Origin of the sequence: Cyanobacterium aponinum PCC 10605 (assembly GCF_000317675.1) — a bacterium.
Lineage (GTDB): Bacteria > Cyanobacteriota > Cyanobacteriia > Cyanobacteriales > Cyanobacteriaceae > PCC-10605.
This window is the reverse complement of sequence record NC_019776.1, coordinates 1,038,086-1,095,756: the sequence shown is the minus strand read 5'-3', so window position 1 is coordinate 1,095,756 and position 57,671 is coordinate 1,038,086. Positions and strand designations below refer to the sequence as shown.

The following is a 57,671-nucleotide window of genomic DNA, read 5'->3' as shown; positions in this document are numbered from 1 at the left end:
TAGCTTCATTATTATCTTTTATGGCTCTTCAGAGTGTGGTTATAATAAATTAAGAGAAACAGGACTTCTATAACTTTTATGAAATAGTGTTTATAGTAAAATAAAAACTAAAAGTTTATAAATTATTATTTAATAACTACCTCTTGCCTTTTGCCTCTTGCCTCTTGCCTCTTGCCTAACCCAACCAATAATTCACATACTCAAAGTAGTAGAGCCTCTTTATATTTCCTCGTTAAGTATATATTATTGATTGAATAAAGATTGAATTGTGGAGAGTAAATAGTCATTTTCTTCGGGTGTGCCAATGGAAATTCTTAAACCCCCTCCTGTATGTCTAATTAAAATATTTTTTTCTTTTAATTGATTAAGAATATTTTGATGATTTTCATAATTGCCATTTTCCTTCAAGCGACAATAGATAAAATTAGCATCGCTACGCCAAATTTTCAGATTTTTTATCTTATTTAGTTCCTGAAAAACTCTCTCTTTTTCTTTTATCGTTTCTTCTACCGCCGGTAATATTAATTGACGATTTTCCATGGCGAATTGAGCCGCTAATTGAGAAAAAGTTGGTAAGTTATAAGGTAGTCTTAATTTTTCTAATACATTGATAATAGCAGGAGATGCGATCGCATATCCAACTCGATGGGCGGCTAAACGAAAGGCTTTAGAAAATGTCCTTAATACTAACCAATTAGGATAGTTTTTTAATTCAATTGCGAGGGTTTTTTTGCTAAATTCATAGTATGCCTCATCAATGACAACTAAAATATCAGAGGGCAAATTTTTCAACCATGCAATCTCTGAATCATTTAAGCAATTGGCAGTGGGGGAATTAGGATGAACCACAAAAATAACTTTTATGGGAGGATTATTAGTTTCTCTAATCGCCTGATTTGCCTTATCTATATCCCATGAAAAATCTATTTCATTTCTCTCAATGGAAATGGTATTTATTCCCAAACTTTCTGCAAGAATTTTATACATAGAAAAAGTGGGATTAGCTACTAAAATAGAACCCTGATTATTTAAACAAGTAGCCATTAAAATTGAGCGAATTAACTCATCTGAACCATTACCAATGGAGATATTATTAACATTAAATAAACCTTCTTTGTTTATAGATTCATTTACATAATTCACAATCAACCTTTTTAAAACGGAGTGACTACCATCGGGATAACGATTAGTTTCTATTTCTTGTTCATAAAAACTGGCTAATTTTATTCTTAATTCTGAGGGTAGGTTATAAGGGCTTTCATTCGCATCTAAACGAGTTAATTGTTTCTGGTTATCACTAATAGGAGTAGGAATATAAGCAGATAATTTTAATAAATCTTCTCTGATAAAACTCGGTATAAAATCTGTCATTGTTCTCTTGAAGCTAATAAAATAAATGTATTTTAAAAATATAAATACTACTGGATAATAATTGAGTTTAGATAATAATATTAAAAATCATTTTACCTATTTTTTTCTCAATATTTCTAAACTTTAACTCCTGAGTTTGAATCCTATTTATGACAAAAAGGAGAGCAAGAGCTGAAAGTAAACTCTCAAAACTCTGAACTCTGAACTCTGAACTTAGATACAATCAATTATTTACTAATTGTTTTTTTTCGGTTTTTGCCTGTTTATTTAAAGGAAAATTTAACGATTCTCTTTGGGCTAAATATTGTTCTGCTACTTGACGGGCTAAGTGTCTAATCCTCCCAATATAACGAGTTCTTTCTGCGACGGCAATCACCCCTCTAGCGTCTAATAAGTTAAAACAATGGGAACATTTTAAAACATAATCAAGACTGGGTAAAACTAAATTTTTCTCAATTAATTGTTTTGCTTCTTCCTCATATAAAGTAAATAATTGAAATAGTAAATCAGGGTTAGAGGCTTCAAAATTATAAGTACATTGCTCGATTTCTCCTTGCAGGAAAATATCCCCGTATTTAATCTCATTATTCCACTGAATATCATAGATGCTATCCACATCCTGAAGATACATGGCTAGTCTCTCTAAACCGTAAGTAATTTCGATGGAAACGGGTTTACAGTCAATCCCCCCACACTGTTGAAAGTAGGTAAATTGAGTAATTTCCATGCCGTCTAACCAAACTTCCCAACCAACTCCCCAAGCACCGAGAGTAGGTGATTCCCAGTTATCCTCCACGAAGCGAATATCATGATCTTCTGGGTGTATTCCTAATGCTTTCAATGAGTCTAAATAGATTTCTTGGATATTGTCAGGGGATGGTTTAATTAATACTTGGTATTGATAATAATGTTGTACACGGTTGGGATTCTCCCCGTAACGTCCGTCAGTGGGTCTTCTACAAGGTTCTATATATGCTACTGACCAAGGTTCAGGTCCGATCGCGCGTAAGAATGTATTATGACTCATAGTACCTGCCCCCTTCTCCGTGTCGTAGGGTTGAGCTATAAGACAATTTCTTTCACTCCAAAATTGATTAAGAGTAGCAACAATATCTTGAAAATTAATAGTCATGAATTAAGCAGATGTTATGTCTAGGTTTACGATAGAAGTTGAGGAAAAGGCAAAGGCGATTGAGTTCAAATAAGCGGTTTTACTCTCTATTAATTATAGCGATTGTAGGTAATTCTCAAAAGATTGAAAAATAAGTTAAAATGATAATTTGTGACTAAATATGCTAACTATAAGAAATTATTTATTACTAAGAGGTAATCATGGCTCAGAAAGTACAACTATTATTAAATAAGAATGTTGAGAAATTAGGTAAAAGAGGAGATGTGGTTGATGTTGCTCCCGGTTATGCTCGTAACTATCTTGTACCTCAAGGCTTTGCTGTGGTAGTAACCCCCGGTATTTTGCGTCAAGTAGAGCAGAGAAAAGAGAAAGAAAGACAACGCCTACAAGCTATTTTAGAAGAAGCCAAATCTCGTAAAACTGCCTTACAAACCATCAACAATTTTGTTATTCGTAAGCAAGTGGGTGAACAAGATGCTATCTTTGGAACTGTAACCACTCAAGATGTGGTAGATGTAATTAAACAAAGTGCTGGTTTAGATATTGAGCGTCAAGATATTACTGTACCTGAAATCAAAAAAACTGGTAAATATAGTGTTTCTATTAAACTTCACGCAGAAGTAACCGCAGAAATTACAGTAGAAGTTGCTCCTTTATAACTTTACTTCAGTCTAAGAGTATTGGATTTAGGACAGTTTGGTGAAGTTAATAACTTATGGGTAGAGAGAAAAGGAGATGAAGGTATTAGGATATTAGGGGAGATGAGGTTTCAGGTGTCAGGTTGCAGGTATTAGGGATAGGGGGATGAGGGGAGAGGGGGAAACAAGTAATAAATAATAAATAAGTGAGTGTTCGGAGTTTTTAATTCTTAATTCTTAATTCTTAATTCTTAATTTTTCCATTGCCCCTTGCCCCTTGCCCTTTGACCTAGTTTTCATTACATTTTTTTTTGTCTTGAAATTTATTTAGACAGATTCTCTTCTCTTCTTCTGTTAGGTTTTGAATAGATATATCTCGTCTTAAAATCATTCCATTATGTCCCATAATTAAGCGGGGTAACTGCTCATATTTTATGAGGGAGAAATCTTGCATATCATAGGTTGTATAAATTGTGTAATCAGGGTTGTTAAAATCTACATCCACAACGGTGATTGTTTTTCTGGGAGGAATATTGTTGTCAAGATACGGGCGTGCGCCTGAACCTAATGCACCTGTATGTAATAGTTGCAATTCTCCTTTATGAGCAGGATAATAGGCGTGATGATGACCACTTATGTAAGTATGTACGTCATATTTTTCTAAAAGTTGACGTAATTCATCGGCATTGTTTAAAACTTCTCCGGGATAGTCTCTCCCTTCAGACACCGCATAGAGAGGTAGATGCCCGATAATTATTCTCATTTTTGCCTGTTGTGCTTTTTCTGATGCAAGGCTTTTTTCTACCCATGATAATTTATCCTTGGGAATACGACTGGATGAGCCATCCCACACTAAAAAGAAGATATTATCTTCTTCAAAGGTATAATAAAAGGGAAATTGATTGCGATCGAGGAATTTTACTCCTGAATTATGCTTCGGATTTTGCCAGTATTCTACTGCTAAGTCTCTTTCCTGTTGAAACAGAAATTTATTGTTAGGTGCGATCGCACTTGAAGCATCATGATTACCGATAGTGAAACCAAAGGGAATATTTAGATTTCTGATAGGTTGAGCGATTTGAGTATCAAATGCCTTCCACATTGCCCGAATCTGAGCCTGAGTTAAAGAGGGTTTTTGACCTGCAATCATATCACCACTGCATAATATTAAATCAGGTTGCCAAAAGGGGAGCATTTTTAGGGCGAGATGTACTTCATCATCATATTCTGTTGAACCATAAGCACTATTAAGATCACTAATTACTAAAATTCTGACATCTTTTTTTTCAGGCTTAAATGGTTGATATTTATTAATTAATTCTTGAGTTTGAAAAGAGATATTTTCCTGTCCTTGTACTGATTTAAAAAAAATAAAGTCATTGATAAAGTAACTCAAAATACAAGTAAAAATAGTTGCAATTAATATAGTTATAAATTTTTTATTATTCATAGAAAATAAAACATATTTGGGTCTTTTACAGTAGTTATGATAATTTATTTGATTATAAAGTACATAGTTGAATAATTTTAGTTTCTAAAGCAATAAGAGGATCATGACCTGATTTTAAATTTGCTTCTAATTCTAACAAAATAGGTAAAGAAGATAATAATTTTTGTGCGGAGATATTTTTTGTTTCTTGTTTTAGGAAATAAATTCTTTTTGGATTACTAATATCGGCATTTTCAGCGATCGCTTTTTCGTCTTTTTCTCCACTTTCAACCATTGTTTTTACGATTGCCCAAGTGCGAAATTGGCCGACTAAAGTAGCAACAATTCTCAGGGCAGGTTCATTAAGACTAATTAAATCTTGTACTAATTGTAAGGCAAGGGGAATATTTTGTTGTAAAATTGCTTGGGCTAATTGTAAACTATTTTGATTACTAACATTAACTAATGATTTAACAATTTCTTCGTTAATGGGTTGTTTATTTTCTCCCTGATAAAGGGATAATTTATCTAATTCTTGCCACAACAAACGGCTATCATTTCCTACGCAATTAGCTAATATTTTGATTCCTTCTTTGGTGATTTTTAACTCTTTTTGAGCAACCATTCCTTCCACTTTTTTAATTAAAATATCTGTTTGCCATGGCGGAATTAAGCTAAATTCTTTGACTTGAGCGTATTGATTTACTAATTTAGTGCTTTTAATCCTGCCATCAGGTTTTTTCTCGCTGGTTAAAAGCAAATGGGTTGTGTCGGGAATTTGTTTGATGGTGCGTTGAATTTCTGTTAATAAGTCTTCAGAACAAGATTGACAGATGGTTGTATTGACTAGCCACACAATGCGATCGCCACTTCCAAAAGGAGGAGTCATAGCCTGTAAAAAGGCTTCACGAATAAACTCTTCTTTATCCCCTGCAAATTTTTCAAAGTTAAATTGTAACCAATTGAGATCAAGATTTTTTTCTTTTAGGGCATTGATTTCTTGCATCATCGTGAAATCATCATCACCCCAAAAATAGTAAATAGGCATTCTTTGCGTTTATCATTAATCCAAAACTTTGCTTATTATATCCAAACAACAAAAAAGGAGGCTAACGCCCCCTTGAGATTAATTCAGTTCAATTTCAATCAAATGTGTTTCTTTTAATTACATTAAACCTAATTGAGCTAAAATACCTTTACCAGTCATTAACTCAGTGGCAATACCAATTAAGAAACCTAACATTGCTAAACGACCATTCCAGTTTTCAGCAAATGCGGTGAAGCCTAATTTACCTTCTTTGTTTTCCATGATTGATCTCCTTATAGTAAAAATGCTGTTGTGTCAATTAATTTAATACTAACTTAACATAATTTCTCAAAAGCAACAACAAAACTTTACATTAACTGGTGTGGATTTCCGTATTGTAAGTTATTGTTATATAATCGAGACAGATAAATTAGTTTTAATTATTCTTGATAGTATTTAAGCCAAAACCTGCTACCTGAAAACCCCCTAAATAAATTAGAAAAATATTGAGCAAAGATTGAGATGACAGACAAAAAATTTAATGATAATTTGGCGCAAGAATTAGCAGATGTATCTTCACAATTGAGTTTTGAGCGAGAGAGACAAACTGTTTTGCGTCCTTATTTAGTAACAAAAGCTAAGCGAGGAATTGTTGGTAGAAGTCGCTATGCGGTAAGGCTTCGACAAGAAATCAAAAAAGTTACTAATAGTCGAGAATCTGTATTGATTTTTGGTGAGCCGGGCTTGGAAAAAGATAACTTGGCGGCTTTAATTCATTATGGTTCGTGCGATCGCCGTGAACCTATTATTAAGGTCAACTGTGGCAAACTTCAAGCTAGTGGAGCAGAATTATTTGGACGGGAAGGGGGAAAATATGGATTAATTGAGGCACTGGGTAAGGGTACTCTCATTTTCAATAATATTCAAGAATTGCCCCCAGAGTTGCATCAACCTCTTTGCCAACTGTTAGCAGAACAAATATACTTTCCCGTTCAACGTTCGGAAAACACTACCCCTCAACAAAAAAAATGTCACGCTCGAATTATTCTCATTACAGAAAAGGCAATACCCGAAATTAGTAACCTCGTCACTCATACCATTAAAGTTCCTCCTCTCAGGGTAAGAAAGAGTGATTTAGAGGATCAGGCTAATTACTACATCAGTTTAATTGCTCGTAGTCGTAAAATTAGCAAACCCACCATTACTGCCGATGCCCTACGCCGTTTACAAACCTATGATTTTCCTAATAATCTTCGAGAGCTAGAAAATTTGATAGAAAGAGCAATAGTTCAGTTATCTGGCAGTAATCAATTAACAGAAGACATCATTTGGCCTTCAAGGGGAAAAAAACAGCAATTTCGTCTCAATTTACTTAATGTTTATCCCCGTCTGCGTAATTTTCTTCGTAGTCCATGGTATCCCGATCGCATCAACTACGGTTTTACCGTTGCCGCCTTTGCTTTTATTGTTGCCATTTTATTCTTTGCACCCCAGACGCGATCGCACAATTTTGCCCTTAACTTCTTTTGGGCATGGTGGTGGCCTTTAATCCTGATTGGTTTTCCCTTTGTTGGGAGATTATGGTGTTCCATTTGTCCCTTTATGATTTATGGCGAAATCACCCAAAAATTACGAGTCTGGCTACTCCCTCATATTCCCTTAAAAAAATGGCCTCGTCAAACAGCCGAAAAATGGGGAGGATGGTTTTTATTTACCCTCTTCGCCCTAATTTTACTCTGGGAAGAATTATGGGATTTACCCAACACAGCCTATTTATCAGCTTGTTTACTACTGCTAATTACAGCAGGAGCAATGATTTGTTCCGCAATTTTTGAAAGAAGATTTTGGTGTCGCTACTTATGTCCCATTGGGGGAATGAATGGAATGTTTGCCAAACTAGCCATCACCGAATTAAGGGCTCAACAGGGTATTTGCTCCGCCGAATGTACCACTTATCAATGCTATAAAGGAGGACCACAAAAAGGAGAAGGATTAGCAACCGATGGATGCCCCTTATACTCCCACCCCGCACAACTACAAGATAACCGAGACTGCGTATTGTGTATGACTTGTTTAAAAGCCTGTCCTCATCGCTCTGTTAGCTTTAATTTACGTCCCCCCGGTATAGAATTATGGACAACCCATCAACCTCGAAGTTATGAAGTAGCCCTATTATTTTTACTATTAAACGCCGTTTTTCTGCACCAATTACCACAAATTAATCAACTATTTAACTTAAATTTCGACTTAACCAATTTTTGGCAACATACCCTTTTATCTATTATCGTCTTATTTGCTCCTGCTCTCATCCCCTTATTTTCTTATGGAATTATTAGAATAATTAATTCTATCTATCCCCAAATTCAACCTCGCTCATTTATTGAATTAGCCTATGGCTATTTACCTTTAGCCTTAATGGCAAATCTCGCTTACTATTTACAACTAGGTTTAGCTGAAGCAGGGAGAATCTTACCAGTAACATGGGCAACCTTCGGCTTTGACGGCAGTAATTTACCCATTTTGGTTGCACACCCCGCAGTCATTAATTTTTTACAAGGTACAGCCTTAATTTTAGGAGTCCTTTTAGCTATCATTCTCAGTCAAAAAATTGCCCGTCAATCTTTTAAATTACTTGTACCTCAACATTTTTCTTTAATTTTATTAGGTTTTTTATTTTGGAAAATTAATAACTAAAGTTACCCAATTATTAAAAATCGCCCCTCGCCTGTGGTAGAGGGGTTGGGGGTGAGGGCAAGTCATAGTAACGAGTTTGATTGTTTTATGCTTCTAATATTTAATAAATCAGTTAAGAAATTAAAAAGAAGAAAATTAATAAAATCTATTTTTCAGATGAAACAAAATTTTTCCTCTCACCAAGAAACTATATTCCTAATTTTGTCCGCCATTTTTATCGGTTGTTTAATATGCTCTAATCTAATCATTCAAAAGTTTTTTACAGCTAACATATTTTCTCTCAATTTTGAACTTTCAGTTGGTATTATTCCCTATCCTATTACTTTTCTCTGTACAGATTTAATTTCAGAAATTTACGGTAAAAATAAAGCAAATCAAGTAGTAATTGCAGGTTTTATAAGTAGCCTTTTCATTTTACTAATTATGACTATTGCCAACACAGTAGAAGCCGTGTCATGGTCTCCCATTAGTCAGGAAACATTTAATCAAGTATTTGGCTTATTTACACCAGCAGTAATCGCATCGTTATTAGCTTATTTAGTGGCTCAATTCGTTGACATTAGAATGTTTCATTTTTGGAAAAATTTAACAGAAGGAAAACATTTATGGCTAAGGAATAATGGTTCAACAATTGTTTCTCAGCTTATTGATACTAGCTTAGTTTTATTCGTTTTATGTATTTTTGGCGTTATAGCTTGGGATAAGTTTTCAGATTTATTTCTTAACGGTTTCACTTTTAAATTATTATTTGCCCTAGCAGATACTCCTTTTTTTTACTTAGGTGTATGGTTAATTCAGCCTAAATTAGTTCAGGAGTAATTATCAAGATAATTACTAAATTAAGTCAAATATATAAATAAAATAACCAGATTTATCCTAATTAATATTTATCGATTATTATATCCTAATTATCTGTCTATATTTAATAAATAATAATAGGATTAAATTTATTGATTGAAAAAACTTTGCATTTTGAACTAATACCGTTTCTCCTATATATTTACGTTATTTTCATGGTTACAGCAACTTAACTTTTACTTAACCAAGATTTACAATAATAAATATCAATACCATGTTGAATTAAAGGATGTTTTTGGGCATATTTTGGATAGAAAACAATATACACAAAAAATAATATTTGTTTTCTCTTTTTTGAATTACAATTAAAACAAATAAAAAATACTTAAGTAATTTCTTAGATATTATGGCAGACGAAACTATATTGTTAAATGTCACGACCACTGAGGATCAAAATGACGGTAGTAGTTTTCAGGGTTTATCTTTAAGGGATGCTATTCTTATCGCTAATGCTGATCCTGACAACCATTACACAATTAATCTTCCTGCAGGAACATATAATCTAACAATTAAAAATGTTTTATTACCAACTACTGATACCAGTGCAGATGCAGCGACTTTATTTCAAAGCCGTTTAGCAACAGGTGACTTGGATATTATTGGTAATATCACCATTATTGGGGAAGATCCAGAAAATACCATTATTGATGCCGAGTCTTTAACTCAACCCTTACCCCCTGATGATAGTACAAATCCTTTTCCTGATGATCCTCCAGTTATTACCCCAACTATAGGCGATCGCGTCTTTGATGTTTTATCAGGAGAGCGATCAGGCAAAACCTTACAAGATGGAAGTCCTGCTAATGGTAATTTAAATCTTCAAAATGTCACCATTAAAAAAGGTGCGATGACAGAAGAAAATATAGATGCGACCTTTGCAGGAGGGACGGTAAATGGTGGAGTGTTAAATGTTGATTTGAATGCTCAAGCTATCATTACTAATAGTATCATTACCGATAGTTCTACCACTCTACAAGGAGGAGGAATAAATAACTCTGGTACTTTAACTTTAGAAAAAACCATTGTTAGCGGTCACAATTCTGGGGATAATGCAGGAGGAATCTACAACACTGGCATTATGACCATTCGAGATAGTGCCATTATTAATAACTTAGCAGACGCAGCCGCCCCCGATATAATCGAAGGTGGTGGCGGGGGTATTCTCAACGAAGCAGGGGCAACTCTGATTATGGTTAATACTACTGTTTCTGGAAATCGTAGTGCTTCAGATGATGGCAATGATCCCCCCGGCGGTCCGGGTGATGGTGGTGGTGGCATTTTGTCCAGAGGAACTACCCGTATTATCAACTCAACCATTGTCAACAATGCGGCTCAAGTAGGTTCAGGTATTTATTCAGAAACAACTACTGCCAACACAATTTTATATAACACCATAGTAGGGAATAATAATGGCAGTCCAGACTTAGACGGGTTTTTTGACTCCCGTAGCGGATTTAATTTAGTTAGCAACGCAAATGGCTCAATTCTTGATGCTAAAAATGGCAATATTGTTGGTGGTGATACAACTCAACGTATCGATCTAAAAATAGGTCCTTTACAAGACAATGGTGGTCCTACTCCCACTCATGCACTATTACCCGGCAGTCTAGCTATTAATGCAGGAGATACTGAACAGGTTAATATTCTATTCTATTTTCCCGATGATCCACCACTAGATCAAAGAGGTTCAGAAAGAATTAGTGATGGCAGAATCGATATTGGTTCTTATGAAGTTTTTGTTGAAACAACAGGAGGTCAAGAAACAGTAGATAATTCGTCAACTCCCGACACTACCACTACTGGAGTAAATAATAATACGGGGTCAGAAAATCCTGAAACTAACAACCCTGATACTACCACCACTGGGGTAAATAATAACACGGGGTCAGAAAATCCTGAAACTAACAACCCTGATACTACTACCACTGGGGTAAATAATAACACGGGGTCAGAAAATCCTGAAACTAACCCTGACACTACTACCACTGGAGTAAATGAAAATAGTGAAACAGAAACCGGTTCTGAAACTAACCCTGACACTACTACCACTGGGGTAAATGAAAATAGTGACACGGAAACTGATTCTGAAACAACTACAAATATCCCTGATAACAGCAATCCAGAAGTAGTAGGAAGTGAAACAACAGACTCATTATTAAATGATCCTTTCTATCGTTTTCAAAACAGCGATCGCGCTGGCACTTATCTATATGTAGGAGCAGAAGAACGCACCGATATTCTTAATAATTATTCACCTCCTTTTATAGAAGAAGGATTCGCATTCAATGTGTCTTATCAACAACAAGATGGATTAATTCGCTTTAATCGCTTCCAAAGCATGGAAACCCCCGGTACTTACTTATTTGCCAGTGAAGAAGAAAGCGTTAGTATTCGTCAAAATCATTCAAACACATTTGATGAAGAAGGTATTGCTTTCTATGCTTATGGTGCTGATGCTGGTATCGGACAAGATGTATTCCGTTATCAAAGTAAGGTTAACCCCGGTACTTACTTATTTGTTTTAGAAGCTGAGAAAAATACTATTGACTCTCAACATGCTTCCGATTTCACCTATGAAGGGGTTGCTTTTGAAGTTATTGTTTAAGATTATTGTTAGGTGGGCAATGCCCACCATTAATTGATTAGCTTGGAAATTCACATACTACAGGAGCATGGTCACTGGGTTTTTCTAATTTCCTAGGATTAATATCTATATAACAATTACTAGCTTTTTCATAAAGACTACTGGTTAAGTAAATATGATCAATACGCCACCCTCTATTTTTACTGAAACCACCATGACGATAATCCCACCAACTGTAATGATTTCCCTCTTGAGTAAACTTACGAAACGCATCTCTAAAGCCTAAATCCATGATGTTGGTTAAAGAATCTCTTTCGGGAATAGAAGCCATGATGTGATCTTTTTTCCCCTTAGGATTATAAATATCTATATCTTCTAAAGCTATATTAAAGTCTCCACAGACTAAAATTTCTTCGCTATGTTTATCTTTTAGCTCTATTAAATACTCTGATAATTTTTTTAGCCAAGTTAGTTTATACTCGTATTTTTCAGAGCCAACAGAATTACCATTAGGTACGTATAAGTTAACGATTCTAATATTATTAAAAACACCACTAATTACTCTTTTTTGCTCATCTAAATTATCAGCATTTTTCTCTAATATTCCAGAGAAACCATAGTCAATTTTATCCAGAGGTTTTTTACTAAAAATAGCTACTCCATTATAAGATTTTTGACCATATATATAAGTTTTGTAACCTATATCATTAAAAGTTTCTACAGGAAAATCTTGATCTATAACTTTTGTTTCTTGTAAACAAATAATATCAATATCATGTTCTAATAACCAGTTTTTTACGTGTTCTTGTCTAGTTCTAATAGAGTTAACATTCCATGTTGCTATTTTCATATATTTATTTCACTTTAATTTTAATATTGTGATCAAATTTTTATGACTTTAAACCTGACACCTGATACCTCAAAACAACAACTAATTATCTTTTTGCGTAACATCAGTAACTAAGTTAATGATGGTAAATCAAATAACACTGAAGTCATATAATTTTCTGCCCATTCTTCCCCAAAGGCTTTTTCTAAGACTCGTCGAGTTTTATCGTTTTGCTGTTGTTGACTGCAATAGTTTTTTTGTCCTTCCCAATAAATTAATTTTTCTTCATCGGAAACAGATTGAGACTTTTCGGCAATTTGGCAATGAATAGTTAAAAAATCTCGAACACGATTTAAAAATTGTATTTCCTCCTCTTCATTTGCAGGGCGAATGAATAAACAAAAAGGGGAAAAAATATCACCCCAAACAGGTAAATCTCTTACATCACTGAATTGAGAATTTTCTAAGGCAGATAAGGCATTATTGTAATCTTCAGCAAGATTTTTTTCAGCATTAGTAGGAGATAAATCAACAATGGCGGCACTAATTCCCGCTTTTCCTGCTACGATGTCACAACCAAACATAGGCAGAGGATAATTGACGTGAGGAAACATAACACAATGAAGAATATCTAAATTAGTTCCCACCTTAGCTAATTCTAAGTGCATTTTCCGAAATTGGGTGGTTTGATAGCAACGATTTTCAATGGTTAGTCTTTCTCCTTCTAATTTTCCTTCAACATATCCTAATCCTTCTGGTAGTTGGTAGGGTGAGAGAGAAAGGTTTTCTTGCCATGTTGTAATAATTGTTTCCGCCAATTGATTAATTAAAGGATGCAATCTATCTTTTAAATCAGAGGAAATATTAACCATGAATAAATTTTATATTTTATATATTTTGTCTTAAATTTACTTTAATTTGCCGAGGATAAAGAAGGCAAGAAATTAACAAGGGCAGGAAAAATGATTATTAGGATTAAAACGAATAATTGCAATAAAATAAAAGGTATTGCACCTTTGTATATATCTTCTGTGGAAACTTCAGGAGGAGCGACTCCCCTTAAATAAAAGAGGGCAAAACCGAAAGGGGGAGTAAGAAAGGAGGTTTGTAAATTAGCACCTAAAATAACTCCATACCATAGCAAATCAATTCCTAAAAGTTGAGCGGCAGGGGCAAATAATGGGATAACAATGAATGCGATTTCAAAAAAGTCGATAAAAAAGCCAAGGATAAAAATCAACAACATATTAACGGCTAAAAATCCCCATACTCCACCGGGTAAGTTTACCAATAATTCTTCAATAATGCGATCGCCTCCTATACCCCTAAATACTAAACTAAAAGCAGTAGAACCGAGCAAAATAAACATAACCATTGTGGTAATCAACATAGTTGACTTACAAGCCTTAAGCACCATTTGCCAAGTTAAACGCCCATTCAACATTGCTAAAATCATAGCACCAAAAGATCCGATCGCACCCGCTTCTGTGGGAGTAGCAATACCCCAAAAAATACTACCTAAAACTAAAAAGATTAAAATTAGAGGAGGAAACATAGCCTGAGTAACCCTAACCCACAACTGTTTCCCACTGATTTTTCTCACCTCCAAAGGCAAAGCTGGGGCGCAATCAGGTCTTAACCATGCTACAATCAGCACATGAGCCGCAAAAACCCCCGCCATCAATAACCCCGGAATTAAAGAACCAATAAACAAATCTCCCACCGGTAAACCCAGTTGATCCGCCAACACCACAAGGACTACACTAGGAGGAATAATCTGCCCCAAAGTGCCACTAGCCGCAATCACTCCTGTTGCTAATTGCTTGTTGTAGCCATAACGTAACATAATCGGTAAAGAAATCAAGCCCATAGCTACCACCGTAGCCGCAACCACCCCCGTTGTAGCCGCTAATAAAGCCCCCACCACCACCACCGCTAAAGCTAATCCCCCCCTCATCCTGCCGAATAAAATTCCCATCGTTTCCAATAATTTCTCAGCTATCCCCGTAGTTTCTAACATTGAGCCGAGAAAAATAAAATAAGGAATTGCCAACAAAGTATAATTAGACATAATTCCAAAAATACGAGAAGGCATTGCCGTCAGAAAAATGGGATCAAAAACGCCCAATAAACTACCAATCAAGGCAAAAATAAGGGCAACTCCCCCCAAGGAAAACGCCACAGGGTAGCCCGAAGAAAGGAATACTAATGCCCCAACAAACATTAACAAACCTAGCCAATCATAAGACATAATCTAAGACCCTATTAAAACAGAATAAAGTTTTGATAACTAAGAGTTTAAGGGAAACTAGAGAGAAATATAAAATAATCAATAAATTGAAAATTAATAAGATTTCTGAAACCTTGTAAATATATGTAAAGATTATTTAAAGACGTTAGGAAATAACCTCTACCATAAACAATAATTTAAAATTGTTAAAAAGCATTTATAGTAACCCGATTATTTAAAGAGCATAAAAATAGAAAATGAATATTGTAGTAGTAGGACTTTCTCACAAAACTGCCGCAGTGGAAGTAAGAGAAAAATTGAGTATTCCTGAAGCGAAAATAGAAGACTCCATTCGTCATTTACTCACTTACCCCCACATAGAAGAAGTTGCAATCATTAGCACTTGTAACCGCTTAGAAATTTATGCTGTAGTCAAAGAAACAGAACAAGGGGTAAAAGAAATAACCCAATTTTTGGCAGAAATAGGTAATTTAGCCTTATTAGAGTTACGTCGTCACTTATTCATTCTTCTTCATCAAGATGCTATTCGTCACTTAATGCGTGTTGCCGCCGGATTAGAAAGTTTAGTTTTAGGGGAAGGGCAAATTCTTGCACAAGTAAAAACAACCCATAAACTAGGAATGAAATATAATGGTATGAGTAGATTGCTCGATCGCCTCTTTAAACAAGCAATTAGTGCAGGGAAAAGAGTTCGTACAGAAACCAATATTGGTACTGGTGCAGTATCTATTAGCTCAGCGGCGGTGGAATTAGTCGATACAAAAATAGAAGATTTATCCTCCCAGAAAGTTACCATTATCGGTGCAGGAAAAATGTCCCGTTTATTGGTTCAACATCTCTTAGCAAAAGGAGTTGAGGATATTATAATCGTTAATCGCTCCCACAATCGTTCTCAAGAATTAGCAAAACAATTTCCCCAAGCCAATTTAAAGCTAAACCTCCTTGAAGATATGATGACTATGGTTGCTCAATCTGATATAGTGTTTACCAGTACAGGAGCAACTCAACCAATTCTCGATAAAAATAATCTTTCCTCTCTATCCATTAATCATTCACTGATGTTAGTTGATATATCAGTACCGAGAAATGTAGCTAGTGACGTAACAGAACTAGAATTTATTAAATCCTATAATGTGGATGATTTAAAGGCGGTAGTAGCACAAAATCACGCCAGTCGCCGAGAAATGGCAAGGGAAGCTGAAAACTTATTAGAAGAAGAAATAGAAGCCTTTGAACTATGGTGGCAATCTTTAGAAACTGTACCAACTATTAGCTGTTTAAGAAGTAAAATAGAGCAAATCCGGGAGCAGGAATTAGAGAAAGCCTTATCGAGATTAGGTTCTGAGTTTGCAGAAAAACATCAAGAGGTAATTGAAGCCTTAACCAGAGGTATTGTGAATAAAATATTACATGATCCAATGGTACAATTACGAACCCAAAAAGACATCGAAGCCCGAAGAAAAGCATTACATACCTTACAAACTTTGTTTGATCTTGAAGTATCTGAGCAGTTAATCTAAATTAGGGTATTGGGGTATTAGGGAGAAACAAGTAATGAGTTAGGAATTAAGATTTAGAAGTTATTAATTATCAACTATTTACCTTTGCCCTTTGCCCCTTGACCTTTTAACTTTGCCTTTTGCCTTGTCTTAATTACTAATTTTTAATTGCCACCATCCAGAGGGTAAAAAAACACCATTCAAAGATGCGATCGCACTATCTTTCATAAAATAGCACCAAGCCTCATCTATGGGTTGATTATCATCATTATAGACAGTTATTTTTCGCCGTTCATACTCATTTAAGGGGGAATTATCAATTCCTGTATAACCCTCCAACTTATCAAGATTACTTAAGTGTTTAAAAGAAGCGAAAGATAATAGATAACCATAAACTTTTTCTTCCCCTTCAGTCATTGCAGGATAACCCAGAGGTAAATCATATAATTTGCCTTTTGTCCAACACTTCACCTCATTAATGGTTTTTCCTTGACAATAAATTTTATAGTATTTTCCAGAGGGTTTTAATGTGCCATAAACAAAAACTTTTAACATAGATTTACCTAAATTATCAAATTCTTAAACAATGTTTTACATTATCAAAAGATTACTGCAAGGATTATTAACCTTATTGTTAGCATCTATACTAAGTTTTGCAATTATTCAACTAGCCCCCGGAGACTATTTAGATAATTTACGACAAAATCCAACCATATCTCAAGAAACCATTGAAGAATTAAAAATTCGTTTTGGATTAGATAAATCAGCGATTGAGCAGTATTGGTTATGGTTTAAACAAGTGATTACTCATTTTGACTTTGGAGAAAGTTTTGTTTACTCCCGCTCTGTTTCGAGTTTAATTTTAGAGCGTATTCCAGCCACTTTACTGTTGGCTTGTTCTTCTATCATTATTACTTGGGCGATCGCACTTCCTCTTGGAATTATTAGTGCAGTCAAACAAAATACATTTACTGATCGATTTCTGAGGGTTATCAGTTACTTTGGTCAAGGATTTCCTAGCTTTATCACCGCTTTATTACTATTAATTTTGGCTCAATATCTTTCCCCTTTATTTCCCGTAGGAGGTATGACAAGTATCAACCATGCAGAGTTATCAACAGGGGGAAAAATTCTTGACATAGCATGGCATATGATATTACCCACCATTGCCTTAAGCATAACCAGTTTTGCAGGATTACAAAGACTGACCAGAGGGCAACTCCTAGATGTTTTAAGACAAGACTACATTCAAACAGCCAGAGCCAAGGGTTTACCAGAAAATAAAGTTATTTACGTCCATGCGTTACGCAATGCTATCAATCCATTAATCACCTTATTAGGCTTTGAATTTGCCAGTTTATTGAGTGGTTCATTCATTGCTGAATACTTTTTTAACTGGCCCGGGTTAGGTCGCCTAATCTTACAAGCAGTACAAGCTCAAGACCTATATTTAGTCATGGCAAGTCTGATGATGGGGGCAACAATGCTGATCATTGGTAATCTTTTCGCCGATATATTATTAACTGTTGTCGATCCTCGTATTCGATTGGATAATCTTGATTAGGAGTTCGAGTTCGGAAAGAAGTGCAGGTTTTTGGTGATGGGGGGATGAGGGAATAGGGGGAAGTAGGGGCGAATGGCCATTCGCCCGTACAGGAGCAATGATTGTTCAGAGTTTTTAATTCTTAATTCTTAATTTTTGATTATCAACTATTCACCCCAACACTAATTGCCCTCCCTCCTCTTGAGGGGGGATAAAGGGGGGTTTACCCTTTTCTCAATTAAATGGTCCTAAAATTGTTTTTTCTGTAAGAGTTTGAGTGGCGGAGTTATCTCCAAAGGTTCTAGTAACAGTTAAATCTAATTGTATTGCTCTGTCAGGCTCTAAATAACGAGGATCGATGGGAAGTTGTCCAATATCGAGAATAAAACGATTATTGCTATAGCGTACCATTTGGGGAGGAATTTCTCCCTCAAAACGCAAAATATAGTCACTAACAGGACGAAAACGAGCTTCTCCAGAATTGGAAACACTATATTTGAGATAAAAGCTAGTGGAAATTAAATCCGAGCGTTGGGCTGTGTCTGTTAATTCCCATTGCACACTTAAGCCTGAACCAGAAATTCCCTCACTTTTTAACTTTGTAGCTTCATCCGCCCTAATGGCATTAAAAACGAATAATTCGGTTACATTTCTTTTGGGAATAGTGTTAGTTTGTAACCAAATATCTGAGGGTACTTTTATGTCAACACTGCGATCGTCTTTTAGCTCAAGGGTAAGAGTGCGATCGGCAAAAGAGTCAAAAGATTGAGGAGCATTCCAAATTAAAACCACTGAATTTTCAATTCTTTCCACTAACTCCAAATATTGATCATCAATTACAGAATTGGGGGCAAATAACGAAGTTGCACCACTACGAACTTCCCAAACATTTTTTGACAAACTAAAACCACGACTTTTTAATTCATTCATCTTGACAGAAGCACTGATGCGATCGGGGGGTAAGGGTTTATCACTATTAATGAGAGTTAAAGTACCTAGTTTACCATCTCTACCATCTCGACCCGATCGCCCATTTTTCCCATTTTCTCCATTTAAGCACCTAAACTCTTTTGTGCCACAACTATAATCAGGACTACCGGGACTGCCATTACAAAATTCTACAGTCCAATAAGGTTGGGGACACTGACAACCTTTACCTCCATTTCCACCTCTTCCTGCTTCTCCTCCTTTACCCCCTCCAGCTTGAACATAAATTTGCTGTAGATAGTTTTTATCAGTACTATAAATAGTTAAAGAACCACCACCCCCACCATCACCACCATTTCCGCCAGTGCCGCCATCACCGCCATCAGCACCGACTAAATTATAGTTAACGTTGACGGGCTGGTTTTCACAAATGGCATTTTCCCCCGCACTTCCATTTTCTCCGGCTAATCCATCTTGTCCAGATAAATTGAGATTAAGAGGAGAACCATCGGCAAAAATGGTTAAAGATTCGCTATCTTTGCCCGTATCTCCATTCTTTCCGTCAATTCCATCCTTTCCATTCTGCCCAAAACCAACAATTTGATTAGCAGAAACTTTTAACCAACACATCGTTGCTTGAGGCTTAATGAGAGAAAAAGCATCGATCGCACTCAGGAAAAATGTCAACACTAAAACCTTGCTTAACCAACCCATGACAGTACCTAAATATTTATGATTACTAATAGTCAAACGATGAGATTATATCACTAATCAAAATCATCTCAGTTAGCAAACTAGACAAAAACTTGCATTGAACTAAATCAAAATAGATAATATATTATGGTACGTGTTAGAGAGAAAATGAATGAGTCAAGGTGCAGAATTAGAGACTGACTACATAGAAAAACTAGAAACAGGAATCCCCGGATTTGACTTCTTAGCTGAAGGTGGACTGCCAAAAGGTAGGGCGACTCTCATTTCAGGTACGGCAGGAAGTGCAAAAACCGTCTTTGCTTGTCAATTTTTGGTCGAAGGTATAAAAAAAGGAGAAAACGGAGTATTTATCACCTTTGAAGAATCACCCAAAGCAATTAGAAAAAATATGCGGGGTTTTGATTGGAATATCAAAGAGTGGGAAGAAAATAGACAATGGGCATTCGTTGACGCATCTCCTCAACCCGGTGAAACACCGATGGTAAGCGGAAAATATGATTTAGGTGCTTTAATTGCTCGTATAGAATACGCTATTCGCAAATATTCTGCCCAAAGAGTCTCTCTTGATTCTTTAGGAGCTATTTTCAGTCATCTTGCTGATAGTGCCCAAGTCAGAAGTGATTTATTCCGTTTAGCATCTGCGCTTAGAGAATTAGAAGTAACAGCTATTATGACGGCTGAACGTACAGAAGAATATGGGGAAATTAGTCGCTTTGGCGTAGAGGAATTCGTTGCTGATAATGTGGTGATTTTACGCAATGTGTTGAATGATGAAAAACGCCGTCGCACGATCGAAATTCTTAAATATAGAGGCACAGATCACCAAAAAGGTGAATATCCTTTTACCATCATTAAAGGTAAAGGAGCAGTAATTATACCCTTATCTGCGATCGAACTTGAGCAACATTCTTCTAACATACGCATTACATCAGGCAGTAAAGAACTAGATAAAATGTGCGGTGGAGGATTTTTCCGAGACTCCATTATTCTCGTATCTGGGGCAACAGGTACAGGTAAAACCTTAATGGTGACAGAATTTATGGCCGGTGGAGTTGAAAATAATGAACGTTGTTTAGTATTTGCCTTTGAAGAAAGTAGAGAACAATTATTCAGAAATGCCACTGGTTGGGGAGTGGACTTTGAAAAAATGGAAAAAGAAGGCAAATTAAAAGTTGTCTGTCGCTATCCTGAAACCACTGGTTTAGAAAATCATCTCATCAATATGAAAGATACTATCCAAACCTTTAAACCTAATCGGGTTGCTGTGGATAGTCTCAGTGCTTTAGAAAGGGTATCTACCCTAAAAGGATTTAGAGAATTTATTATTGGTTTAACCTCTTTTATCAAACAACAAGAAATCGGCGGTTTATTCACTTCTACTACTCCCACTCTTTTAGGTGGTTCATCCATTACAGAAGCCCATATTTCCACTATTACCGACTCTATAATTCTTTTACGCTATGTGGAAATGTACGGAGAAATGCGTCGAGGTATCACTGTTTTAAAAATGCGTGGTTCAATGCACGATAAAGATATTAGAGAGTTTACCATTGATAATAGAGGTATGCACATTGGTCATCCTTTCCGGAATGTAACAGGTATTTTAGCAGGTACACCCATGTACACCACTCAATCTGAAGTAGAACGTCTTACTAATCTATTTGACGAATAATATAAAGCGTTGGTTAGTGAGAAAGAAACCTCAGTTCGGTTTACGAATATCGGGTAGGTGTCAGGGTGTTTAGAGGATGAGGAGATAAGGTGTCAGGTTTCAGGTTGCAGGTGGTAGGGGTTAAATATATTCAACCCTTACGGTGATGAGGAGATGAGGGGAGAGGGAGAGGTAGGGGCGAATGGCCATTCGCCCGTACAAGAGTTTTTAATTCTTAATTCTTAATTTTTCCCTTGCCCTTTGCCTAACCTAAGCAATAATCTAACATGACAAGAAGTAATAGAGCCTTTAAAAATGACTTTAGACGTAATTTCCCATAATCCTACTAATAATAAATCTCCAGAGTTTGTTTTTGTCTTACTCCATGGTTGGGGTGCTAATTATCACGATTTAATAGCCCTCATTCCAATGTTAAATTTACCATCTTGTTTATTTCTTTTTCCCAATGCCCCTTATCTTCATCCTCAAGTGCCGGGGGGAAGGGCTTGGTATGAATTAGACAACAATAATGAGGGTATTTCTGCCAGTTTAGATCAATTTTATCGATGGTTATTATCTTTGGAAGATATAACTAATCTACCTTTAAGCAAAACTTTTGTGGGAGGTTTTTCCCAAGGAGGAGCGATGAGTTTAGATGTGGGCTTACAATTACCCGTAGCAGGAGTTATTAGTTTAAGTGGCTACCTACATTTTGAACCCACCAGCGACAGAAATCCTTTTCCCCCGACTTTCATGTCTCATGGTACACAAGATGCCGTTATTCCCATAGAATCTGCCCGTGTGGCACGGAAAAAACTAGAAAATGTAGGGGTTAAACTCACTTATCACGAGTTTGACATTGGTCACGAAATCATACCTGCTCAAGCCCATTTAATACATGATTTTATTCTTAAGGTCGTGGCTTAATTGTTCAGCACATATCTGATTGTAAAAATTCTTAATATAAACTGATCATGATTCGGTTTAAGGTTAAAAACTAGCAATAAAAAACGTTTTGTTAATTTTTATAAACATATTTTCAGAAATATTAGGGAATCAAATATCATGACAGTTAATCTAGCCACAATGTTGAAAGAAGGTACAAAAAAATCCCATTCCATGGCAGAAAATATGGGGTTTATTAAGTGCTTCCTTAAAGGGGTAGTTGAGAAAAATTCCTATCGTAAGTTAGCGGCAAATCTTTATTTTGTTTATGGGGCAATGGAAGAAGAAATGGAGCGCTTAAAAGACCACCCCATTGTTGGTAAAATTTATTTTCCTGAGTTGAATCGTCAGCCTAGTTTAGCTAAAGATTTACAGTTCTATTATGGAGCTAACTGGAAAAATGAAATTCAAATTACTCCAGCAGGACAAGCATACGTCGATCGCATCCATGAAATTGCAAATAACCAACCTGAATTGTTTGCGGCACATTCTTACACCCGTTATTTAGGAGACCTTTCTGGAGGTCAAATATTGAAAAATATTGCCCAAAAAGCAATGAATTTAGATGGAGAAGGTACTGCTTTTTATGAGTTTGAAACCATCAGCGACGAAAAGGCCTTCAAAAATATGTATCGTCAAGCCTTAAATGATTTACCTGTGGATGAAGCAACTGCAGAAAAAATTGTTGATGAAGCTAACGATGCTTTTGCTATGAATATGAAAATGTTCCAAGAATTAGAAGGAAACTTAATCATGGCTATTGGTAAAATGTTGTTTAACACCCTCACATCTCGCCGTCGTCGTGGTAGCACTCAATCAGATAATCAAGGAGAATTAGCGACTCAACGTTAAGCATTTAATATAAGTTGTGTTGTTTATTTTCAATTAAGAAATCTTTTAGGGTGGGCTATGCTCACCATTTATTGTTTTAGCATAAATAGTTAGACTTCTTCCCTGGGTGAGGGGGCGATAAATAGCATAAAAATCCCCCAGATTCTCCTCCTCTGTTCAAGATAAAATTGCACTTTGAGAAAGAAAATTTCTAGGGGGGTAAGAAGAAAATCCTTAACGGAATTGACTGTTATTTTTCTTGGAATTTAGACCATGCTTGATTGAAAGAATCATTTAATTCATTCCATGCTTTATCAAAACCTTTTTGAATCTCACCCCATGCTTCCTCACCAGCGTCTTGAAGCTCTTTAAATTTGGATTGTACTGCATCTCTTTGAGCGTATAATTTTTCCAATTGATTATTATATTCGACTGCTACGTCTGCTTTTGCTTCTTTAGCTTTGGCACTCATTTGCTCAATTTGAGCGTTTATTTTATCAATTTGAGCCTTTACTTTCTCTTGATAAGCCTGTTTATTCTCTGTGATATTTGCCATAATATTCTTATTTATTGCTATTTTTTGATTTACTTAAATAATGGATTAATTTTTAGGTTGAAAATTTAACCCTTCACTTTAATCTTAGGAAAATTTTAGACTTATTGTCATCTACTAAAAGACATAAATAATATTTATTTGATAACTATTAATCTATTCCTTTAGGAAGAGGTAAATATACTTATATAGATGGATGTAATTAAACTGGTTTAAAAGCTAGGCTAGTAAGTGAAGTCAAGAAAGACGGAACAAATTTTTATGGAATTATTAATACAACTTACCGCCGAAACCAGCCATTTTCCTGTTACTGCCGTGAGTGTTTTAATTGTAGGTTTTATTGCCGCAGTGGGTATAGGGTCGATCGCATGGTACAATTCTAACCGTGTTGTGGGTTGGAAAGGTGAAGGAGAAAAACCCGAACAAAATCAAAATTACGATAAAAGGGAAAAATCTGCAAACTACGATCGCAATATTACCTCTGCAGAAACTGCCGCACGTATTAGAAGAGAAGGGGAAAACTTTAAATCAATTCCTGAGTCTGACGCTTCCACTGACACTACTGGTGGTTATACCGTTAGCAGAGAAGGTTTAGTGAACAATTATGCCGTTGAACCTGAAATGTATGTTAATCAACCCGGAGACTTAAGAGAAAAGGAAGAAGCGGAGAAAGTTGCAAGGGCAAGAGAATTAAAAGAGGTTAATAGTGACGATGGTGATAAGGGAGTTGGAGTTGTCTAAAACTCTCCTTCAATAATCATTAAACTTTAACGCCTAGTATTTGCCACTGGGCTTTTTTTTTGCCCATCTGTCTGAACTTTTTTTAGAAAAATGTTACGAAATGTCAAGAAATGCTACTAAAATGATAAAAAGAAATCAAGTAGAAGAAAAGGAAAATAAATGCGAGTAGCCATAGCAGGTGCTGGATTAGCTGGACTTTCTTGCGCTAAATACTTAGCGGACGCAGGACACACCCCCATTGTACTCGAACGTAGAGACGTATTGGGCGGAAAAGTTGCAGCATGGAAAGACGAAGATGGAGATTGGTACGAAACTGGACTTCATATCTTTTTTGGGGCTTATCCCAATATGTTGCAATTATTTCACGAGTTAGGTATTGAAGATCGCCTTCAGTGGAAAGAACATACAATGATTTTTAACCAACCAGAAAAACCGGGGACTTATTCAAGATTTGACTTTCCAGATATACCCGCTCCCTTAAATGGTTTAGTAGCCATTTTGCGCAACAACGATATGTTAACTTGGGGAGAAAAAATTAAGTTTGGCATGGGTTTATTACCTGCTATCATTCAGGGACAAGACTATGTAGAAGAAATGGATAAATATTCATGGTCTGAGTGGATGGCAAAACAAAATATCCCCCCTCGCATTGAGAAAGAAGTATTTATCGCCATGTCAAAGGCTTTAAACTTTATCAATCCTGATGAAATTTCCGCCACAATTCTTTTAACTGCCTTAAATCGCTTTTTACAAGAGAAAAACGGTTCAAAAATGGCGTTTTTAGACGGTTCACCCACAGAAAGACTTTGTCAGCCCATCGTTGACTATATTACGGAAAGAGGGGGAGAAGTGCGTTTAAATGCCCCTTTAAAAGAGATTTTATTGAATGAAGATGGTAGTGTTAAAGGGTTTTTAATTAGAGGTTTAAACGGCGAGGCTGATGAAGTATTCGAGGCTGATTTATACGTTTCTGCTATGCCCGTTGATCCTCTCAAAGTGATTTTACCTGCTAGTTGGAAAGAAATATCCTTTTTCCAAAAATTAGAAGGCTTAGAGGGTGTGCCTGTAATTAATTTACATCTGTGGTTCGATCGCAAATTAACCGATATAGATCATTTATTATTTTCTCGATCGCCCCTTTTGAGTGTTTATGCGGACATGAGCAACACCTGTAAAGAATATAGTAACCCCGATCGCTCTATGTTAGAATTAGTCTTAGCGCCCGCCGCCGAATGGATTAGTAAGTCCGACGAAGAAATCATCGAAGCAACCATGCAGGAATTAAGACAACTATTCCCCCAACATTTCACGGGGGAAAATCAAGCAAAACTGCTAAAATCTCATGTAGTCAAAACACCTCGCTCTGTATATAAAGCGACTCCGGGAAGACAAGCATATCGCCCTGATCAAAAAACTCCCATTTCTAACTTTTATTTAGCAGGAGACTACACCATGCAAAGATATTTAGGAAGTATGGAAGGGGCAGTATTATCAGGAAAACAAGCGGCACAAGTCATCAGTAAAGATTTTCCTGCCACTGTAGCAAAACCTGAAGCGTCTTTGGTTTAAAGTATTGGAGTATCGGAGAAGCGTGGGAAGGTGGGAAAGCATAAGAGAGGAAATGGAGAAGTTTTTATTTCTAACTCTAACCTCGAACCCCGACTCCTAACTCCGAAAAAGTTGACAGTTGATAGTTGAAGGTTAATAATTGAACCTTAGTTATAGATTCTCAATAATTAAATAAAATTGCTCAGAAAATGAGACAATACTAGAGAATTGCCATTATTCTTATTTTTATATTAAATTTAGCTAATTATCACAGCAGGGATGAATGCTGCAACTGCCTAAAAAATTACAACCAAAACAACCTCTTGCCAGTTTGGAAGAATCTTATGAATATTGTCGTCAAGTTACGGCGAAATATTCTAAAACTTTTTATTTGGGTACATTACTAATGCCTAAAGAAAAAAGAAGTGCTATTTGGGCTATTTATGTTTGGTGTCGTCGTACAGATGAACTGGTAGATGGACCTCAAGCCAAATTGACAACCCCTGAAACTCTTGATTTGTGGGAACAACAACTAGAGTCCGTATTTGCAGGGCAACCTATAGATGATCCAGATGTGGCTTTGGTGGATACCCTGAAACGTTATCCGATGGATATTCAACCTTTTAAGGATATGATTGCGGGTCAAAGAATGGATCTTTATCGTAATCGTTATGAAACTTTTAATGATTTATATCTCTATTGTTATCGAGTCGCTGGGACTGTAGGTCTAATGTCTTCTGCTGTACTGGGAATTGATAACTCTTATAAAAATGCCCCTTGGTATGATAAAACCGTATATATACCTGAAAAAGAAGCGATCGCGCTTGGTATTGCCAATCAATTAACCAATATTCTCCGAGACGTTGGGGAAGATATTGGCAGAGGAAGAATTTATCTACCGTTGGAAGATTTAGAAAGATTTAATTATACTCAAGAGGATTTATTCAATAAAGTCATCGATGAGCGTTGGTATGACTTAATGAAATTCCAAATCAACCGTGCTAAAGAATATTATCAACAAGCAGAGAGCGGAATCAAAGCCCTTAATCCTGATGGAAGATGGCCTGTTTGGTCTGCTTTAATGTTATATCAGGGAATTCTCGATGTTATCGCCAAAAATAATTACGATGTATTTAACCGTCGAGCTTTTGTTCCTACTCCCAATAAGATAATATATCTTCCTGTTGCATGGTTGAGAGCACAAGCACTTTGAATAAAGGTCAAAAAACAAAGGGCAAACCCCCCTTTATCCCCCCTCGAGAGGGGGAGGGCAAAGATCATTAATTAGTTTCTCCCCTATATCCCCCCCTAACTCTTGACTTCTACTTAACCTGAGTTTTGGATAAGCTGAAAGCATCCCAACTCGTAGTCAGAAAACCTTATAGCTTCTTAGAAATAACGATAAAATTGCCTTAATCCGAACTGACGTTAAATAGTTAAGAATTAAGAATGAAAAACCACGAATACTTACTACTTATTTATTATTTATTACTTGTTTTCCCCTTTCCCCTCATCACCTCATCACCTCATCCCCCCATTCCCTAACACCTGCAACCCGCAACCTGACACCTAACCTTATCGGATATTCTTAAACCGAACTGAGGTTACTTATATTCTCTTTCTTCGCCAATGTTTCCAAAGGCTATGAGCAGGATAACCGCTATTATTGGCAAATGCGTAACCAAGTAGTTTAGATCCTCAGAGAATTGAATTGGTGAGGTGCGTGTTGCGTAGTAAACCCCTTTGGGATCGCACTAAAGATTAGGATGATTTATTTTCTTTGATTATAGGAGCTGAAAACTTTGTTAATTGATTATCGTTGTCAATGATGGAACTAATACCATTGAGAGTAGAAAGAATATTATTAGGGTCTATAAACATAACTTTACTACTATCACTGCTACCGATAACCTTACCCATTTCTAAATACTGTTGGGTTAACAGAAATTGTAATGCTGTTTGGGCTTGAGGATCGTTTTTTACTTGATCTACAATAATTTGTAATGCTTCTGCCGTTGCTTGGGCTTGAAGTATTTGCTGTTGTTTTCTTGCCTCCGCTTCCATAATCGAGGCTTTTTTCATAGACTCGGCTTCTAATATTTTCGCTTCTGCACTACCCTTAGCAGAATTAATGGCGGAATCTCTCTCTCCCTCAGAGTTTAAAATCGACGCTCTTTTTTTTCTCTCTGCTGCCATCTGTTGCTCCATAGATTGTTGTACTGCCGGAGATGGGGTAATATCTTTTAACTCCACTCTTAAAACTTTAACTCCCCAAGGATCAGTCGCAATATCTAATTCTCTCAGTAGTACACTATTTATTTCTGAACGAGCCACAAAGGTTTCATCTAATTCTAACTTGCCAATTTCAGCCCTAATTTGGGTTAGAACGAGATTTTCCATCCCTGACTGTAAATTTTCAATTTTATAATAGGCTTTCACCATGTCAACAATACGCCAATAAACGACTGCATCAACCGTAATAGCAACATTATCTTTCGTTATACAAGATTGAGGAGGAACATCCAAAATTTTATCTCGAATAGTATCTTTATAAACTACATTATCTAAAAAAGGGATAACAAAATTCAGTCCGGGAGAAAGTTTCTTGTTATAACTTCCTAAACGTTCTACTAAGTATTCGTTTTTTTCATTGACAATTTTAACACTACTAAATAAAGCAGAGCCGACTAAAAAGACTAAAATAAATAACTGTTCCATAATTGTTTAATCCTCGATGAATGTTATAGTAATTTTCTCGGCAAAACAGATAATATATTTCCTTCCCTACTAACAATAAAAACTTTTTCGTCAGGAGGAATTTTCATAGTTTCATCACTGCAAATAGCAAGCCACAAACTACCTTCATACATTACCCGACCTGTTTTTCCAGCTTCGATCGCAGTTATGGTAATTCCTTCATTTCCTTCAAGTAACAAAGGGTCTTTTTTCTTCGGTTCAAGATATTTTTTAGCAAAATAGATTAAAAGAACAGAAAGAACCATCCAAAGAACAATCAATAAATTATTGTATGGGATAATTAAAGCTAAACCGGCTATAATAATCGCACTTAAACCCATCATTAATTCCACAAAAGCAGTAGGAAAAATAAACTCCATTAAGCAGAGAATACAGCCAATTATTAACCAAACTAATGGAGATGACATAATTTTCTCTATTCCTAATATATTCATCATTATAAGCTATGAAATCAAAGCAAAAAGATAATAAAAATATTAGATGTGCCGACAATAAATTACTAATAAATATGTATTGCTAACCATAGACAATTATTAGAAGTGGTAAGGACTTGATGGGGAGTCATAGCAGGAATAAAGAGATAATCCCCTGCTTTCAAGTTAACAATATCATCCTTAATTCTTAGCTGTGCCTTTCCTTTAATCAGTATTACCCATTCGTCTTGTTCCTGACAATAAACCTTATTATCGGGGTTTTTGCTACTAACAATTCTCTCAATGACAACGTTACGGCAGTTGAGCAGTTCAGAGAAATCTTCACCCTCAACTAAAGAAGGGATGTTGTCGAATAAATTGTCTGGGTTAATCATGAGTCATAAACTATTCTGGTGAAATTACCCTGTTTATCTACTTCCCAATCCTCTCTATTAATTGTAAGTTCATGTAAATCACTATTTATATCAATTGCTAGTAGTGGGATTATTTGCTCGGAAGATAATTCTGTGGACTCAATTTCCGTTGTGGCATCATTAACAAAATTCAGTTCTGCCCCCATAATTGCTTCTATGAGACTAGGATAGGCTGGTCTATTGACATCATAACTGAGACAAACTACATATTGACCTTTCCATGAATATATTAGTTCACAGTCTGCCCCTGCACCTGGTGCTCCACTATCCCAACAAAGAGAATAGACAACTTCCCCTTCTTCTTGCATCAATTCATCTTCATCAGGGAAATCAGTGTAACCTTCTATCATCGGTGTTAAATAATAATTTATTACATCTTCAATTATTATTCAAAGATAACACAAAACATAATCCTTTTGTATAAAACTTATTTATTTTCTCTATCAGGTAATAGACTGCGATCGCACTTAATGTAATAAATGATTTTCTGTAATGTTGTGACTAAATGGTTTGTTCCTGTCCAATAATAATTGACTATATCTTGAAAGAATGAAATTAGTAGTTTATTAGTTGTAAAGAAAAATAACAGGGGGTTGTAAAAATGTCGCAGTTAGTAAATAATAAAGAAAGTTAGATTTTAAGGTTAATAAGTAAATAACTTAGCATTATTGCTTGGGTTCACTCTATAATTGTGCTTATTACCCAATAAACGTCTAAAACAGGTTTTTTTACCTTGATAATTTAATATCATTAAGAAATGTAAAGGACTACCTTGTAGTTTTTCGCATACAGTTTGTAAAAACCATGTCTGACAAGGTTTCCAAAAGATAGGGTTGATTTCCACATTTACCCCGTAAGGGGACGGAAACACGGAAGTGGCTTCTGCTAAAGATATATAGTATTTAAACGTTGATTTCCACATTTACCCCGTAAGGGGACGGAAACTGTCAAGATCCAAGCCTTGTAAGGTGTTTTGTAGTAGTGTTGATTTCCACATTTACCCCGTAAGGGGACGGAAACTCCATGGTTATCAATCTCGTACAGCTGTTGTGCATAACTTGTTGATTTCCACATTTACCCCGTAAGGGGACGGAAACCAATGGTTTTTACACCCCCCTAATCGTCTCCTTGCGACTGTAGTTGATTTCCACATTTACCCCGTAAGGGGACGGAAACGGCACATTATGACCTTTGGCACGAAGCTCTAAGGAGTTGTTACGAGTTGATTTCCACATTTACCCCGTAAGGGGACGGAAACCTTGTAAATAATATACCATGCCCTTTTTCGTATGTAAGTTGATTTCCACATTTACCCCGTAAGGGGACGGAAACTTCGCTTACTATTCCCTGTTGTATTCCCTGTTGTATTCGTTGATTTCCACATTTACCCCGTAAGGGGACGGAAACGCCGCTTTTGCAGTACGACGAGCTTGTTTTTCTTCTTCTCGTTGATTTCCACATTTACCCCGTAAGGGGACGGAAACTTAACAAAATTGACAGTTTTTCCGTACTGCAAATATTGAAAAGTTGATTTCCACATTTACCCCGTAAGGGGACGGAAACCCAATTTCGCTATCAACTTGGTAGCCAACCCCATCTAAGTGTTGATTTCCACATTTACCCCGTAAGGGGACGGAAACGGCTTTCGCCCCACTACAATTTAGCGTACTGAACGAGTTGATTTCCACATTTACCCCGTAAGGGGACGGAAACATACTCTTACGCCCCTTCCCCACGCACCACCACATTAGTTGATTTCCACATTTACCCCGTAAGGGGACGGAAACATAATAAGCTACAACTGCAAGAATCACTAACAATAGTTGATTTCCACATTTACCCCGTAAGGGGACGGAAACGTAGCACCATGAACCCAAATTTGGGCGCATAGTCCCAGAGGATCGGACTGCCATGTTGATTTCCACATTTACCCCGTAAGGGGACGGAAACGACTCATGTAAAAAAACCCTAAAATAGACACAGAGTTAGAAATGATAAGATGAGTAGATATAGCAAAGATTGGAGAGAAATAACTACAGCAATAAAGGAAAAAGCCCATTAGAAGCGTAGTCAATGCGGTGCAGACTTCAAAAATAAATCAAGTAGTGGTAGCTCTCTGCAAGTGCATCACTGGAACAGAATACCAGAAGATAAAAGACCAGAAAATTTAGTAGCTCTTTGTAATACTTGTTATTTAAAATATCATCATGGCGGTAAAAGTAATATTCTTAATCGGTCAATTATCTCTTAATCTCTAAATGAAACACTTAAATATCATTATCTCTGTTATCTTTATCTTTGTTTTTACCTTGATAATGTTCGCATCTTCCCTTGTTTACGAACCAGTACAGACAACAGATAATCAATACTATGAATATCGAGCATTACATAACAGGGATGGCATTGGCAAATATTATCTTGGTAGAGAAATAGCGAAGGTGATGGGGCATCAAGAATTTCTCTGGTTAGAGCGTCCGAGTAGAGAAGCAGAAGAACAACCCAGTAAAGTCATTGAAGCATTAAATCTCAGTCCTGACGATACCATAGCAGATATTGGAGCTGGTTCTGGGTATTTTAGTTTTCGCCTTGCCCAAAAAGTACCCGAAGGATTGGTTTATGCGGTGGATGTGCAACCTGAGATGATTGATATTATTGATTTCCTTGCGGAAGAATCCCCTAATTTACCCGTTTTGCCCGTGTTGGGTAGCGAAACTTCCCCTAATTTACCCCCAGAATCCATTAACTTTGCCCTGATGGTGGATACTTACCATGAATTTAATCATCCTAGAGAAATGATGGAAAACATAGTCAAAGCTCTTAAACCACAAGGAAAAGTAGTGTTAGTGGAATATCGTAAAGAAAATCCCTTGATTATGATTAAAGGGGTACATAAAATGAGTGAGAAACAGGTAAAAAAGGAAATGGAAGCTGTAGGATTAAAATGGTTAAAGACTGACGAATTTTTACCCCAACAACATTATTTAGTATTTGAGAAATGATTGAACTATATTACTGGGCAACCCCTAACGGACATAAAATAACCATCTTTTTAGAAGAAGCCCATCTTGATTACAAAATTATCCCTGTCAATATTGCCAAAGGAGAGCAATTTAATCCAGATTTCCTCAAAATATCTCCTAATAATCGTATTCCAGCCATTATTGACACTGAGCCGACTGATAAAAAAGAATCCATTAGTATATTTGAATCAGGTGCTATATTACTTTATTTAGCTCAGAAAACAGGGAAGTTTCTATCTTCTGATATTAGACAATATGCTAAAACCCTGGAGTGGTTATTCTGGCAGGTAGGCGGACTTGGACCAATGGCAGGACAAAACCATCACTTTGGTTTATATGCTCCCGAAAAAATACCCTATGCAGTAGATCGCTATGTCAAAGAAACTAATCGATTATATGGGGTATTGAATAAACAATTAGAAGGAAAAGATTATATTGTAGGAGATTATTCCATTGCCGATATGGCTTGTTATCCTTGGATAGTGCCTTATGCTAATCAACAACAGGATATAACCGAATTTCCCCATTTAGAAGCATGGTTTAAACGCATGGGGGAAAGAGAGGGAGTGATAAGGGCGTACAAAATAGCAGAACAATTTAAACAACCCACTGTCACCGAAGACAGTAGAAGTATTCTGTTTGGACAAACTGCTTCAACTATTAATTAATCAGAAAAGTATTTAATCATTTTTAGATGAGGGATATTAGCTTCTAAAAATTCATCACTGATAGTGTTATAACCAGATTTTAAATAGAAATTAAGAGATTGTTTTTGAGCATTAAGCCAAACAGAATTTAATTGATTCTCTCTTGCTACTAACTCTAAATTATGCAGAATAATTTGACCATAACCTTTATTTCTAAAAGATGGTAAAACAGCTAACCTTCCTATTTTTCCTTGTTGTTGTAAATCAATTCTTCCTGTGCCAATATAATAATTATTGAGTTTTAAAAGTAAATGAATACAAATTGAATCTCTATCATCTAACTCTAAAGTTTCAGGAACATTTTGCTCAATTACAAAAACACGATAACGAATTAAATTACACTCTGTTTTTAACTGTTGATAATCACCAATAATAATCTCCGGTTGCATAATTGAGGTAATAATATTCTTGGCTCTCTAACTTTGAGTATGTAAATTGTTGATCAAGGTAGGGAACAGAAAATTATTAAATAATAATTTATAAACTTTTACTATAAATCTTGTCCAGTAGGCTTTAGACGCTTTATTTTTTATTACTTTATCATAACAACTATACAACTATAAAAGAGTCATATTCTTTATTTAAATAAATTATCAGGTAATAGTAATGAAAAAGGTTATAGTCTTTGGTAGCATCAACATGGATTTAGCTGTCACTGTTCCTTACTTACCATCTAAGGGTGAAACCTTAACAGGTAATAATTTTAATCTTAGCGGTGGCGGGAAAGGTGCTAATCAGGCGATCGCCCTCTCTCGTTTAGGAGTAAATACGGAGTTGGTTGGTAGGGTAGGAAATGATGAGTTCGGCAAACAATTAAAAGAAACCTTAACGGATAATGAAGTAAACCATGACCACGTTATTATTGATGACAACCACCCTACAGGAGTCGCAATCATTACCGTAGAAGCATCAGGGGATAATCAAATTATTGTGGTATCTGGTGCTAACGGTGCAGTTAATGAACAGGATTTAGCTAACCTTGAGTCTCTTTTACCCTCTGCTAGTTATTTATTGTTACAATTAGAAATTCCTCTTTGGATAATCACAGAAGCGATCGCCCTTGCCAAGAAATATAATGTAAAAGTGATATTAGATCCAGCACCGGCATTAAGGTTAGGAGAAGATATTTACAAGGAATTAGAGATAATTACACCCAATCTGATAGAAGCTAGTCAGTTGTTAGGATACGAGGTAGATAACTCAGAAACAGCCCAGAAAGCAGGTGATTGGTTCTTAGATAGAGGAGTAAAAACAGTAATTATCACAATGGGCGAGAAAGGAGTGTATTGTGCCACCAAAGAACAGAAATATTGGGTGAGTACACCATCAGTAACAGTGGTGGATACAGTAGGAGCAGGAGATGCTTTTAATGCAGGGCTAACAACAGCGTTAATAGAAGGTCACCCATTACCAATAGCAATACAATGGGGTGTAATTAACGGTAGTTTATCCGTTACGAAGTCAGGATCGCAATCAGCTTTTGCTCATCGTCACGAATTTGACCAAGCATTAGGGCAATATGAGTTAAACCTTGAGATTCTCTAAATCTTAGGGTAACCTGAGTTTTGGTTGAGCAGATTGAGGTAAAATCTATTCTAAGCGAAGGCGAGGCCTCTTTGGTTGATGACAATATGCGCTCGGCGTAGCCGCACCTTCGGTGACCAATCCACATAATATATTGACACAAAAATTTATTGATAAACGATGACGAGAATGTTCTATTTGTGATATATTTTTGAGCTAATCATTGAGAGATAAGTTTTTGTTGCCATTGAGATTCAAATTGTTGGCAAAAATGATCGATGCGACAAAATAAATAATCTAAATTAAACACAAGGCAGTAGTTAGTTGATGGTTTGCTATATTCAGCTTACTATCTGCCTGTTTTCTTATCCAAAACTGAGGTTAATTAACTTTAAGAAGGCAAAAAGCGATCGAGCGCTGATTTTAAAGCCGCTATTTCTTCTTCTATTCCTCCCTCTTCTGCTGCCCGAGTAATACACTCGCTCAAATGTTCATCCAAAATTAATCTTGCTACTCTATCTAATGCCCCACGAATTGCCGCAATTTGAATTAAAACTTCAGGGCAATCTCTACCTTCATTGATCATGGTTTTTATTCCTCTGACATGACCTTCTATGCGAGACAAACGATTGATTATTTTACGCTGAGATTCTTCGCTGTGAATATGACCGTGATGATGTTGTTTATTATTGTTGTGAGAATGTTTATGTTGTTGCGGATTATTTTCTGGGAAAACTGTGGTCATGAATTTCTCTTATTTTGATGATAACTTTGATAACTAGATATAATTCTAACCTAATCCAATAACTATCCAGACTTATATCTTAAACTATCTGAGTTGGATATAAAGTTATCTAGTGGTGGCACAGAAAAGGCGATACCTCCTTAATAAGCAGGGCTGTTTCATTTTCGAAAAAGAAAAAGAGGGGGAAGTCGGGGCTTAGGGTATTGGGGTGTTGGGGTTCGGAGGTGTCAGGTTTCAGGTTTCAGGTTGCAGGTGGTAGGGGGATGAGGAGATGAGGGGAGAGGGGGAAACAAGTAATGAGTTCAGAGAGTTCGCTCAAGCGCTCGTACACTCCTTTCAGTCGTGAACGGAGTTTTTAATTCTTAATTCTTAATTCTTAATTTTTCCTTTGCCCCTTGCCCTTTGCTAATTGAATTTTTGACGACTCTCACCATTAATAACATTGTTTGCCGTCATCTACGATAACTTTACTCAAACTCGTTATTTAATGGGAGTCTTACGTCAACGAGATAATCTAATGGCTGAGAAAAATAGCTTGTTGTTGCATCTTTTTGAAAATGTTAATAAAACCATTGGCACGAGAAGGGGTGAGACTAACTTGGAGTCCTGTTTCTTCGATAAAATCTGGAGTGAGGGTAATAATTTCTTGAGGAGTTAAACCATTTAAACCAGCAATTAAAAAAGCCACCAATCCTTTTACTAATTGTGCATCGGAATCTCCTTGATAAAATATTTTTCCTTGGTCAAGAGTGGAGGTAATATATACCTGAGAAACGCAACCAGATACTTTATTTTCTGGGGTTTTTTCCGTTTCTGGCATGGGTTCTAATTTTTGGGCATACCATAATAACTGCTCATATTTTTGCTTAGGATTATCACGGCGTTTAAATTTTTGTACAATTTTATCTAATTTCTCGGGTCGGCTATGAGTATTCGATGACATAAATAAAATTTAGTGAATAATTTATTGAACATTTGATCACTATATCTAGTCTATGGTAAAAAATATCTAGTTACCAAGAACTAAAGACGATGATTCTTAAATTTTCTCACCCTTTTTCTTATTTATGGTTAGCCACAATGGTTTGTTTAATCTATGGTGGAAATATGGGGGAAGTTCAGGCTCAAAATCAAGAAATAAAAGGGATGACGGGGGGAAATAAGAATAGTGGTGACTGTGGTTATGTCAGTGATAAACCTAATTATGTTCTTCAATTAAATGAACAAGCCTATTCTTTGAATGTAATTTTAGAAACTCAAGCAGAAAAACCCAGTTTATTAATTTTAGGACCGGGAGAGGGCGATCGCTTCTGTATTCTGGGAGACACAAAATCAGGAAAAAATCCTCAAATGGGGGGAGTATGGGCGGCAGGAAAATATTTAATCTATGTGGGAGACTCTCAGGGAAGTCAAAATCCTTTTACTCTGAAAATTTCACGCTAATGCGGATGACTGAATAAATCAATTAAAATAGGGGATTATTCTCGTTTATTACTATATGTGGATGCGTGACGTTTACTATCGCTTTACGGATCGCCCTGATTATTTTATATTAAATCTTAAATTATGAACCAAGAAAAACGTCTATACAATATTACAACCTTTGGTTGTCAGATGAACAAAGCCGATTCAGAAAGAATGGCTGGAATACTAGAGAATATGGGTTTTGAGTTTACAGAAGATCCCAATCAAGCAAAAGTTTTAGTCTATAATACTTGTACCATTAGAGATAATGCGGAACAAAAAGTATATTCTTATTTAGGCAGACAGGCAAAGAGAAAACATCAAGAACCTGATTTAACTTTAGTTGTGGCTGGATGTGTGGCACAACAGGAAGGAGAGCAGTTATTAAGACGTGTGCCTGAATTAGACTTGGTTATGGGACCTCAACACGCTAATCGTTTAGATAGTCTCTTAGAACAAGTGTTTGCAGGAAACCAAATTGTTGCCACCGAACCCATACACATTTATGAAGATATTACTAAACCCCGTCGAGAAAGTGAAGTTTCTGCATGGGTAAATATTATTTATGGTTGTAATGAAAGATGTAGTTACTGCGTAGTCCCAAATGTTAGGGGTGTAGAGCAATCGAGAACTCCTGAAGCCATAAAAGCGGAGATTGAGGAGTTAGCCAAGCAAGGTTATAAGGAAATTACTCTTTTAGGTCAAAATATTGATGCTTATGGGCGTGATTTACCCGGGGTAACAGAAACGGGCAGACATAAACACACTTTGACAGATTTACTTTACTATATCCATGACATAGAAGGTATAGAGCGTATTCGTTTTGCCACTTCTCATCCTCGTTATTTTACGGAACGTTTGATTAAGGCTTGTTATGAATTGCCTAAAGTCTGTGAGCATTTTCATATTCCTTTTCAATCGGGAGATAACGAAATTCTTAAGGCAATGAAACGAGGTTATACCCATGAACGTTATCGGGATATTATCGCTAAAATTCGTGAGTATATGCCTGATGCGGCAATTAGTGCCGATGCGATCGTTGGTTTCCCGGGTGAAACAGAGGAACAATTCCAAAATACCCTAAAATTGGTAGAGGATATTGGTTTTGATCAACTGAACACTGCGGCTTATTCTCCACGCCCTAATACTCCTGCGGCTGAATGGGAAAATCAGATTGATGAACAGGAAAAAAGCGATCGCCTCCAAAGATTAAATCATTTAGTCGCCATTAAAGCAGGGGAAAGATCCTTGAGATACCAAGATCGCATTGAAGAAGTATTGGTAGAGGATATAAACCCTAAAGATACCACTCAAGTGATGGGTAGAACTAGAGGTAATCGTTTAACCTTTTTTGCCGGAAATTTAGCAGAATTGAAAGGCAAAGTTGTATCGGTGAAAATTACTGAAGTTCGAGCTTTCAGTTTAACAGGTAATGCTTTATCTTTAGCTACTGTTTAACTTAGATTAAAAGGTAGGTAAGGGCAGCAAACCCCCCTTTATCCCCCCTCGAGAGGGGGGAGGGCAAAGGTAAATAGTTGATAATTAAAAATTAAGAATAAAAAACCCCGAACCCTTCGGGCGAATGGCCATTCGCCCCTAACTAACTCCTAACCCCTAACTCATTACTTGTTTCCCCCCATCACTTCATCTCCCTATTTCCCAAAACATTACTTATTGAATTAGCCAAACCGTCAAACCTGTCGTTATTCGATACAATTGCGTTGAACTTGGGTAAAAATTAATAATTATCTCCTCATTTACTAATATCAAAAAATTAATCTTTCGTTTTCGATTAATTATGGATAATGTAAGGTGAAGTTATGAATGAATAAAGATAATGCCTGAAATATCTACTTCATCAATTATTCCTGATGTCTCGAATTTATCCTTAGAGGAGGCGATTAAATCTTTAAATTCCTCTGCTACAGGTTTGAGTAGTGGGGAGGCAGAAAATCGTATTAGTCAATATGGTTACAATGAATTAGCCTCAAAAACCGTCAATCCCATTCTGCAATTTCTTTCTTATTTTTGGAATCCTATTTCATGGATGATTGAAGCCGCAGTGATTTTTTCCGCCGCCGTGGGTGATTGGGCAGATTTTATCATTATCTCTGTTTTACTATTGGGTAATGGTTTAATCGGCTTCTTTGAAGAAAAATCCGCAGGGGATGCCGTTGCCGCCCTAAAAGCACAATTAGCCCTGAATGCGATCGCACTTCGAGATCAAAAATGGACTTCTATACCAGCAAAAAACTTAGTACCCGGGGATGTTATTCGCATCAAAATCGGTGATGTTTTACCTGCTGATTGTATGTTACTTGAATGTGACCCTCTGAAAATTGATCAAGCGGCGTTGACAGGGGAATCTTTACCCGTTAATCGTAGCACAGGAGAAATAGTCTATTCTGGTTCAGTATGTAAAAAAGGACAAGCGGAAGCCATCGTTACCGCCACTGGAGTCAATACCTTTTTCGGAAAAACCGCCAAATTAGTTGCTGATACAGAAAACAGCAGTCACTTTCAAAAAGCAGTGTTAAAAATCGGTAATTTCTTAATTATCATTGCGATGGTTTTAATCGCTGTAATTGTTATCGAAAGATTGCTTAGTGGTGAGTTAGAAATAGTAAGATTACTGAAATTCTGTTTAGTCTTAACCGTCGCCTCTATCCCCGTTGCTATGCCTACAGTATTATCTGTTAGTATGTCCGCCGGGGCGCAACAATTAGCAAAAAGAGATACGGTAGTAACGAGGTTGTCATCTATTGAAGAATTGGCAGGGATGAATCTATTATGTTCTGATAAAACAGGTACTTTGACCCTTAATCAATTAACTCTCGGTGAACCCTTTTTAATGCCCAATGTCAGCGAAGAAGACTTAATCTTAATGGCAACCCTTGCTTCTCAAAGTGATGACCCTGATCCCATTGATAGCGTTATCACCTCTAATTTAACCAACACGGAACAATTAAACAACTATCAAGTTACTCACTTTACTCCTTTTGATCCCATCAGTAAACGAACTGAAGCCCTTGTAAAAACTACAGAAGGGAAAAAATTTGCCGTTAGTAAAGGTGCTCCCCAAGTTATTCTCGATTTAGCTATAGATAAAGGAAAAATAAAAGCGAAAGTCAATAATGCGATCGAATCTTATGCTAAAAAAGGTTATCGTGCTTTAGGAGTGGCTAAAACCAATGAGCAAGGAGAATGGCATTTATTAGGAGTTATTTCTTTATTTGATCCCCCCCGCCCAGACTCAAAAATGACCATCACAGAAGCCGGTAAACTAGGCGTACCAGTCAAAATGGTAACAGGGGATCAAGTCTTAATCGGAAAGGAAACTAGCCGTCAATTAGGACTCGGTACAGATATATTAGATGCTAAAATCTTTCGAGAAACTCCAGCTACCATGATCGCTCAATTAGACGAGCAAATCTTACAAGCCGATGGCTTTGGACAAGTTTTTCCTGAAGACAAATATCACATTGTGGACACTTTTCAAAAACATGGTAATATTGTCGGGATGACAGGAGACGGGGTTAATGATGCTCCTGCTTTGAAAAAAGCTGATGTAGGAATTGCTGTTTCTGGGGCAACCGATGCGGCACGGGCGGCGGCAGATATTGTCTTACTATCTCCGGGGCTGTCTGTCATTGTTGATGCCATTAAACTGAGTCGGCAAATTTTCGCCAGAATGACTAACTATACCCTATATCGTATTACAGCAACGGTACAGATATTGGTATTTACCACCCTAGCAATTTTATTTTTCGACAGCTATCCTCTAACAGCGATCATGATTGTGTTATTAGCCTTGCTCAATGATGGTGCAATTATGACTATCGCCTTTGATAACGCTAAGATAGCACCAAAACCACAACAATGGAAAATGAGTGAGGTGTTAACCACTGCCAGTGTTTTAGGCGCAATTAATGTTACTGCGACCTTTTTAATTTATTTCCTAGCGAAGAAATATTGGACATTTTTTGAAGTTACTGATAAATTACACCCAGCCGCCGCAACTCCGTTACAAACCCTAGTTTTCTTTAATATTGCCTTATTAGGCATGATGACTTTATATTCTGTGCGCACAAGGGATGCTTTTTGGACTTTATCCCCTGCTAAACCCTTTTTATTGGCAACGGGAATTTCTGTCACCATTTCCACATTATTAGCCATATTCGGCTTTTTCGATCTAATTAAACCTATTGGTTTTGCGTGGGCTTTATTTAACTGGGGTTATTGCTTTATTTGGTTTTTAATCCTCGATCGCACTAAAATAACCATTAAATCTTTATTCGACAAAAATAATCACGGATTAGGTAGTAAATATCTCAAACAGTGGGATAAATTGAAAATGAGAATTTGACGCTCCCATACCTAAAGGGGATCAGGTGATAAGGGAAGAGGGGGAAATAAGTTCTGAGTTTTTAATTCTTAATTATCAACTATTTACCTTTGCCCTCCCCCCTCGAGAGGGGGGATAAAGGGGGGTTTGCCTCTTGCCATTTTTGCCATCACTTAGAGATGAAAATTTATCTCGAACTCCAGTTAACAAGGTATATTAATAGAAAAAGTTGTTCCCTGATTGATGACACTTGTAAAAGTAATAGTGCCTTTGCAAAGGTTAACACATTCCTTAACGATAGGGAGTCCTAATCCTGTACCTTGAATATTGCCTACATTATCTCCACGATAAAAAGTATCAAACAAATATTTTTGGTCATTGACGGGAATGCCAATACCCCTATCTTTAACCTGCAAGATAATATTTTTAGCCTCTACAATCAGTAAAACATCGATACGACTATTAACCCCAGAGTATTTGACACTGTTAGACACAAGATTCGTCAAAATTTGAGTTAGTAATTTAGGATCTAAAAGTCTATTATATTGCTCTTCTTCGAGGGATGATTCATTATTTATTTCAAATATGATTTGATATTCACCATAGGTATTTTGTAAATGATTCACTAGATGCAGACAAAAATCCTTAATATTTATTTGTTGGGGTTGATAGTGTAATTGTTTTGTTTCTGAACGATTAATTAATAATATATCGTCGAGTAACTCAGTGGTATGTTGAATATAAGTTTCTATAGTATTAAAGTGTTCTGCTTGTTGTTCAGGGGAAAGTCTATCTCTAAAACTCTTTAAGATGCCCACAGAAGAGGCTATAACCGTTAAGGGAGTGCGAAATTCATGGCTAGTAAGGTTAATTAGTCGAGATTTCAATTCATTGACTTCTTCGGCTTTAGCTAATGCTTCCCTCAATTGCCTTTCTGATTTTTTTCTTTGGGTGATATCACGGCAAACACAAATTAAATAACCTTTATCAGTAAGAGTTAAAGATAATTCTTCAGGAAAAGTTGTACCGTCTTTCCTTTTTGCGATCGCTTCTCCTGTCCATTTTTTATTTACCATTAATAGAGGGAAAATCTCTGTTTCAATAAGATTAATTTGATCGGTTTCATAAAGACAACGCCAATTATTTTCGGGTAAGTCTTCAATGCTAGAATAACCGAATATTTCTAAATGTAATCTATTCATATATATATAGCGATCGCCCTCTAAAATTGCCAAACCATCGGCGGCAACATCAAAAGTAGCTAAATTACGTTCAATAATTTCTTGAGCTTCTTTTCGCTCTGTAATATCGTAGCGAATAGCAATATATTGGGAGATAGCTTGATAGTGATCAAAAAAAGGAACAACAACCATATCAACCCAAAAATAACCACCATTTTTCTTAATGTTTTTTACCTCTCCACGCCAGATATTACCTTGAGAAATAGTCATCCAAAACTCTTGCCAAAATTCGTCAGGATGATAGTGAGAGTTTACAATTCGATGATTTTGTCCTAATAATTCTTCTTGGGAATAACCAGAAATTTGGCAAAATTGATCATTAACATAGGTAATATTTCCATAGGGGTCAGAAATTGTTACAATTGCCGATTGATCCAAAGCCGATTTAAAATTCAATAACTCTCTAGTATGTAAATCAACTTTATCTTCTAATTCTCGATTTAGCTGTTGCAGATATTCTTGAGTTTGACGGAGCTCGGTAATATCAGTCAAAATGCCCACGATGCGGTAAATTGAACCCCGTTTATCTTTAACGGTAAAACTTTTGTGATTAATCCAACGAATTTTTTTATCAGGTCTAATAATTCTATATTCGACCTCGGTATTTTCTCGATAATGGTCATAAATTAATGTAGGGTTTGTTAACCAATGATTAGTTAAATTTTTGTAATCTGAAGGATGAATAGATTTTAACCATATTTCTGGATTTTTTAAAACTTTTTGTTGTGACAAACCCCAAATTTTCTGAAAAACAGAACTGAGATAAATTAACTGATTTTTTTGAATATCAAAAATATAGAAAACTTCTTCTATATTCTCAGCTAACTGGCGGAATTTTTCTTCATTTTCAGCAAGATTTTGTTCATATTCTATGCGTTCACTAACATTTCTCAAAATTACTAAATTAGCTAATTTTCCTTCCCATTCTGTGGAGGATACTCTGACCTCTTCAAATAATTGCTGTCCATTTTTATCGACTAATGTTAAATCTAAAGGCTGATTATTAATAATCGGAATATCAAATTTATTCCCAATAATATTTTCATCTGCTTTTTGTAAAATTCTTGTGGCTTCAGCATTAGCAAAAACAATAGTCCCCTCTGAATCAACAATTAAAATACCTTCAGAAGCATCATTAATAATTCTATCCAGTTTATTTTCACTTAAAGTTAGATTTTTTTCAATTTGTTTTCTCTCTTTAATTTCTTGATTAAGTTTATCTACTATTTTTCTTAGAATAGACGTTTTTTGTTTAACCCGATTATTTAATAATAAATTAAAGTCTTCTAAGGTTTTTTTAATTTGTTTATTTTCATTTAATGAATGTTTTAACTTTTCATTAGCAAGATAAATTTCAATATTTTGTTTTTCAATTTGGTTTTCTTTTTCTTGTCTCTCGATCGCTGTTAAAAGTGGTAAGATAAAGCAGTCTTGCTCGATGTTTTTTTGTCCTAAAAAGATAGATTTTATCAGATAGTCTTGCGCGCCTTTTTTAATCGCATTTAAAGCGACTTTTTTTTGATATTCAGCAGTTAGGACAATAGTGGCAATTTCCGGAAAGTTCTCCTTGAATGTTTCTAGGGTACTCAATCCTTGACTGTCCGTCAAATTAAGATCTAAAATCACCAAATTAAAATAGTTTCTGCCATAAACGGTGACAGCATCTTTTCCTTCTTTCAGAGTTGAATAGTGAATAACATTAAATTTATAGTCTGACTCTAAGCCCAAACGTCTTTTAAGTATTTCTACAGTGGTGGCATTATCCTCGATCATCAGTATATTTACTGACTTTATTTTTTCCAAACTCTGTTCATGATTCACAAATTGGGCAAAAACTTTTAATTGATTTTCTAATTTATAGATGCGATCGCGCAATAATTCTATTACATTAGTCATTTCGATAGGATTAAGAGAACGCAACAAAGAAGTTTGAGTAACAACCCCCACTAACTCCCCTCTTTTATTGCAACAAACCAAATGACGAACCTTTTTCGTTTCCATTTGTTTTTGCAACTCCCATAAAGACGCAGAAGGGCTAATAGAAAAAACTGGGCTACTCATCACCTTTTTTGCCTTAGTTTCTGATAAATCAAGTCCTAAAGCCTTATATTGCAAAATATCTCTTTCTGTAATTATTCCTTTTACTTTATTTTTTTCAATCACTAAAACACAACTACCACGAGAAAATCTCTGACACTCATCACTATAATTTGAGAGTAGAGAACAATGATTATTACATTCACTCATTAAAGCAATAACTGCCGAGAGTTTTGTTCCCGGAGAAACAGTCAAGGGTTGATAGTCAATCATTTATTTTTTATATCATAAGAGTTGTTTTTGATAAATTTTGCTCAGCATTATTCAATACCCTTCTTATTGAATCGTTCAAATTAAACTCAAAAAAAATAGTCTTGCTAATTTCTGATAATTGTAAAAGTATCCAACAGTTAATCTGTCAATCTTTTTGGGATTTTAAATATTTTTGTTGAATGTTTTAAATATTAACAAAAAATAATCAAAATAATTCTTACTGCCCACGTTTTTTATTTTCCCAATGTTCAAAATAATTTTACAAACTTCTTTTATTATATCAATAATATTTTAAACTTAAAAAGAGAATATTGTATTTTCTACTTACTCTTTTATTTTGAAAATTACAAGATCAATGATATATACATAGGTATGCAAAATGATTAAAATAAAAAAATAAAGTATTTATTCATAAGTGTTGATAATATAGCAAAATATTGTACTTAAGTATAAAGTAATTTTATAAAAAAATGACGATCATAAAAAAGAATGATAGAGCATTAGAAAATAAATTATAATGATACTGTTAAACAAAAACTGTTTAGACAATTATCAAAAAAGTACAAAGAAAAAATATATAAAAGCAATGGTAAAAATAAATATAAAAAAACATTACAAGCTAGAAACTTTTTAGAAATAGATCTAAACATTAAATTTATTATCAAAAACTATCTCAAGCTATGGAAAAAATTTTGGTCATTGAAGATGAAATAAACATTGCTAGAAATATTAAACAAATCCTAGACCTATCAAACTTTTATACTATTACTGCTGACAATGGAAGCGAAGGAGTTGAACTTGCAAAAGAAGAAATGCCTGACTTAATTTTATGCGATGTAATGATGCCCAATTTAGACGGTTATCAGGTTCTGACGGAATTAAAAAAAGATGGTAAAACCGATAATATTCCTTTTATTTTTTTAACAGCAAAATCCGATCGCCCCTACTTTCGGAAAGGAATGGAATTAGGTGCTGACGATTATTTAACTAAACCTTTTACTCCCGATGAATTGTTTACGGCAGTGAATACATGCCTAGCAAAACATCAAAAAATGAAGAAACAAGCACAAGACAAAATTGATGAATTAAGTAGTCGAATACAAAAAGCCTTGCCCCATGAACTTTATACCCCTTTAAATGGCATGATGGTATCTGCTTCATTGCTGAATGAATACGCTGAATCTATGAGTGTCGAAGAAATTAAAGACATGGCAAAGACTCTTTTAGATTCTTCTCAACGATTACATCAAATTAGTGAAAAATTTGTTCTTTATACCTATTTAGAATTTCTTACCAATAATTCCGAAAAATTAGAAGAAACCCGTCAAAAACAATATAGTTGTTTTACAAAAACTATTATTGAAAATATTGCCAAAATAGAAGCAGAAGCATTTAACAGAAAATCAGATTTAGCTTTGGAGATAGAGGAGGCATCTATTAAAACTTCAGAGAGTGATTTACATAGAATAGTCAAAGAATTAGTTAATAATAGCTTTAAATTCTCCCATCAAGGGCAGCATGTTAAAATTTTAAGTAAAATTAGCGATGATGATTCTTACCATCTATTTATAATCAATGAAGGTAAGTGCATGACATCAGAACAATTAGAAGAAATTGGCTCATTTCGACAGTTTCACCAAGAATTTTTCTCTCAAGAAGGTTGCGGTTTAGGACTAGCAATCGTCAAAAAATTAATCAATATCTATCAGGGTTCAATTAGAATTGAAAGTCTTATTAACAACCAGACAGTGGTTCATGTCATTTTACCTCTAGGTGAGGCATAAGTTAGTGTAAGTGTAGTGAATAACAAAGTCTTGTTAACTATTTGAAAGAATCGACATTAGCCGATTACTAAAAACACTCAATTTTAATAATTTCCTATAACTTATTTAATTCATAATGATTTCTCTTGAATCTAAACTTAATTCTATTGATACTCTTATTCTCGATATTCAAGGCATGAAATGTGCCGCCTGTGTGAAAGCGGTAGAAAAACAAATTACTCGACATCAAGGGGTTATTTGTGCTAATGTCAATTTGATTACCGCCGTAGCTTCGATCGAGTATGAAAAAGGCTCAATTCAACCTCAGTCTTTGGCAGAAAAATTAACCGCATTGGGTTTTCCAAGTCAGGTTAGGCAGGGAGAAAGAATAGAAGAGGAACAAAAAAACAAAATAGAAGAAAAACGAAAACAAGAACAGCAAAAAAGGATTTATGAGTTAATTAGTGCAGGTTTACTGCTTCTTTTCTCCATTATTGGACATTTACACCATTTTGGGATTCATACAGGGACTTTTTTCAGTAACATTTGGTTTCATTGGGCATTAGCAACCCTTGCTTTGTTGATACCGGGTAGGGAAATTTTACTTAATGGTTGGCAGGGTTTATGGCACGGTAAACCGAATATGAATAGTTTGGTGGGTATTGGTGCAACTACCGCTTATCTCACCAGTTGTATTGCTTTAATTTTTCCTGAATTGGGTTGGGAATGTTTTTTTGATGAACCTGTTATGTTATTGGGGTTTATTTTCTTAGGTAGAGTATTAGAATCAAATGCCAGATACAAAGCAATGGATTCTCTGGAAACCTTACTGGGTTTAAAACCGCAATTTGCCCGTTTAGTGGGTAAAAATAATTATGAGGAAGACCAAGGTGTTAAAATCCCGGCAGTAGGAGTTAAGGTTAATGAATGGGTTAGGGTGTTGTCAGGGGAGCAGTTTCCCGTTGATGGAGTGATTGTAAAAGGGAAAACCATTATTGACGAGTCGTTGTTGACGGGGGAGTCTTTTCCTGTATCCAAGGGCGAAGGAGATAAAGTGTCTGCGGGTACTATCAATCAAGAAAATATGGTTATCGTCGAAGCCGTTAACACGGGTAGTAAAACTGTTTTAGGGCAGATTATTGCGACGGTAGAAGAAGCTCAAACTCGTAAAGCACCTATTCAAAAAATAGCTGATGTGGTGTCTGGTTACTTTGCCTATGGCATAATGGCGATCGCATCTTTAACTTTTTGTTTTTGGTATTTTTGGGGAACTGAAATTTGGGCAAATCTATTGACAGAATTAGATACGAGCAAAGCCATTTTGAGTGTGAAATTAGCCATTGATGTTTTAGTTATAGCTTGTCCTTGTGCGTTAGGTCTAGCTACCCCCACCGCTATTTTAGTGGGTACAACCATTGGAGCTGAAAAAGGACTGTTAATCAAAGGAGGAGATATATTAGAGCAAGTTAAAAACCTGAAAACCATCGTTTTTGATAAAACAGGCACAATAACCGAGGGTATCCCTTCTATTACGACTATTCTTTCCTTCCATCCAGAATTTAATCATCAATCGATTTTACAAATTGCGTCTAGCTTAGAAATGGTTTCCAATCATCCCCTCGCCCAAGGCATTATTAAACAGGCTCAGAATCAGTCTTTAACAACCCTTAAAACCCATGAATTAAGTGCAGTTTCAGGAAAAGGGGTGAAAGGAATCATAGAAATCAACGAACAGTTATCATGGTTTTATTTAGGTAATCCGTCATGGCTAGAAGATCATCAAATTAGTATTACTACCGAAATCTTGGAACAAGTTAACCCTTTAGAAGCACAGGGAAAAACCGTTGTCTATTTAGCTCAGAATAGCCATATTGTCGGAGTAATTGCCCTTGGGGATAAGATTCGACCTTTTGCCCGTGAAACAGTAAAAAATCTGCAAAATATGGGCTTAGAAGTCATGATCATGAGTGGCGATCGCCCCGATGTAGTGAAATATATTGCCGAAAAAGTGGGGATTGAGCAATACTATGGTGATTTAACCCCTCAAGGGAAATGTGATTTAATCCAACAAATTCAACAAAAAAACCCCCATCAATTAGTAGCAATGGTGGGAGATGGCATCAATGACGCTCCGGCTATGAGTACCGCCCAAATTGCGATCGCTATGGCACAAGGAGCAGAAGTTGCTTTAAAATCAGCAGGGATAGTTTTAACAAGAGGGAAATTACCAGACTTAATCACCGCCATTAACCTGAGCAAAATGACGTTAAAGAAAATCAAGCAGAATCTTTTTTGGGCATTAAGTTACAATTTGGTTGCTCTTCCCATTGCCGTAGGCTGTCTTTTACCCTCTCAACATTTTTGGTTAAATCCTAGCACTGCTGGAGCTTTTATGGCTTTTAGCTCCATTTTTGTCGTCACAAACTCCCTCTTACTAAAATATACTCGGTGAGGGAATCGAAAAACAGAAAAGGAAGATAATAGATGCGATCAACGCCATCGCACCTTCGGTGAACGAACTTTGAAAAGAGTATCGGGGTTATAAGTGATGAAATTACCGAACGGAGACAAAGTAAAGCAAATTCAAATAGAAGAAAAACTAACCACTTATATATTAAGAATATCGGACAAGGTTAGGTGTCAGGTGTTGAGGATAGGGGGATGAGGGGATAAGGGGATGAGGGGAAACAAGTAATAAATAAATAATAAGTGTTCGGAGTTTTTAATTCTTAATTCTTAATTTTTCCATTGCTCTTTGCCCCTTTTAACTTTGCCCATGACCAAGAAAATTTATTCAGAACTCAGGTTAGAATAAAAAAAGCATCTTAATAAAAGTTAATCTTATTTCCACCAGAAGCGACTAGAGGCAAAAAATGACTCAAAAATGGGAAGATAGTCAACCAAAGAACGGAAAATTATTCGTGACATCCAATGACAGTAAAAAAAATGATTTTCCAAACCGAGAAATTTCCCCACAAACTCAAGAAAAAAAACAAGGTAACAATCTCATTTTAGGTTTATTACTTGGGGTTATCGGAACATTCATTATTATGAAAGTAATTGAAACAAAAACCTCTACAACCGCTAATAACGTTTCTACTCCTCAAACACAAATACCTGCAACCAGTTCTAGTCAAACAATTACTACTGTGAAAGCGCAGATTACACAGATAGCGAATAAGGTAGAAACCACAGGCACAGTCTCCGCTTTTGAGTTAATACCTGTAATGTCTTCAGCCAGTAACTTACAGATAAAAGAGGTTTTAGTAGATGAAGGAGACATAGTTGCTCAGGGAGATATTTTACTTCGTTTAGATGACACCATTCTCAAAGCAGAATTAGCTCAAGCCCAAGCAGGGGTTAGTCAATCTCAAGCAAGATTAGCAGAATTAAAAGCAGGAACAAGAAAAGAAGAATTAGCAAGGGCGAAAGAAAATGTAACCTTTGCCCAAGCGGAAGTTAATCAAGCACAATCAGATTTACAATTGGCCGTAACCAGATTAGAAAGAAATAAACAACTAGAAGCAGAAGGGGCAATTCCTAGGGATAGATTAGATGAGTTTATTAACAATAAGTTGAGTCAGGAATCTAATTTAATTCAGGCACGGGCAAGATTAGCAGAAGCAAAACAAAGATTGCAAGAGTTAGAAGCAGGAGAAAGAGAAGAAGTTATTACTCAAGCTGAAGCAAATTTAAGGGAGGCAAAAGCCAGAGTTAAATTAATTCAAGCAAGGTTAGCAGAAACAATTATTACTGCTCCCACAGGGGGCAAAATAGCGGAAAGAAATGCTAGAGTAGGCGATGTAACCTCATCTTTTAATTCTCAAAAATTATTTACGATCATTGAGGATAAAAGACTAGAATTACAGTTAAAAGTACCAGAAAACCAGCTAAAAGATATTAAAACTGGACAAGTTGTTAATATTTACTCTTCAGCGAATGACAATATTCAACTAAAAGGAAAAGTCAGAGATATAAATCCCATCATCGATTCTGAATCCCGTCAAGGAATTGTCAATGTTGATTTGCCCCCTGATACTAATTTACAACCGGGGATGTTTGTACAAGCAACAATTATTACTTCTATTAAACCTAGTTTAACAGTGCCAATGGCGGCGGTTTTACCTCAAGTTGATGGGAAAGGATTAGTTTACACCCTACAAACGGATAATACAGTTAAATCTCAGCCTGTGACATTAGGGGAAATAATCGGTAACGATAGAGTAGAAATCTTATCGGGATTAGAGGTCGGAGATACGATCGCACTTCAGGGAGTCAATTATTTACAAGATGGTAGTCAAGTAAAAGTAGTCACTAATTAACCTCAGTTTGGTTAAAGAATATCGGATAAGAGTAGGTGTTAGGGATGGGGGGGGTGAGGAGATGAGGGGATGAGGGGATAAGGTGTCAGGTTTCGGGTTTCAGGTTACAGGTTTTAGAAGAAAGTAATAAGTATTCGGAGTTTTTAATTCTTAATTCTTAATTCTTAATTCTTAATTTTTCCTTTGCCCCTTGCCCCTTGCCCTTTGCCCCTTACCCTTTACCCAAAATGTCATGATTCCTAGACATAGCCGACCAAAGAGCAGAAATACTCACAAGGGAAAGATATAATTGGATGTTGGCACAAACTAATTATTTTAACAAAACCCCGAATCTTAGTTTAAGCCTTATAGTAAGTTATCAGATAATTATTTATGACTGACAGTATCCGCATTTTGATGTGTCCCCCTGATCACTACGATGTTGACTATGTGATCAACCCTTGGATGGAAGGAAACATACACAAATCTAGTCAAGACCGTGCCGTTGAGCAATGGCAAAAATTATACCACATTATTAAAGAATATGCCATTGTGGACTTAGTAACTCCTCAAAAAGGTGTCCCTGATATGGTATTTACCGCTAATGCGGGTTTAGTTTTGGGAGATAACGTTGTCTTAAGTCGCTTTTATCATCCTGAAAGACAAGGAGAAGAGCCTTTTTTTAAACAATGGTTTGAAGAAAATGGTTTCACTGTTTATGAATTACCCAAGGATTTACCCTTTGAAGGAGCAGGAGATGCTTTATTTGATAGAGAAGGGCGCTGGTTATGGGCGGGTTACGGTTTTCGCTCAGAATTAGATTCTCACCCTTACATTGCTAAGTGGTTGGATACAGAGGTTTTATCTTTGCGGTTGATTGATAATCGCTTCTATCATCTTGATACCTGTTTCTGTCCTTTGAAAGACGGTTATTTACTTTACTATCCCGAAGCCTTTGATAGTTATTCTAATCGTTTAATTGAGATGCGTGTACCCGCAGAAAAACGTATTGCCATTGATGAAGCCGATGCGATTAATTTTGCCTGTAATGCGGTAAATATTAATGATGTCGTCATTATGAATAAAATTAGTGACGATTTAAATAGCAGAATTACGGAAAAAGGTTTTAAAGTTATTCAAACACCTCTGACAGAGTTTTTAAAAGCAGGAGGAGCGGCAAAATGCCTTACTCTAAGAGTAACTGAGCCAATTTTAGAGGATGTTCATGCTAATGTTTCCGTGGTTAGTAAAGTCTTGAAAATGGAAGGACATCTTCTCGATTCTGGTTTGATGAATCGGGCTTTAGATATTATTGTTAAAGAGGGCGGTAGTTTCAAAGTTCTTAATTTTAACCTCGGTTTAGAAAGACAAAGTCCATCTAATGCAGAAGTCCGAGTATCTGCACCTTCTAATGATGTGATGGAGGATATTATCAGTCAATTAATTGACTTAGGAGCTGTTTCTACTCCTGATAAACAAGTGGATGCTAATCTCGAAACCGTTGTTAAAGCAGGGGTTTCTCCTGATGATTTTTATGTGACTACTATCTATCCTACGGAAGTACGTATTAACGGTTATTGGGAACGAGTAACGAATCAACGCATGGATGCAGCGATCGTAGTTTCTGAAGAAAATGAAGGAATAACTGCTACTTGTAAGTTATTACGAGATTTAGAAGTGGGAGAAAAAGTAGTTGTTGGCGTAGAAGGAATCCGCACAGTGCGATCGCCCCAATCCCGAGAAGAAAGAAATAAAACCCAAGAATTTAGTTTTATGAGCGGTGGTGTTTCTAGTGAACGCCGTGTGGAATTATTAGTAGAACAAATCGCTTGGGAAATGCGCCATATACGGGATCAAGGAGGAAAGGTAGCCGTTGTGGCAGGTCCTGTGGTTATCCATACTGGTGGTTCAGGTCATCTTGCCCGTTTAATCCGTGAAGGTTATGTTCAATGTCTATTAGGAGGAAATGCGATCGCAGTTCATGACATGGAACAATCTCTGATGGGAACATCTTTAGGGGTAGATATGCGTAAAGGCGTACCTGTAAGCGGTGGCCATCGTCATCATTTAAAAGTCATTAACATGGTGCGTCGCGCTGGTAGCATCGCCCAAGCAGTAGAGCAAGGCATTATCAATCAGGGAATTATGTATGAGTGCGTGAAAAATAATATCCCCTTCTGTTTAGCGGGTTCAATCCGTGATGATGGCCCTTTACCTGACACTTATATGGACTTGATTAAAGCTCAAGCAGAATACGCTCGTCTTCTCAAAGGCACAGACATGATTTTAATGTTATCCACCATGTTACATTCTATCGGTGTTGGTAATATGACCCCTTCTGGAGTAAAAATGGTGTGTGTGGATATAAATCCTGCGGTTGTAACCAAATTGAGCGATCGAGGTTCAATTGAATCTGTTGGTATTGTCACTGATGTTGGCTTATTCCTCAGTTTATTAGTACAACAATTAGATAAATTAACTCGTCGTTATGAACTGACTTCTGCTAGTTAACCTCAGTTCTGTTTAAGAATATCTAATAAGGTTAGGTGTCAGGTGTCAGGTTGCAGGTGTTAGGGTGATGAGGAGATGAGGAGATGAGGGGAGAGGGTTAAGGCAATTTTATCGTTATTTCTAAGAAGAAGCTATAAGGTTTTCTGACTACGAGAAAATAATGCTTTCAGCTTATCCAAAACTCAGGTTAGTTAATCAGTTTTAATCAGTAGTAATAAGCAATACCTGAGTTGAGGGTTAGGAGAGTTCCCTGCGCTCGTACACTCCTTTCAGTCATGAACGGAGTTTTTAATTTTTAATTCTTAATTTTTAATTCTTAATTATCAACTATTCATCTTTGCCCTCTCCCCTCGAGAGGGGAGATAAAGGGGGGTTTACCCCTTGCCCTTTTAACTTTTCCTTTTCTCCTGCAACGAAAATAGTATTTTAAGTCAACTACCTCAATGCACTGAGTTTTATTCCCAAGTTTGCGTTTGGTAAGCCTTTTGCCTTCAGTGTACGTATAGGAAACCTTTAAGCTATATAGACTTGACATAGGAATATTTTATCTTAAAAAGGCAATGGGCTTAAGCCCATTGTTATCCTTTTCCCTTCTCCCTGTCCTGATTAAATATTATACCATAAAATTTTATAAATTCAAAGCATTTTCAATATTTAAGATTAAGAAACATATCAAACTTGACAAAATTCAGGTAATTCATTGTATGGTTAACTAGAAGTTGCACAACAAAAAAATCATTGTAATGGTTATCAAAACACCAGAATGGGTTAAGGATGCAGTTTTTTATCAAATATTTCCCGATCGCTTCTCCATGGGTAAACCGCCTCAACCACACTATAACAATCATATTAAGGCAAATAATCTTGAATCATGGCACAGTCAGCCAACTCCTCAAGGATACAAAGGGGGAAATTTTTGGGGAATTATTGATAAGTTAGACTACATCAAAGATTTAGGTATTAATGCTATTTACTTTACTCCTATTTTTCAATCCACCTGTAATCATCGTTATCATACCCATGATTATTATCAAGTTGATCCCTTACTAGGAGGAAACTACGCTTTTCAAGAGTTTTTAAAACAGGCACATCAACGTGAGATAAAAGTTGTGCTTGATGGGGTTTTCAACCATGTGGGGAGGGGATTTTTCTTTTTTAACGATATTCTGGAAAATGGTCCTTTTTCTGCTTGGTTAGATTGGTTTAAGGTGGAGAAATGGCCTGTTTCTGCCTATGATGGCTCTTTACCTGCTAATTATGCCAGTTGGGTGGGCAATCGTGCTTTACCCCAATTTAATCATAATAATCCTCAAGTTAGGGAATATATTATGCAGGTGGCAGAATATTGGTTACATCAAGGAATAGATGGTTGGCGTTTAGATGTACCAGACCAAGTTAAAGTCGAGGGTTTTTGGCAAGAATTTAGAGAAAGAGTAAAAAACATTAATCCAGAAGCCTATATTGTCGGGGAAATCTGGAAACCTGCTGAAAAATGGCTAGATGGTACTCAATTTGACGGAGTAATGAATTATCAATTTACAGAAGCTACTTTGGCTTTTGCTGGAGGCGATCGCATTTTACGTCAACACGTCGATATTCCGCCCTATTATCCCTATCCTCCCTTAAATCCTCGTAAATACGCCCAAAGAATTCACCATTTGCTTAATCTTTATGATTGGGAAATTACCCTAACCCAACTCAATCTTCTTGCTAGTCACGACACAGCTAGATTACTAACCATCGCTGGAGGAGACATTAAAACCGTTGAAATCGCCACTCTACTGTTATTTACTTTCCCCGGCGCACCGAGCATCTATTATGGAGATGAAGTGGGATTATTAGGAGGCTTAGATCCTGATTCACGTCGTGTTTTTCCACCACCACAATCATGGAATCAAAATTTACTGAAATATCACAAAAATTTGATTCAATTAAGACATAAATATATTGCTTTAAGAAGGGGTAATTATCAACCTTTATATGCAGATGAACACATTTACATTTTTAGTCGTAAATATTCTGAAGAAACGATTATTGTTATTATTAACATAGATACTCAACCTCGAAATATAACATTAAATCTTTGTAATTTCCCCATTAAAATTAACGAAAAAATCTTTGGAGATAGTACTTTTATTTATGAACAAATAGACGGAAAAGAAAATATTGTTTTTAATTTACTGCCCCGTAGTGGTAGTTTGTTTATATAACCTCAGTTCTTGTTTAATAATATCGGATAAGGGTTCGGGGTTAGGAAAGAGGTGTCAGGTTGTAGGTTACAGGTTTAATTACTAATTGCTAATTGCTTGTAATTATTTTAATAGCTTTTCTGCTACTATTAAGCGAAAGAGCGATCGCACCAAAAACAAACTGAATAACCCTGTTAATCCAAACAAAATAAAAGCCCAAATATGATACAAAGTTGATACGAGTAAAATGCCCCCCAACAGAGAAAAACCACTCAAACAGGCATAAATTAGAGCTTTGATAGCAAGGTAAATACTTTTGTTGATTCTTTCTGCTTCCAAAGAACGAGAACGCAGTTGTAACTCTCCTTGTTCTAAGCGTTGTTGAAATTGTGAAAAAGCGGTTTCTAGGCGACTGGGCTTTAACAACTGTTTTTGAATAATATTTTTTCCCTCTCTAGCAATCAATAATAAAATATTAGTCGGATTACTAGAACGAGTAAGATTCCTGACGAAAGGTTGACTCGCCGCTAGTAAACTATAATTTGAGTCTAAAGTACGGGCGATACCATCTAAGGTGGTTAAAGCCTTGATAATGAAAGTTAATTGGGGAGGTAGGCGGAAGGGCTGTTGTTCAAACATAACATAGATTTCCGCACTGATTTCTTTAAAAGCGTTGACATCGATGGGTTTGTCCAAAAATCTTGTCAGGGAAAAACTGATTAAACGCTTTACGGCTGTCATATCTCCCACAGGTTCGATTAAACCCATATAAATCAAAGTATTTAAGACCTGATCAGTGTCTTTTTGTAACATGGCAAAGAATGTTTGTACCATCTGCTCTTTTGCTAATCCTTTCACCTCTGCCATTGCCCCAAAATCATAAAAAATAATTGCACCTTCGTCATTTACAGCCATATTACCGGGGTGAGGATCTGATTGAAAAAAACCGTCTTCTAATAGTTGTTTTAAGTATGTACAAATTCCTAGCTCAATTAGGGGTTTTATTGGTATTTCTTTTTTTAATAAAGCCTCTTTATCGTTAATTTTAATACCGGGTAAATATTCAAGAGTTAATATTTTTTTTGTGGTGTATTCCCAGTAAACTTTGGGGACAATTATTTTAGGTTCTTTTTGAAAATTAAACCGAAATCTATCAGCATTTTCTCCCTCTTGTAAATAATTTATTTCTGCAAATAAAATCTCAAAAAATTCTTGATAAATAAGGTTTAAATCATATTTTCTAAAACTAGGAATAAAACGATTTCCGATACCAATTAAAATTTTTAAAACTTTAAAATCTAATTGAAATAATTGCTCTAATCCCCTTCTTTGAACTTTAACAACTACTTTTTCTCCCGTTTTTAGTTTGGCTCTGTGAACTTGCCCTAAACTTGCCGCCGCAATGGGTACACGTTCAAATTCTGCAAAAATATTCTCAATATTATCCCCTAATTCTAACTCAATAAGTGCGATCGCATCTTCTGATAAAAATGGAGGAACACGATCTTGTAATTGACTAAATTCTTCTACATATTCTAAAGGAATTAAATCAGGACGAGTGGACAGAGCCTGACCGATTTTAATAAAAGTAGGGCCTAACTTAATTAATTTTTTGACTAACCATCTTGCTCTTTTTTTCTTTTGTAAATCCCTATTATTTTTGCTGATAAAATCTAATAATAATAACCAAGAAAATTGTAAAATAGTAATTGTAATATCCCACTGACGAGCAAATAAAGAATATCGGTTTCGATCCCATGATAAATTATAATTAATAAATCTCATTCTTTCCCTACCTTCCCAAAATTTGGAAAAGTAATAACAAAAGTATTTAAAAAACGATCAGTTTGACTAGAAGGATTACTTTCCACAGTAATAATTCCGTTTAAATTCTGTACTAAAGATTGTACCAAAGCTAGTCCTAATCCTGTGCCGCTATTGGTGACATTCTCCACACGGCTACCCTGATAAAAAGGCTGAAAAATTAGACTCTCTTCCGCTATGGAAATGGGAAATCCGCAGTTTGTCACCTCGATAATATTATCAGAATTTTGCTCATAAATTCGTAAGATAATATCTGTATCTTCGTGAGAAAATTTACAGGCATTATTAATTAATTCTCGAAGAATCAAATTCAGACTATTTAAATCAGTATAAAGATAATCTAAAGAGCTATCGATTA

At 36.0% G+C, this 57,671-nt stretch carries 44 protein-coding genes and 1 CRISPR repeat array (1 of these 45 cut by a window edge); of the genes, 23 read left to right on the top strand and 21 right to left on the bottom strand.

Translation table 11 applies throughout. The features are described from left to right. Nucleotides 1-243: 243 nt before the first annotated feature. On the bottom strand, nucleotides 244-1,371 hold the full coding sequence (locus tag CYAN10605_RS04480; RefSeq protein WP_015218756.1) for a histidinol-phosphate transaminase: 1,128 nt from the start codon (nucleotides 1,369-1,371) through the stop codon (nucleotides 244-246). 223 nt (nucleotides 1,372-1,594) lie between these two features. Next, nucleotides 1,595-2,503, bottom strand: a complete 909-nt coding sequence (gene glyQ / locus CYAN10605_RS04475) for a glycine--tRNA ligase subunit alpha (protein WP_015218755.1) — start codon at nucleotides 2,501-2,503, stop codon at nucleotides 1,595-1,597. A gap of 200 nt (nucleotides 2,504-2,703) precedes the next feature. Between glyQ and rplI the strand changes: the two genes are divergently transcribed. Continuing rightward, nucleotides 2,704-3,162, top strand: coding sequence for a 50S ribosomal protein L9 (gene rplI, locus CYAN10605_RS04470; RefSeq protein ID WP_015218754.1), 459 nt, complete (start codon nucleotides 2,704-2,706; stop codon nucleotides 3,160-3,162). Nucleotides 3,163-3,430: 268 nt separating this feature from the next. Here the strand turns inward: rplI and CYAN10605_RS04465 are convergent, their stop codons facing one another. The 3 genes from CYAN10605_RS04465 to CYAN10605_RS04455 all read right to left on the bottom strand — a co-directional run bounded on the left by CYAN10605_RS04465 (nucleotide 3,431) and on the right by CYAN10605_RS04455 (nucleotide 5,882). Then, a complete protein-coding gene (locus tag CYAN10605_RS04465) occupies nucleotides 3,431-4,591 on the bottom strand; it encodes a metallophosphoesterase family protein (RefSeq protein WP_015218753.1) in 1,161 nt (386 codons plus the stop codon). Between the two features lie 52 nt (nucleotides 4,592-4,643). After that, complete coding sequence (holA, locus tag CYAN10605_RS04460; protein WP_015218752.1) at nucleotides 4,644-5,618, bottom strand: DNA polymerase III subunit delta; 975 nt, start codon at nucleotides 5,616-5,618, stop codon at nucleotides 4,644-4,646. 117 nt (nucleotides 5,619-5,735) lie between these two features. Beyond that, complete coding sequence (locus CYAN10605_RS04455) at nucleotides 5,736-5,882, bottom strand: CAB/ELIP/HLIP family chlorophyll-binding protein (RefSeq protein WP_502688798.1); 147 nt, start codon at nucleotides 5,880-5,882, stop codon at nucleotides 5,736-5,738. A gap of 237 nt (nucleotides 5,883-6,119) precedes the next feature. Here CYAN10605_RS04455 and CYAN10605_RS04450 point away from each other — a divergent pair, with 237 nt between their 5' ends. The 3 genes from CYAN10605_RS04450 to CYAN10605_RS17755 all read left to right on the top strand — a co-directional run bounded on the left by CYAN10605_RS04450 (nucleotide 6,120) and on the right by CYAN10605_RS17755 (nucleotide 11,754). Further along, nucleotides 6,120-8,291, top strand: a complete 2,172-nt coding sequence (locus CYAN10605_RS04450) for a sigma 54-interacting transcriptional regulator (RefSeq protein ID WP_015218750.1) — start codon at nucleotides 6,120-6,122, stop codon at nucleotides 8,289-8,291. 156 nt (nucleotides 8,292-8,447) lie between these two features. Then, nucleotides 8,448-9,110: a queuosine precursor transporter gene (locus CYAN10605_RS04445; protein ID WP_041922421.1), complete on the top strand. Its 663-nt coding sequence runs from the start codon at nucleotides 8,448-8,450 to the stop codon at nucleotides 9,108-9,110. A 385-nt stretch (nucleotides 9,111-9,495) separates the two neighbouring features. Then, the gene (locus CYAN10605_RS17755; protein WP_015218748.1) at nucleotides 9,496-11,754 is read left to right on the top strand and encodes a choice-of-anchor Q domain-containing protein; all 2,259 of its coding nucleotides are present in this window, start codon (nucleotides 9,496-9,498) and stop codon (nucleotides 11,752-11,754) included. Between the two features lie 37 nt (nucleotides 11,755-11,791). On the opposite strand, the gene xth is transcribed toward CYAN10605_RS17755, so the two are convergent. The 3 genes from xth to CYAN10605_RS04425 form a co-directional block, all read right to left on the bottom strand. Next, on the bottom strand, nucleotides 11,792-12,583 hold the full coding sequence (xth, locus tag CYAN10605_RS04435; protein ID WP_015218747.1) for an exodeoxyribonuclease III: 792 nt from the start codon (nucleotides 12,581-12,583) through the stop codon (nucleotides 11,792-11,794). A gap of 110 nt (nucleotides 12,584-12,693) precedes the next feature. Further along, a complete protein-coding gene (locus CYAN10605_RS04430) occupies nucleotides 12,694-13,434 on the bottom strand; it encodes a phycocyanobilin:ferredoxin oxidoreductase (protein ID WP_015218746.1) in 741 nt (246 codons plus the stop codon). A 41-nt stretch (nucleotides 13,435-13,475) separates the two neighbouring features. After that, nucleotides 13,476-14,813: a TRAP transporter large permease gene (locus CYAN10605_RS04425; RefSeq protein ID WP_015218745.1), complete on the bottom strand. Its 1,338-nt coding sequence runs from the start codon at nucleotides 14,811-14,813 to the stop codon at nucleotides 13,476-13,478. Between the two features lie 236 nt (nucleotides 14,814-15,049). Between CYAN10605_RS04425 and CYAN10605_RS04420 the strand changes: the two genes are divergently transcribed. Then, a complete protein-coding gene (locus CYAN10605_RS04420) occupies nucleotides 15,050-16,333 on the top strand; it encodes a glutamyl-tRNA reductase (protein ID WP_015218744.1) in 1,284 nt (427 codons plus the stop codon). A gap of 129 nt (nucleotides 16,334-16,462) precedes the next feature. Here CYAN10605_RS04420 and CYAN10605_RS04415 read toward each other — a convergent pair whose 3' ends face one another. Continuing rightward, on the bottom strand, nucleotides 16,463-16,867 hold the full coding sequence (locus CYAN10605_RS04415) for a gamma-glutamylcyclotransferase family protein (RefSeq protein ID WP_015218743.1): 405 nt from the start codon (nucleotides 16,865-16,867) through the stop codon (nucleotides 16,463-16,465). Nucleotides 16,868-16,898: 31 nt separating this feature from the next. On the opposite strand from CYAN10605_RS04415, the gene CYAN10605_RS04410 reads away from it, so the two are divergent. Further along, nucleotides 16,899-17,876, top strand: a complete 978-nt coding sequence (locus CYAN10605_RS04410) for an ABC transporter permease (RefSeq protein WP_015218742.1) — start codon at nucleotides 16,899-16,901, stop codon at nucleotides 17,874-17,876. Between the two features lie 213 nt (nucleotides 17,877-18,089). Here CYAN10605_RS04410 and CYAN10605_RS19270 read toward each other — a convergent pair whose 3' ends face one another. Then, nucleotides 18,090-19,496, bottom strand: a complete 1,407-nt coding sequence (locus CYAN10605_RS19270; protein WP_015218741.1) for a hypothetical protein — start codon at nucleotides 19,494-19,496, stop codon at nucleotides 18,090-18,092. 151 nt (nucleotides 19,497-19,647) lie between these two features. Between CYAN10605_RS19270 and kaiC the strand changes: the two genes are divergently transcribed. From kaiC to CYAN10605_RS04390, 3 genes are all read left to right on the top strand, one after another. Beyond that, nucleotides 19,648-21,168 (top strand): circadian clock protein KaiC, encoded by a 1,521-nt coding sequence (gene kaiC / locus CYAN10605_RS04400; protein WP_015218740.1) that lies wholly within the window; start codon nucleotides 19,648-19,650, stop codon nucleotides 21,166-21,168. Between the two features lie 294 nt (nucleotides 21,169-21,462). Beyond that, a complete protein-coding gene (locus CYAN10605_RS04395) occupies nucleotides 21,463-22,074 on the top strand; it encodes an alpha/beta hydrolase (protein WP_015218739.1) in 612 nt (203 codons plus the stop codon). A 138-nt stretch (nucleotides 22,075-22,212) separates the two neighbouring features. After that, nucleotides 22,213-22,944: a biliverdin-producing heme oxygenase gene (locus tag CYAN10605_RS04390; RefSeq protein WP_015218738.1), complete on the top strand. Its 732-nt coding sequence runs from the start codon at nucleotides 22,213-22,215 to the stop codon at nucleotides 22,942-22,944. Nucleotides 22,945-23,173: 229 nt separating this feature from the next. On the opposite strand, the gene CYAN10605_RS04385 is transcribed toward CYAN10605_RS04390, so the two are convergent. Next, nucleotides 23,174-23,479, bottom strand: a complete 306-nt coding sequence (locus tag CYAN10605_RS04385) for a sll1863 family stress response protein (RefSeq protein WP_015218737.1) — start codon at nucleotides 23,477-23,479, stop codon at nucleotides 23,174-23,176. A gap of 258 nt (nucleotides 23,480-23,737) precedes the next feature. On the opposite strand from CYAN10605_RS04385, the gene psb35 reads away from it, so the two are divergent. The 3 genes from psb35 to crtB all read left to right on the top strand — a co-directional run bounded on the left by psb35 (nucleotide 23,738) and on the right by crtB (nucleotide 26,978). After that, nucleotides 23,738-24,217 carry a photosystem II assembly protein Psb35 gene (gene psb35, locus CYAN10605_RS18995; protein WP_041922420.1) on the top strand — a complete coding sequence of 160 codons (480 nt, stop codon included), beginning with the start codon at nucleotides 23,738-23,740 and terminating at the stop codon, nucleotides 24,215-24,217. 159 nt (nucleotides 24,218-24,376) lie between these two features. Beyond that, complete coding sequence (pds, locus tag CYAN10605_RS04375) at nucleotides 24,377-25,786, top strand: 15-cis-phytoene desaturase (RefSeq protein WP_015218735.1); 1,410 nt, start codon at nucleotides 24,377-24,379, stop codon at nucleotides 25,784-25,786. Between the two features lie 262 nt (nucleotides 25,787-26,048). Continuing rightward, on the top strand, nucleotides 26,049-26,978 hold the full coding sequence (gene crtB, locus CYAN10605_RS04370; protein WP_015218734.1) for a 15-cis-phytoene synthase CrtB: 930 nt from the start codon (nucleotides 26,049-26,051) through the stop codon (nucleotides 26,976-26,978). Between the two features lie 548 nt (nucleotides 26,979-27,526). Here crtB and CYAN10605_RS04365 read toward each other — a convergent pair. The 4 genes from CYAN10605_RS04365 to CYAN10605_RS04350 form a co-directional block, all read right to left on the bottom strand. Continuing rightward, entirely contained in the window at nucleotides 27,527-28,483 is a 957-nt protein-coding gene (locus CYAN10605_RS04365; RefSeq protein WP_015218733.1) for an SPFH domain-containing protein, read from the bottom strand. A 23-nt stretch (nucleotides 28,484-28,506) separates the two neighbouring features. After that, nucleotides 28,507-28,929, bottom strand: coding sequence for an NfeD family protein (locus tag CYAN10605_RS04360; protein WP_015218732.1), 423 nt, complete (start codon nucleotides 28,927-28,929; stop codon nucleotides 28,507-28,509). Nucleotides 28,930-29,021: 92 nt separating this feature from the next. Then, complete coding sequence (locus CYAN10605_RS04355; protein ID WP_015218731.1) at nucleotides 29,022-29,330, bottom strand: cupin domain-containing protein; 309 nt, start codon at nucleotides 29,328-29,330, stop codon at nucleotides 29,022-29,024. Then, complete coding sequence (locus CYAN10605_RS04350) at nucleotides 29,327-29,719, bottom strand: hypothetical protein (RefSeq protein WP_015218730.1); 393 nt, start codon at nucleotides 29,717-29,719, stop codon at nucleotides 29,327-29,329. Before CYAN10605_RS04350 ends, CYAN10605_RS04355 begins: the two co-directional genes overlap by 4 nt. 482 nt (nucleotides 29,720-30,201) lie before the next feature. Beyond that, nucleotides 30,202-31,319: a CRISPR direct-repeat array (repeat unit 37 nt; unit sequence GTTGATTTCCACATTTACCCCGTAAGGGGACGGAAAC). Between the two features lie 308 nt (nucleotides 31,320-31,627). On the opposite strand from CYAN10605_RS04350, the gene CYAN10605_RS04345 reads away from it, so the two are divergent. Together CYAN10605_RS04345 and CYAN10605_RS04340 are read left to right on the top strand one after the other, a co-directional pair. Beyond that, nucleotides 31,628-32,368 (top strand): class I SAM-dependent methyltransferase, encoded by a 741-nt coding sequence (locus CYAN10605_RS04345; RefSeq protein WP_015218729.1) that lies wholly within the window; start codon nucleotides 31,628-31,630, stop codon nucleotides 32,366-32,368. Further along, the gene (locus tag CYAN10605_RS04340) at nucleotides 32,365-33,057 is read left to right on the top strand and encodes a glutathione binding-like protein (RefSeq protein WP_015218728.1); all 693 of its coding nucleotides are present in this window, start codon (nucleotides 32,365-32,367) and stop codon (nucleotides 33,055-33,057) included. Before CYAN10605_RS04345 ends, CYAN10605_RS04340 begins: the two co-directional genes overlap by 4 nt. Here CYAN10605_RS04340 and CYAN10605_RS04335 read toward each other — a convergent pair. Further along, nucleotides 33,054-33,485 carry a GNAT family N-acetyltransferase gene (locus tag CYAN10605_RS04335; protein ID WP_015218727.1) on the bottom strand — a complete coding sequence of 144 codons (432 nt, stop codon included), beginning with the start codon at nucleotides 33,483-33,485 and terminating at the stop codon, nucleotides 33,054-33,056. The genes CYAN10605_RS04340 and CYAN10605_RS04335 overlap by 4 nt on opposite strands. 217 nt (nucleotides 33,486-33,702) lie before the next feature. On the opposite strand from CYAN10605_RS04335, the gene rbsK reads away from it, so the two are divergent. Further along, complete coding sequence (gene rbsK / locus CYAN10605_RS04330) at nucleotides 33,703-34,641, top strand: ribokinase (protein WP_015218726.1); 939 nt, start codon at nucleotides 33,703-33,705, stop codon at nucleotides 34,639-34,641. A gap of 370 nt (nucleotides 34,642-35,011) precedes the next feature. Here rbsK and CYAN10605_RS04325 read toward each other — a convergent pair whose 3' ends face one another. Beyond that, entirely contained in the window at nucleotides 35,012-35,365 is a 354-nt protein-coding gene (locus tag CYAN10605_RS04325; protein WP_015218725.1) for a metal-sensing transcriptional repressor, read from the bottom strand. A 514-nt stretch (nucleotides 35,366-35,879) separates the two neighbouring features. Then, entirely contained in the window at nucleotides 35,880-36,308 is a 429-nt protein-coding gene (locus tag CYAN10605_RS04320) for a SufE family protein (protein ID WP_015218724.1), read from the bottom strand. A gap of 89 nt (nucleotides 36,309-36,397) precedes the next feature. On the opposite strand from CYAN10605_RS04320, the gene CYAN10605_RS04315 reads away from it, so the two are divergent. The 3 genes from CYAN10605_RS04315 (at nucleotide 36,398) to CYAN10605_RS04305 (ending at nucleotide 41,195) form a co-directional block, all read left to right on the top strand. Then, the gene (locus tag CYAN10605_RS04315) at nucleotides 36,398-36,808 is read left to right on the top strand and encodes a hypothetical protein (RefSeq protein WP_015218723.1); all 411 of its coding nucleotides are present in this window, start codon (nucleotides 36,398-36,400) and stop codon (nucleotides 36,806-36,808) included. Nucleotides 36,809-36,931: 123 nt separating this feature from the next. Next, nucleotides 36,932-38,287: a tRNA (N6-isopentenyl adenosine(37)-C2)-methylthiotransferase MiaB gene (gene miaB / locus CYAN10605_RS04310; protein WP_015218722.1), complete on the top strand. Its 1,356-nt coding sequence runs from the start codon at nucleotides 36,932-36,934 to the stop codon at nucleotides 38,285-38,287. Between the two features lie 379 nt (nucleotides 38,288-38,666). Further along, nucleotides 38,667-41,195, top strand: coding sequence for a plasma-membrane proton-efflux P-type ATPase (locus tag CYAN10605_RS04305; protein ID WP_015218721.1), 2,529 nt, complete (start codon nucleotides 38,667-38,669; stop codon nucleotides 41,193-41,195). A gap of 182 nt (nucleotides 41,196-41,377) precedes the next feature. Here the strand turns inward: CYAN10605_RS04305 and CYAN10605_RS04300 are convergent, their stop codons facing one another. Further along, nucleotides 41,378-44,725: a PAS domain S-box protein gene (locus CYAN10605_RS04300; RefSeq protein WP_015218720.1), complete on the bottom strand. Its 3,348-nt coding sequence runs from the start codon at nucleotides 44,723-44,725 to the stop codon at nucleotides 41,378-41,380. A gap of 680 nt (nucleotides 44,726-45,405) precedes the next feature. Between CYAN10605_RS04300 and CYAN10605_RS04295 the strand changes: the two genes are divergently transcribed. The 5 genes from CYAN10605_RS04295 (at nucleotide 45,406) to CYAN10605_RS04275 (ending at nucleotide 55,510) form a co-directional block, all read left to right on the top strand. After that, complete coding sequence (locus tag CYAN10605_RS04295; protein WP_015218719.1) at nucleotides 45,406-46,509, top strand: hybrid sensor histidine kinase/response regulator; 1,104 nt, start codon at nucleotides 45,406-45,408, stop codon at nucleotides 46,507-46,509. Between the two features lie 115 nt (nucleotides 46,510-46,624). Next, nucleotides 46,625-48,940: a heavy metal translocating P-type ATPase gene (locus CYAN10605_RS04290; RefSeq protein WP_015218718.1), complete on the top strand. Its 2,316-nt coding sequence runs from the start codon at nucleotides 46,625-46,627 to the stop codon at nucleotides 48,938-48,940. Nucleotides 48,941-49,361: 421 nt separating this feature from the next. Next, nucleotides 49,362-50,810, top strand: coding sequence for an efflux RND transporter periplasmic adaptor subunit (locus CYAN10605_RS04285; protein WP_015218717.1), 1,449 nt, complete (start codon nucleotides 49,362-49,364; stop codon nucleotides 50,808-50,810). 372 nt (nucleotides 50,811-51,182) lie between these two features. Then, complete coding sequence (argZ, locus tag CYAN10605_RS04280) at nucleotides 51,183-53,300, top strand: bifunctional arginine dihydrolase/ornithine cyclodeaminase (protein WP_015218716.1); 2,118 nt, start codon at nucleotides 51,183-51,185, stop codon at nucleotides 53,298-53,300. Nucleotides 53,301-54,043: 743 nt separating this feature from the next. After that, nucleotides 54,044-55,510 (top strand): glycoside hydrolase family 13 protein, encoded by a 1,467-nt coding sequence (locus CYAN10605_RS04275; protein ID WP_015218715.1) that lies wholly within the window; start codon nucleotides 54,044-54,046, stop codon nucleotides 55,508-55,510. A 102-nt stretch (nucleotides 55,511-55,612) separates the two neighbouring features. Here the strand turns inward: CYAN10605_RS04275 and CYAN10605_RS04270 are convergent, their stop codons facing one another. Together CYAN10605_RS04270 and CYAN10605_RS04265 are read right to left on the bottom strand one after the other, a co-directional pair. Continuing rightward, on the bottom strand, nucleotides 55,613-57,274 hold the full coding sequence (locus CYAN10605_RS04270) for an ABC1 kinase family protein (RefSeq protein ID WP_015218714.1): 1,662 nt from the start codon (nucleotides 57,272-57,274) through the stop codon (nucleotides 55,613-55,615). Continuing rightward, on the bottom strand, nucleotides 57,271-57,671 hold the final stretch of the coding sequence (locus tag CYAN10605_RS04265) for a sensor histidine kinase (protein ID WP_015218713.1). Its footprint extends 955 nt past the window's final position; 401 of the gene's 1,356 nt are visible here — the last part of the coding sequence; its start codon lies beyond the right edge, outside the window; the stop codon is at nucleotides 57,271-57,273. Before CYAN10605_RS04265 ends, CYAN10605_RS04270 begins: the two co-directional genes overlap by 4 nt.

Coding starts and splice junctions, on each gene's coding strand:
- CYAN10605_RS04480 (WP_015218756.1), bottom strand. CDS start 1,371: ATGACAGATTTTATACCGAGTTTTATCAGAGAAGATTTATTAAAATTA.
- glyQ (WP_015218755.1), bottom strand. CDS start 2,503: ATGACTATTAATTTTCAAGATATTGTTGCTACTCTTAATCAATTTTGG.
- rplI (WP_015218754.1), top strand. CDS start 2,704: ATGGCTCAGAAAGTACAACTATTATTAAATAAGAATGTTGAGAAATTA.
- CYAN10605_RS04465 (WP_015218753.1), bottom strand. CDS start 4,591: ATGAATAATAAAAAATTTATAACTATATTAATTGCAACTATTTTTACT.
- holA (WP_015218752.1), bottom strand. CDS start 5,618: ATGCCTATTTACTATTTTTGGGGTGATGATGATTTCACGATGATGCAA.
- CYAN10605_RS04450 (WP_015218750.1), top strand. CDS start 6,120: ATGACAGACAAAAAATTTAATGATAATTTGGCGCAAGAATTAGCAGAT.
- CYAN10605_RS04445 (WP_041922421.1), top strand. CDS start 8,448: ATGAAACAAAATTTTTCCTCTCACCAAGAAACTATATTCCTAATTTTG.
- CYAN10605_RS17755 (WP_015218748.1), top strand. CDS start 9,496: ATGGCAGACGAAACTATATTGTTAAATGTCACGACCACTGAGGATCAA.
- xth (WP_015218747.1), bottom strand. CDS start 12,583: ATGAAAATAGCAACATGGAATGTTAACTCTATTAGAACTAGACAAGAA.
- CYAN10605_RS04430 (WP_015218746.1), bottom strand. CDS start 13,434: ATGGTTAATATTTCCTCTGATTTAAAAGATAGATTGCATCCTTTAATT.
- CYAN10605_RS04425 (WP_015218745.1), bottom strand. CDS start 14,813: ATGTCTTATGATTGGCTAGGTTTGTTAATGTTTGTTGGGGCATTAGTA.
- CYAN10605_RS04420 (WP_015218744.1), top strand. CDS start 15,050: ATGAATATTGTAGTAGTAGGACTTTCTCACAAAACTGCCGCAGTGGAA.
- CYAN10605_RS04415 (WP_015218743.1), bottom strand. CDS start 16,867: ATGTTAAAAGTTTTTGTTTATGGCACATTAAAACCCTCTGGAAAATAC.
- CYAN10605_RS04410 (WP_015218742.1), top strand. CDS start 16,899: ATGTTTTACATTATCAAAAGATTACTGCAAGGATTATTAACCTTATTG.
- CYAN10605_RS19270 (WP_015218741.1), bottom strand. CDS start 19,496: ATGGGTTGGTTAAGCAAGGTTTTAGTGTTGACATTTTTCCTGAGTGCG.
- kaiC (WP_015218740.1), top strand. CDS start 19,648: ATGAGTCAAGGTGCAGAATTAGAGACTGACTACATAGAAAAACTAGAA.
- CYAN10605_RS04395 (WP_015218739.1), top strand. CDS start 21,463: ATGACTTTAGACGTAATTTCCCATAATCCTACTAATAATAAATCTCCA.
- CYAN10605_RS04390 (WP_015218738.1), top strand. CDS start 22,213: ATGACAGTTAATCTAGCCACAATGTTGAAAGAAGGTACAAAAAAATCC.
- CYAN10605_RS04385 (WP_015218737.1), bottom strand. CDS start 23,479: ATGGCAAATATCACAGAGAATAAACAGGCTTATCAAGAGAAAGTAAAG.
- psb35 (WP_041922420.1), top strand. CDS start 23,738: ATGGAATTATTAATACAACTTACCGCCGAAACCAGCCATTTTCCTGTT.
- pds (WP_015218735.1), top strand. CDS start 24,377: ATGCGAGTAGCCATAGCAGGTGCTGGATTAGCTGGACTTTCTTGCGCT.
- crtB (WP_015218734.1), top strand. CDS start 26,049: ATGCTGCAACTGCCTAAAAAATTACAACCAAAACAACCTCTTGCCAGT.
- CYAN10605_RS04365 (WP_015218733.1), bottom strand. CDS start 28,483: ATGGAACAGTTATTTATTTTAGTCTTTTTAGTCGGCTCTGCTTTATTT.
- CYAN10605_RS04360 (WP_015218732.1), bottom strand. CDS start 28,929: ATGTCATCTCCATTAGTTTGGTTAATAATTGGCTGTATTCTCTGCTTA.
- CYAN10605_RS04355 (WP_015218731.1), bottom strand. CDS start 29,330: ATGATTAACCCAGACAATTTATTCGACAACATCCCTTCTTTAGTTGAG.
- CYAN10605_RS04350 (WP_015218730.1), bottom strand. CDS start 29,719: ATGATAGAAGGTTACACTGATTTCCCTGATGAAGATGAATTGATGCAA.
- CYAN10605_RS04345 (WP_015218729.1), top strand. CDS start 31,628: ATGAAACACTTAAATATCATTATCTCTGTTATCTTTATCTTTGTTTTT.
- CYAN10605_RS04340 (WP_015218728.1), top strand. CDS start 32,365: ATGATTGAACTATATTACTGGGCAACCCCTAACGGACATAAAATAACC.
- CYAN10605_RS04335 (WP_015218727.1), bottom strand. CDS start 33,485: ATGCAACCGGAGATTATTATTGGTGATTATCAACAGTTAAAAACAGAG.
- rbsK (WP_015218726.1), top strand. CDS start 33,703: ATGAAAAAGGTTATAGTCTTTGGTAGCATCAACATGGATTTAGCTGTC.
- CYAN10605_RS04325 (WP_015218725.1), bottom strand. CDS start 35,365: ATGACCACAGTTTTCCCAGAAAATAATCCGCAACAACATAAACATTCT.
- CYAN10605_RS04320 (WP_015218724.1), bottom strand. CDS start 36,308: ATGTCATCGAATACTCATAGCCGACCCGAGAAATTAGATAAAATTGTA.
- CYAN10605_RS04315 (WP_015218723.1), top strand. CDS start 36,398: ATGATTCTTAAATTTTCTCACCCTTTTTCTTATTTATGGTTAGCCACA.
- miaB (WP_015218722.1), top strand. CDS start 36,932: ATGAACCAAGAAAAACGTCTATACAATATTACAACCTTTGGTTGTCAG.
- CYAN10605_RS04305 (WP_015218721.1), top strand. CDS start 38,667: ATGCCTGAAATATCTACTTCATCAATTATTCCTGATGTCTCGAATTTA.
- CYAN10605_RS04300 (WP_015218720.1), bottom strand. CDS start 44,725: ATGATTGACTATCAACCCTTGACTGTTTCTCCGGGAACAAAACTCTCG.
- CYAN10605_RS04295 (WP_015218719.1), top strand. CDS start 45,406: ATGGAAAAAATTTTGGTCATTGAAGATGAAATAAACATTGCTAGAAAT.
- CYAN10605_RS04290 (WP_015218718.1), top strand. CDS start 46,625: ATGATTTCTCTTGAATCTAAACTTAATTCTATTGATACTCTTATTCTC.
- CYAN10605_RS04285 (WP_015218717.1), top strand. CDS start 49,362: ATGACTCAAAAATGGGAAGATAGTCAACCAAAGAACGGAAAATTATTC.
- argZ (WP_015218716.1), top strand. CDS start 51,183: ATGACTGACAGTATCCGCATTTTGATGTGTCCCCCTGATCACTACGAT.
- CYAN10605_RS04275 (WP_015218715.1), top strand. CDS start 54,044: ATGGTTATCAAAACACCAGAATGGGTTAAGGATGCAGTTTTTTATCAA.
- CYAN10605_RS04270 (WP_015218714.1), bottom strand. CDS start 57,274: ATGAGATTTATTAATTATAATTTATCATGGGATCGAAACCGATATTCT.